We start from the raw sequence: 45,580 nt of genomic DNA, 5'->3' as shown, positions 1-45,580 counted from the left end.
AAAGTTTCAAGAAGAGCTGATGCGCCATGGCATTTCGCAGAGCATGAGTCATCGCGGGCAGTGCTGGGACAATGCTCCAACGGAACGCTTTTTCGGCACCCTGAAGTCAGAATGGATCCCTCGCAACGGCTACAGCACGAGCGAGGAAGCAAAAACCGATATGGTGCGTTTCTTCATGTACTACAACCGCACCAGGCTCCACAGCTACAACAACTACCTGTCGCCAATAGCTATGGAGCTAAAAGCGGCATAAACACCGTAACTGGTGTCCGGGATTACTTGACCAGATCAGCTTGTTGGCGATGAGGCCATTAAAACCTGTACAAAACCGATGCCCGTTTACCCCTGCAACGCCTTTCCTTGTATCTCCCCCCTCTAACACCAGTGCAAAATAGTATCGATTCAAGTGCGATGGATGATTTGTCTCATCCTCAATTGAAGGCTGTAATCAGTGCACATTCTTCCCCCCCAGGAAGACACAAAAACAATAACTGTCCTTCTGCCCCCAACCGGGCGCAGAAAAGGAGTGCACGATGCAACCTTCGGTAAAAGCTCTGCTGGCCCTCACCTGCATGACCCTCAGTAGCGTCAGCCTCGGCGCGCAAACCCTGACCATCGCCACGGTCAACAACAGCGACATGATCCGCATGCAAAAGCTCTCGAAAACGTTCGAAGCCGAGCACCCGGACATCAAGCTCAATTGGGTGGTGCTGGAAGAAAACGTCCTGCGCCAACGCCTGACCACCGACATCGCCACCCAGGGCGGACAGTTCGATGTGTTGACCATCGGCATGTACGAAGCTGCACTGTGGGGCGCCAAGGGCTGGCTGGAACCGATGAAGGATTTGCCCGCCACTTACGACCTCGACGACGTTTTCCCATCCGTGCGTGAAGGTTTGTCGGTCAAGGGTTCGCTGTACGCCCTGCCGTTCTACGCCGAAAGCTCCATCACCTACTACAGAACCGACCTGTTCAAGGAGGCCGGGCTGACCATGCCCGAGCGCCCGACCTGGGAACAGATTGGCGAATTCGCCGGCAAACTCACCAACAAAGACAAAGAACAGTACGGCATCTGCCTGCGCGGCAAGGCCGGCTGGGGCGAGAACATGGCGCTGATCACCACTGTCGCCAACGCCTATGGCGCACGCTGGTTCGATGAGAAATGGCAGCCCGAATTCACCGGTCCCGAGTGGAAAAACGCGCTGAACTTCTACGTCGACACCATGAAGAAGTCCGGCCCGCCGGGCGCGTCGAGCAACGGTTTCAACGAAAACCTGGCGCTGTTCAACAGCGGCAAGTGCGCGATCTGGGTCGACGCCAGCGTTGCCGGTTCGTTCGTCACCGACAAGAGCCAAAGCAAAGTCAGCGAGCACGTCGGTTTCACCTACGCGCCGCACCAGACCACCGATAAAGGATCAGCCTGGCTCTATTCCTGGGCGCTGGCGATCCCGACCAGTTCCAAAGCCAAGGACGCGGCAAAAACCTTCAGTGCCTGGGCGACTTCAAAGGAGTACGGCGCACTGGTCGCCGAAAAGGACGGCATCGCCAACGTACCGCCAGGCACTCGGGCCTCGACCTACAGCGACGCCTACATGAGCGCCGCGCCGTTCGCCAAAGTGACCCTGGAATCGCTGAAAGCGGCGGACCCGAGCAAACCGACACTCAAACCAGTGCCCTACATCGGCATTCAACTGGTGACCATTCCCGAGTTCCAGGGGATTGGCACTCAGGTGGGCAAGTCGTTCTCGGCAGCGCTGATCGGTCAGACCACGGTCGATCAGGCCTTGGCTGCCGCCCAGCAAACCACCGAACGCGAGATGAAGCGCGCGGGTTATCCAAAGTAACCCTGGCGTCCCCGCTCTCGCCTTATGTGGGAGCGGGCTGGCTCGCGAAGGGGACGACAGCCTCGACATCAACGTTGACTGACACACCGCTTTCGCGAGCAAGCCCGCTCCCACATGGAATCTTCTCAGGTCTGTATGACTCGGTTCTTTGCCATGAATATTTCAACTGCCAAAGCTCACATGGACATTCCCCAGCCGGTGCGTAAAAGCCGGTTGGCCAATCCCGGCTGGTTTCTGGTCAGCCCCTCGGTGGCGTTGTTGCTGCTGTGGATGATCGTGCCGCTGGGCATGACGCTGTACTTCTCGATGATCCGCTACAACCTGCTCAATCCCGGTGAAAACGAGTTCGTGGGACTTGAGAACTTCACCTACTTCCTGACGGACTCCGGGTTCATGCCCGGCGCCACCAACACCCTGTTGCTGGTGGGCAGCGTATTGCTGATCAGCGTGGTGTTCGGGGTGTTGATCAGCGCGTTGCTGGAGGCCAGTGAGTTTCTCGGTCGCGGCATCGTGCGGGTGATGCTGATCTCGCCGTTCTTCATCATGCCCACCGTCGGTGCGCTGATCTGGAAGAACCTGATTTTCCACCCGGTGTCGGGGATTCTCGCCTACGTCTGGAAGCTGTTCGGCGCGCAGCCGGTAGACTGGCTGGCGCACTACCCGCTGCTGTCGATCATCATCATTGTGTCCTGGCAATGGCTGCCGTTCGCGATCCTGATCCTGATGACCGCCATGCAGTCCCTCGACCAGGAACAGAAGGAAGCCGCACGCCTCGACGGTGCCGGGCCGATCGCGATTTTCTGGCACCTGACCTTGCCGCACCTGGCACGACCGATTGCCGTCGTGGTGATGATCGAAACCATCTTCCTGCTCTCGGTGTTCGCCGAAATCTTCACCACCACCAACGGCGGCCCCGGCTACGCCTCGACCAACCTCGCCTACCTGATCTACAACCAGGCGCTGGTGCAGTTCGACGTCGGAATGGCGTCCGCCGGTGGCTTGATCGCGGTGGTGATCGCCAACATCGCGGCGATCGTGCTGGTGCGGATGATCGGCAAAAACCTGACAGACAAAGCCTGAGGCCTGCGCCATGACCCTTCAACAATCCCGCCGTCTGCAAAGCCTGCTGCTCGGCACCCTGGCCTGGGCCATCGCGATCCTGATCTTCTTCCCGATCTTCTGGATGGTGCTGACCAGTTTCAAAACCGAAATCGACGCGTTCGCCACGCCGCCGCAGTTCATCTTCACCCCGACGCTGGAGAACTACCTGCACATCAACGAGCGCAGCGATTACTTCAGTTTCGCCTGGAACTCGGTGGTGATTTCGTTCAGCGCCACGGCCCTGTGCCTGCTGATCGCGGTGCCGGCGGCCTATTCGATGGCGTTCTACGAAACCCAGCGCACCAAAGGCACGCTGCTGTGGATGCTCTCGACCAAGATGTTGCCGCCAGTGGGCGTGCTGATGCCGATCTACCTGCTGGCCAAGAGCTTTGGCCTGCTCGATACGCGGATCGCGCTGATCGTGATCTACACGCTGATCAACCTGCCGATTGTGGTCTGGATGATTTACACCTACTTCAAGGACATACCCAAAGACATCCTCGAAGCCGCACGCCTCGATGGCGCCACGCTGTGGCAGGAAATGGTCCGGGTGCTGCTGCCCATTGCCAAAGGTGGCCTGGCTTCCACGGTGCTGCTGTCGCTGATCCTGTGCTGGAACGAGGCGTTCTGGTCGTTGAACCTGACCTCCTCGAAAGCCGCGCCACTGACCGCATTGATCGCTTCGTACTCGAGCCCGGAAGGCCTGTTCTGGGCCAAGTTGTCGGCGGTGTCCACGCTGGCTTGCGCGCCGATCCTGATCTTCGGCTGGATCAGCCAGAAACAACTGGTCCGCGGCCTGTCGTTCGGCGCGGTGAAATGAAGATTACTGACACGCCACGATCTCTTGTAGGAGCCGGCTTGCTGGCGATGAGGCCCTTGGATATTGCATTGCTCTCGAGGCCGTCATCGCCAGCAAGCCGGCGCCTGCACAAAGCGTGCGCGGCTCAATCTGAATAACTAAAAGCGGAGGCCCATCACCATGGCCAACCTGAAAATCAAGAATCTGCAAAAAGGCTTCGAAGGCTTTTCCATCATCAAAGGCATCGACCTGGAAGTGAACGACAAGGAATTCGTGGTCTTCGTCGGCCCGTCGGGCTGCGGCAAATCCACGCTGCTGCGGCTGATCGCCGGCCTGGAAGAAGTCAGCGGCGGCACCATTGAACTCGATGGCCGCGACATCACCGAAGTCAGCCCAGCCAAGCGCGACCTGGCGATGGTGTTCCAGACCTACGCCCTGTACCCGCACATGAGCGTGCGTAAAAACATGTCGTTTGCCCTCGATCTGGCCGGCGTACCAAAAGCCGAAGTCGAGAAAAAGGTCGGCGAAGCAGCACGCATCCTCGAGCTCGGGCCGATGCTGGAGCGCAAACCGAAACAGCTGTCGGGCGGCCAGCGTCAACGCGTGGCCATCGGCCGCGCCATCGTGCGTAACCCGAAAATTTTCCTGTTCGACGAACCGCTGTCCAACCTCGACGCCGCCCTGCGCGTGCAGATGCGCCTTGAACTGTTGCGCCTGCACAAGGAGTTGCAAGCGACGATGATCTACGTGACTCACGATCAGGTCGAAGCCATGACCATGGCCGACAAAGTGGTGGTGTTGAATGGCGGCAGGATCGAGCAGGTCGGTTCGCCGCTGGACCTGTATCACCAACCGGCCAACCTGTTCGTCGCCGGCTTTCTCGGCACACCGAAAATGGGTTTCCTCAAGGGCCAAGTCACCCGTGTCGACGCCCAAAGCTGCGAAGTGGCGCTCGATGCCGGCACCCGCATCACGTTGCCATTGAGCGGCGCCAAACTGAGCGTCGGCGGCGCGGTGACCCTGGGCATTCGTCCGGAACATCTGGAACTGGCGCAAACCGGCGACTGCACGCTGCAAGTCACCGCCGACGTCAGCGAGCGCTTGGGCAGCGACACCTTCTGCCACGTGCTGACCAAGTCCGGTGAAGCGCTGACCATGCGCGTTCGCGGCGACCTGGCCAGCCGTTATGGCGAAACCCTGAGCCTGCATCTGGACGCCGAACACTGCCATTTATTCGATGCCGACGGCGTGGCGCTGACCCGCCCGTTGCGCGCTGCGGCCTGATTTCAGAGAGCCTGTGATGAAACTGAATAAACAGAACCTGCACCACCTCGCACCCGAAGTGGTCCTGCCCGCCTACGCCCTGAGCGATACCCGCCAAGGTATCGCGCACATCGGCGTCGGCGGTTTCCACCGCGCCCATCAGGCGTATTACACCGACGCCTTGATGAACACCGGCGAGGGCCTGGACTGGGCGATTTGCGGCGTCGGCCTGCGCGCCGAAGATCGTCGCGCCCGAGACGATCTGAAGGAGCAGGATTACCTCTTCACCCTGTTCGAATTGGGCGACACCGACGACACCGAAGTCCGGGTCATCGGCGCGATCCGCGACATGCTGCTGGCCGAGGACGGCGCGCACGCGTTGATCGATAAACTGGCCAGTCCCGAGATCCGCATTGTCTCGCTGACCATCACCGAAGGCGGTTATTGCATCGACGACAGCAACGGCGAATTCATGGCGCATCTGCCGCAGATCCAGCACGACCTGGCGCACCCGGATTCGCCGAAAACCGTGTTCGGTTTCCTCTGCGCCGCACTGGCCAAACGTCGTGCCGTCGGTACGCCGGCGTTCACTCTGATGTCCTGCGATAACCTCCCGCACAATGGCGCGGTGACCCGCAAGGCGCTGCTGGCCTTCGCTGCTTTACGCGATGTAGAACTGCACGACTGGATCGCCACAAACGTGAGCTTTCCGAATGCCATGGTTGACCGCATCACACCGATGACCAGCACCGAGCACAAACTGCAATTGCACGACAAACATGCAGTCGACGATGCCTGGCCAGTGGTCTGCGAACCGTTTGTACAGTGGGTGCTGGAAGACAAATTCGTCAACGGGCGTCCGGCCTGGGAAAAGGTCGGCGTGCAGTTCACCGACGACGTGACACCGTATGAAGAGATGAAGATCAAACTGCTCAACGGCAGTCATCTGGCACTGACGTATCTCGGGTTTCTGAAGGGCTACCGTTTCGTTCACGAGACCATGAACGACCCGCTGTTTGTACGCTACATGCGCGCCTACATGGACCTGGACGTGACACCGCAGCTGTCGCCCGTTCCGGGGATCGATCTGACCGAGTACAAGAACACGCTGGTCGAGCGTTTCTCCAATCAGGCGATTGCCGATCAGCTGGAGCGCGTGTGTTCGGACGGCTCATCGAAGTTTCCCAAGTTCACCATTCCGACGATCAACCGTTTGATTGCCGATGGCCGGGAGACCAAACGTGCGGCGTTGGTCGTGGCGGCGTGGGCGTTGTATTTGAAGGGGGTGGATGAGCACGGCGATACCTATTCGATCCCTGATCCACGCGCCGCGTTTTGCCAGGCGCTGGTGGCGGATGATGCGTTGATTACCCAGCGGTTGCTGGGGGTTGAAGAGATTTTCGGGACCGCGATTGCGCGTTCGCCTGAATTTGTGGCGGCGTTTGAGTGGTGCTGTAACAGTTTGCGCGAGGTGGGTGTGACGCGGACGTTGGAGCGGGTGTTGGCGTAAGAGCGACGGTGAAATGACCGCCGTCATCGCGAGCAAGCTTGCGAGCCACACTCCAACGAACGACACAAAACCTGTAGGAGCAAGCTTGCTCGCGATAGCTTCACCCAGATCGACCTGACACACCAAGGACTTCCCATGGCAAACCAACAATTATTCCTCGGCATCGACTGCGGTACCCAAGGCACAAAGGCCCTCGTTCTCGATGCGGTCAGCGGTCAGGTCCTCGGCCAGGGCGCCGCCGCGCACACGTTGATCAGCGGCGCCAACGGCCGTCGTGAGCAGGACACCTCGCAATGGCTTGAAGCATTCACGTCGGCGACTCGCCGTGCCTTGATCGCGGCAAACGTCGACGGTCAACAGATCCTCGGTATCGGCGTCTCCGGCCAACAACACGGCCTGGTCCTGCTCGACGATCAAGGCCAGGTGCTGCGCCCCGCCAAGCTCTGGTGCGACACCGAATCCACCGCGGAAAACGAACGCCTGCTCGCCCATCTCGGCGGTGAAAAAGGCTCGCTCGAACGCCTCGGCGTGGTCATCGCACCGGGCTACACGGTGTCAAAACTGCTCTGGACCCAAGAACGGCACCCGGAGGTTTTTTCCCGGATCGCGCGCATCCTGCTGCCCCACGACTACCTCAACCACTGGCTCACCGGCCGCAGCTGCAGCGAGTACGGCGACGCCTCGGGCACCGGTTATTTCAACGTACGCACCCGCCAGTGGGACTTGCAGCTGTTGCGCGACATCGACCCCAGCGGACGCTTGCAAGCGGCGCTGCCGGAGTTGATCGACGCCCATCAGCCGGTCGGCACAATTCTGCCGGCCATCGCCGAACACTTGGGCATCAACCCCGACGCGCTGGTGTCCAGCGGCGGCGGCGACAACATGATGGGCGCCATCGGCACCGGCAACATCCAGCCTGGCACGATCACCATGAGCCTCGGCTCTTCGGGCACGGTTTACGCCTATGCCGATCAACCGAAAATCAGCCCGGACGCTTCGGTCGCAACGTTCTGTGCCTCCAGCGGTGGCTGGCTGCCGCTGATCTGCACGATGAACCTGACCAACGCCACCGGAGTGGTTCGCGATTTGTTCGACCTGGATATCGAGCAATTCAACCACCTCGTGGCGCAAGCCCCCATCGGTGCCGAAGGCGTGTGCATGCTGCCGTTTCTCAACGGCGAACGCGTCCCCGCCCTGCCCCATGCCACCGGCAGTTTGCTCGGCTTGACCATGACGAACCTGACACAAGCTAACCTGTGCCGCGCCGTGGTCGAAGGCACGACCTTCGGTTTGCGTTACGGACTGGACCTGCTGCGCCAGAATGGCTTACAAAGCCTGCGCATCTGCCTGATCGGCGGCGGCTCGAAAAGTCCGGTGTGGCGGCAGATCGTCGCCGACATCATGAACACCCCGGTGATCTGCACCGAACAAAGCGAAGCCGCCGCCCTCGGCGCGGCGATTCAGGCCGCGTGGTGCAAATCCTCGGCAAACGGCCACGAAGACAGCCTGGCGGACCTGTGCGAACGCTGCGTGAAGCTCGACCTCGCCAGCGAAACCCTGCCGATTGCAGCAAACGTGGCGGCCTGTCAGCAGGCCTATGAACGCTACCAACAGCATGTCGCAACCCTTTAAAGAGTGAACAACTATGTACCTGGTGTGTGGCGAAGCGCTGTTCGATTTCTTCAGTGAAGACGACGCCAGCGGCCTGGCTTCAAAAGTGAATTTCAAGGCGATTGCCGGCGGTTCGCCGTTCAACGTCGCGGTCGGTTTGCGCCGGCTCGGCGTGGATGCAGCGCTGTTTGCCGGGTTGTCGACTGACTACCTTGGCCGGCGTTTGCAGCAAGTGTTGCAGGATGAAGGCGTGCGTGCCGATTACCTGGTGGACTTCGCGGCACCGACCACGCTGGCGATGGTCGCCGTGGGTGCCAACGGTTCGCCGCATTACAGCTTTCGTGGTGAAGGCTGCGCGGATCGGCAGTTGAAACCGGAGCATCTGCCGGAGTTGGGGCCGCAGGTGCGCGGCTTGCACATCGGTTCGTTCTCCCTGGTGGTGCAGCCGATCGCCGATACACTGCTGGCCTTGGTGCAGCGAGAAAGCGGCAAACGGCTGATCAGCCTCGATCCGAACGTGCGGCTCAATCCTGAACCGAACATCGACCTGTGGCGTTCGCGGGTGGCCACGTTGGTCGAGCTGGCCGACCTGATCAAAGTGAGCGATGAGGATTTGAGCCTGTTGTATCCCGAGCAGGATCCGCAGCGCGTGATCGAAGGCTGGTTGCAACATCGCTGTCAGCTGGTGTTCCTGACCCGTGGTGGCGAGGGCGCGACGGTATTCAGCCGTGCTCATGGCTCGTGGTCGGTGCCGGCTTGTCCGGTGAAGATTGCCGACACCGTGGGGGCTGGCGATACGTTTCAAGCGGCGTTGATTACCTGGCTGACCGAGCAGCAGCTGGATTCGGTGGAGGGTGTGCAATCGCTTGCGCGCGAGCAGATCGACGGGATGTTGAGGTTTGCGGTACAGGCGGCGGCGCTGACGTGCAGCAAGACCGGGCCGGATTTGCCGTATCGGCAGCAGTTGGATCTTCGCTGAAGCTGCCGGCCTCTTCGCGAGCAAGCCCGCTCCCACATTGGATCTCCTGCGAGCACAAAACGCATGAACACCAGCGTCTAAATGTGGGAGCGGGCTTGCTCGCGAAAGCGGTCTGACTCACACCGCCAGCCTTAATGAAACCGTGCCATTAGGGGTTTCCCCGATGCGGCCCTGCCTCACCGTCTACGGCATTTGCGCCTTGAATGAGGCGGTTTAATCCTGCACCATCCGCATCTGCTTATCCAAAGGACGGAATTCAAGGCATGCTGGACGCGAACGCAACCCATATTTCCCTCACGCTGGAAGGCGTTTCCGTTGACCTTCAAGTACTCAGTTTCGTCGGTCGCGAAGCCCTCAATCAGCCCTTCTGTTTTGACATCGAACTGGTTAGCACCCGCCCCGACCTGAAACTCGAAGACTCGCTGCACAAGCGCGGCTGCCTGACCTTCGGCGCCACCGGCGAAGGCATCATTCACGGGCTGGTTTACCGCATCGAGCAAGGCGACTCCGGCAAAAGCCTGACCCGCTACAGCATCAGCCTGGTGCCGCAACTGGCGTACCTGCGACATAACCATGACCAGCAGATCTTCCAGCACTTGACGGTGCCGAAGATCATCGCCGAGGTTCTCGAAGCGCGAGGGATCCTCGCCGACGCCTACAGCTTCCAGCTCGGCGCCAACTACCCGGAACGCGTCTACTGCGTGCAGTACGACGAATCCGACCTGCATTTCATCCAGCGCCTGTGCGAAGAAGAAGGCATCCACTTCCATTTCCAGCACAGCAGCAGCGGCCACAAACTGGTGTTTGGCGACGACCAGACGGTATTTCGCAAACTCGCGCCCGTGGCCTATCAGCAAGACTCGGGCATGGCCGCCGAGAAACCGGTGATCAAGCGCTTCAACCTGCGCCTGGAAACCCGCACCACCCGCGTCAGCCGCCGCGATTACGATTTCGAAAAACCCCGCATCCTCCCCGAAGGCACCGCTTCCAGCGCGTTCGCGCCTGATCTGGAAGACTACGATTATCCCGGCCGCTTCACCGACCGCGCCCGTGGCAAACAACTGGCAACCCGCGCCCTCGAACGCCACCGCAGCGACTACAAACTCGCGGAAGGCAAAGGCGATCAGCCGACGCTGGCCAGCGGCCACTTCATGGCCCTGAGCGAACACCCGCGCGCCGAATGGAACGACCTCTGGCTGCTGCTGGAAGTGGTCCACGAAGGCAAACAGCCGCAGGTGCTCGGCGAAAACGTCACCAGCGACGTCACCCAGAACAAAGACGACTTCCATCAGGGCTACCGCAACCGCTTCCTCGCCACGCCGTGGGACGCGCACTACCGCCCTGCCCTCGAACACCCGAAACCGCAAGTCCTCGGCAGCCAGACCGCCATCGTCACCGGTCCACCGGGTGAAGAAATCCACTGCGACGAGTACGGCCGCGTCAAAGTCCAATTCCACTGGGACCGCGACGGCCAGGCCAACGACAACACCAGCTGCTGGCTGCGCGTCGCCACCGGCTGGGCCGGCAGCGCCTACGGTGGCATCGCGATTCCGCGCGTCGGCATGGAAGTGCTGGTTACCTTCCTCGAAGGCGATCCCGACCAACCGCTGATCACCGGCTGCCTGTACCACAAGGAAAACGTCGTCCCCTACGACCTGCCGGCGAACAAGACCCGCAGCACCTTCAAGACTCTCAGCTCCCCGGGCGGCAAGGGCTACAACGAATTTCGCATCGAAGACAAAAAAGGTGCGGAACAGATCTACCTGCATGCCCAGCGCGACTGGGATGAAAACATCGAGCACGACCAGAAAATCCGTATCGGCAACGAGCGGCATGACACGGTTGAAGCCAAGGTTTTCAGCGAGTTCAAGGTTGAAGAGCATCGGATCACGCACCTGGATCGCAAGACCGAAGCGCGGGCGGATGATCACCTCACGGTGGGCGTGACTCAGCACGTCAAAGTCGGCACAGCGCAGTTTGTTGAAGCTGGTGAGGAGATTCACTACCACGCGGGCAACAAGGTCGTCGTTGAAGGCGGGATGGAACTGACGGCGAAGGCTGGGGGGAGTTTCGTCAAGGTTGATGCGGGTGGCGTGACCATTAGTGGTGCTGAGGTGAAGGCGAACTCTGGCGGTGCGCCGGGGGCAGGAACCGGGATTCAGATTCTCGGACCGTTACTTCCTGGCGCCGCGGATAAAGATAAATCAGGCAAATTGCTCGAAGGTGCCCCTCGCAGTCATAAGGCACGCTACCTGCTCCAGGATGAAAAAACAGGCGAGCCAATGGTGGGTAGCCCCTACACACTTAAGCTAGCAGACGGAACAAAGATCGCAGGCTATACCGACGACCAAGGTCGAACTTTTTTGGCTCACAGCCAAGAGCCAGCAGACGTAGAACTGTTCACGCCACAACGCAATCCTGAGCCTAAAAAACCTTTAATTAGGGCCGGCGAAACGGCGCCTGTCGAGATGAGCCTGGATTATCGAAACGCCACGGAGGCAAGCTAGATGGCAATCATTCAAGAACCCAAGTCGCCACAAGCACCCAAGGGATGCACGACAACAAGCGTTAAAGGTGAAGTCACGATAGGCACGGTCGCGCCAAACGATCAAGGCTACTTAATGGAAAAAGCACGCTACGCTGCTCGTTTCCCGCGCTTGACGGTCAAACCCACGCGTGATGGCGGCATTGCTGATGTCGAATTGAAACAACTCGTCATGAGCGGGTTGATTAAGGCTGATGAATTTCGACATGACTTCCGATGGGATTACAAGGCAGAAGTAAGTTTCGACATGGCACCCAAAATGCCCAAGCCGCCAATACCGTTTTTGAGTACTTCGTTATCAAGAGGCCAGCGACCTGACCCAGACCGGCGTCATACCATGACATTTTTCCCTAGCGGAAGAACCTCAGGTCTTCTGCGGCGGCCCGATGTCATCATCGTGCAAAACCCTAATGTACGCTGGCCCGGAACGATGGGCCCCGATCACGATGGAGCGATGCACCCAGATAATCTCGAGCGGGTTGTCGAAGTTAAGTTCCCAAAGGATTTTCTATCTCGAGAGCAGCGCCAGGACTATGAGCGCATTGCGGGGAAGAAAAAGCGCTTCGCTGTACTCGAAGTTAGCGATTGTCGAGACGATGAAGAGCGTGAACGCGACAGAGAATTTAACAAGGAACACAAACCAACTCGCGCCTCAGACCCTGCCAAATGGCTACCTTTACTACCGCCCAATACCCCGGATCAACCGCCACGACCCGCCCCCGTACCAGTGCCGGTATATGGTCCAGCACCAACTACTCGTCCAGCCCATGTCGAGAGTTGGACGCAACAAGTACAAGCCTCTGTCGATAGCCTATTGGAACAGGGGGCACAAGGTATCAGGCAACTGTCGAAAGAGGTTCAGCAACATTTGCAAGACGCTGTTGCCTGGCTCGACAAAAAGGGCGAGTGGGTGCGCCGAGAAGCACAAAAAACCTGGGTTTGGGTCAGTGAAACCGGCGGCCAGATTTTGAGCTGGACGGACGATCAGCTGAGAGCGGTATGGAAGGAAATTCAGCGGTATACCGATCTGACGTTAGAAATGCTCAAAGAAATAAACTGGGCCCAGGTACTCATTGATCTGGGTATCGCCGTCGCGACAGTTGTCGTAGTGGTGGGTATTGGTGCGGCGTTGGTCAGCATGGGAATACCCGCTGCACTTGTTTCGGGGCTCTTATTGCTGATCCGCCTAGCTGCAGTTGCATGGACGGCATTGGCAGGCGTTTTGAGCACCATGTCCGCAGCCGTTAGCGGTGCAGTGGCAAGCACATCCGCGGCGGTAAGCGGTGCGGTGGCCGGTACGACGGCGGCTGTGGGCAGCATGTTGGTCATCCCAGCCGCAGCAACTGCAAACTGAGAGTATGAGCATGATTGAATTTGAAAAACTTGCGGCCATGGCACCAGATCTTTGCTTTGAGTTGGCGGATGGTATGCCCGTAGTAAAACTGGGGTTGATTGCCACCGTCTATTTTAAGGAGGGATATACCACCACAAAAAAAATCAAGGTAATTGAGTGTTTTCGTGCCTTCTATGAACAGTTTGGAAAACACTTGCGAGGCCAACTTCAGGACAAATACAGAAAACTGACACCCGATACATTTGAAAAAGCTGCGGCAGCCATCGTTACATCGGGCGGCAATGATCGGTACGAATTGCAACTTACCAGCGCCTCTAGTACCAAGGACGCCGAGGCCTATGGCATATCTACCTTAAACTCATATGAGCTGCATGAAGACAGCGCCCGCTCTTTCATAAAGATCGTGTTGCCCTGGGAAATGCTCCAAACGGAGGCTGGACGTGCGACCTATAACTCATGGCTCAGTTACCTGTGCAACCAGGTCAATGCAGATCATGGCTACGGAGGACTGTCCACGATTCTGCCGTTTGACTATGACAGCTACCTGCCTATTGAATTTGAACTCGCCCAGAAGTACCTAGGCCTGGAAGTCGATTCAATGCCGCATAGCCTAGCGTTGGAGCTGATTGATTGTATAAAAGGCGTGAATTGGCAAACAATCATCGGCGAATCCTTCGTGCAAAGTCTGGGTGGTGAAAACGGTCTACGTCATGCATTTAGCGGCCGAGGAGATATTTCCCTAAACAATTATGAGGGTGGTTTGATTATACAAGCGGGCGACCATCCACAACTTGGCGAGGTGCAGGAAGGCGCTCCCAAGTCTTATGTCGCTGTTAATCAGGTTGTCAGATCACTGCGGATTCAAGAACCTGATCAGCTTCATCAGTACTCGCCATACGGCAATTGCTTCGAAGAGGAAAATACCGCTGAATGGTTTGCACGATTTGACCGCGAAGACTCCGACCATAATTCGCCTTCCCGTGTTGAATCGGGTCAACCATGCTCCAAGGCGGGCTTTTGGTTCACACCAGCCAAGGAGAATTCCCGGCGTCATTTTGATAACGGCGAAATCATGCCTAGCTTCAGCGGCTCTAGTTGGGGAGATACGATTTGGTATTGGTCGGGTGAAGAGTAGACACACCTGCGACTTACGTTCAGCGGCCACTTCATGATACTGAGTGAACACCCGCGCGCCGAATGGAACGACCTCTGGCTGCTGCTGGAAGTGGTCCACGAAGGCAAACAGCCGCAGGTGCTCGGCGAAAACGTCACCAGTGACGTCACTCAGAACAAAGACGATTTCCATCAGGGCTACCGCAACCGCTTCCTCGCCACGCCGTGGGACGCGCACTACCGCCCTGCCCTCGAACACCCGAAACCGCAAGTCCTCGGCAGCCAGACCGCCATCGTCACCGGTCCACCGGGTGAAGAAATCCACTGCGACGAATACGGCCGCGTCAAAGTGCAATTCCACTGGGACCGCGACGGCCAGGCCAACGACAACACCAGCTGCTGGCTACGCGTCGCCACCGGCTGGGCCGGCAGCGCCTACGGTGGCATCGCCATTCCGCGCGTCGGCATGGAAGTGCTGGTTACCTTCCTCGAAGGCGATCCCGACCAACCGCTGATCACCGGCTGCCTGTACCACAAGGAAAACGTCGTCCCCTACGACCTGCCGGCGAACAAGACCCGCAGCACCTTCAAGACTCTCAGCTCCCCGGGCGGCAAGGGCTACAACGAATTTCGCATCGAAGACAAAAAAGGTGCGGAACAGATCTACCTGCACGCCCAGCGCGACTGGGATGAAAACATCGAGCACGACCAGAAAATCCGTATCGGCAACGAGCGGCATGACACGGTTGAAGCCAAGGTTTTCAGCGAGTTCAAGGTTGAAGAGCATCGGATCACGCACCTGGATCGCAAAACCGAAGCGCGGGCGGATGATCACCTGACTGTTGGTGTCACCCAGCATGTGAAGGTGGGAACGGCGCAGTTTGTTGAAGCCGGTGAAGAGATTCACTACCACGCGGGGAACAAAGTGGTGGTTGAAGGTGAGATGGAGCTGACAGCGAAGGCTGGCGGGAGCTTCGTCAAGGTCGATGCGGGTGGCGTTACCATCAGCGGGGCTGAAGTGAAGGCGAACTCGGGTGGTTCGCCGGGTGCGGGGACCGGGATCGCAATCCTCACTCCCATTATCCCAGGTGCAGCTGCAGCCGCCATTGCGGGGCAACTATTGAGCAGCCCACCGGTTGGAAAATTTAACGCCGCCCCTGATTCGGCGCCACCTGCGGTGGAAGAGGAGCTTGAGGAAGAGGAAGAAGAGGTCGAGCTGGAAGACATCACCTTACGGGTTGGGATGTTCTTCGATGGGACGGGCAACAACCGCAACAACAGCGAGCGTGTGTTTGGCTGCTTTGCGCCGGACGTGAACCTGGAGGAAGCAGCTGAAGATATTCGTCAGTTCTGTGCGGCTCACGGTTATGACGGCAAGGGGAGTTCACCAGACAACAGCTATGGCAATGATGTCAGTAACGTGGCCAGACTCTATGACCTTTACATAGACCAAGCGGATGAAAGCCTGCCCATCGATGCCAAGACGGTTAACTTGTCCGTTTATGTGGACGGGATCGGAACCAGTAGCACAGGAGAAGATTCCACTTTTTCCCAAGGTACCGGTATAGGTGTGCAGGGCGTCAGGGCGCGAGTTGAAGAAACACCGCCACTTATTCTCAAGGCTATGCAAACATTTCAAGACAACAACCCCGATAAGCGCGTCGCGAAAATCGAATTCGATATTTTCGGCTTCAGCCGTGGCTCCGCAGCGGCAAGGGATTTTGCCAATGAGGTATTAAAGGGGAACCAAAGTATCCTCGCAAAAGTGTTACCGATGGGTGCTCCGATATTGTCGGAAAGCTTTTCCTGGACGCCGCATTCTGATGTGTCCATAAATTTCATTGGCGTTTACGACACGGTTGCGGCTATTGCCAATCCGCTGGTAGGGGACTGGACTGGTAATAACGCTTATAACCCAGGGATCAATATCCATCTGGCGCCAGATGCGGCAAAGAAAGTCGTTCAATTGGTCGCTCGAAATGAACGGCGTTATAACTTTGCCCTCAACAGTCTTGGGTCGGCCGATATTGTCCTGCCTGGCGTGCATTCAGACTTGGGCGGCGGCTATTTACCCAAAGCGATGGAGCGCATCCTGCTCAGTAAACCGCGTCAAAGCGCGGTCGAAGAAAGGACGTCTTTCGCTGAAGCCAACAGTTACAAACGTGCCCAGCAAGACTTGAGTCGGCTTCAAGATCAACTGGCCCAATATAATCTTTCGTTGGAGATCCGGACGTGGGAGGTGCCGTTTCGTGGCACTGACAAAGACAACCGCAAAAACATGAAATACGTGTATGCAGCAGTCAGCAGCCAACGCGAAGTCCGCAGTGATTTGTCCTTGATCTACTTTCGGATCATGCGCGAACTGGCCGTGGAAAATGGAGTGCCTTTTCGACAGATCCCCGAAAAAAGTCCGCGACTTGCGTTACCCGCGGACCTCGTTCCCATCTCCGAAAAACTGATGGCCTACGCTCAGGGGAAAAGCATAACAGCTGGGCTAACCTCGCAAGAGGAGGAAGTGCTGTTCCAGCGTTATGTTCATATCTCCGATAACTGGAACGCCGCTAAAAATCGCAACAATAGCGACCTGAACATCGTCTTCATCAATCGACCAGACGAAAACTCTGTACGTACGGTGCATCCGAATGAGTAATTTTATACGTGTCGCTCTTGCCGCATTTCTGCTCAGTGGCTGCACATTCGCCAATAGCCAGTCAATGCCCTATAAAGCCTGGCGCTTGGGATTTTCGGCTCCCGCTTACATGGAAGTTTGGATCGAGTCGGCGGATGTGGTCGATATACAGGAACAGGTATATCCACGTGCGATGAGTGGCACCGCGTCAATACTAACGCCTCCCAACAACGCCGGTGATCCCCGAGGCTGGCCGAAAAGAGCAGGTTGGGGTAAGGGTAAGTACGTGACAGGGGCTGACTTGCCCAAACAGATCTATGTCCGCTGGCAATCGCTGGTCGAGCCGCAAACCTACCAGATGGTGATTAACATACCCGAGGCGACCAGAGAGATTATGCGTAAGGGGGAAAAGGTGTACTGCGCTGCCGACGGGCAATGGATCACCGGCTATCGTGAGGCAATCGGTATAAGGCTGGTTCCCGGAGGTATTGCCAAAGTCTGGGTAACCGGTCCTTGCATGACACCGATCGAGGTGACTACGGTACAAGCCGTGATTGATCCGCGTGGCCCGTATGAAGGTAAGTCTGGCGGTGAGTACGACTCACTCTCTGATGTGTCCAAAGCCTATATCGAGAAGTTTGGGGTGCCGTACGACTCTTGGAAGTAGGTCAGAACTGGCCCTTTAAGTACCCTGGATGCGAAGGGGAACCTCGTCCGATTCCGCCTTAAAATCAGGATCCGGTGTCAGATCATTAGAGGCTTGGGTACACGCGATTGCGCCTTGAACGTGGCAGTCTAATCCTGCACCATCCGGCCTTGCTTATCCAAAGGACGGAATTCAAGGCATGCTGGACGCAAACGCAACCCATATTTCCCTCACGCTGGAAGGCATTTCCGTTGACCTTCAGGTACTCAGTTTCGTCGGTCGCGAAGCCCTCAATCAGCCCTTCTGTTTTGACATCGAACTGGTCAGCGCACGCCCCGACCTGAAGCTCGAAGAGTTGCTGCACAAGCGCGACTGCCTGACCTTCGGCGCCACCGCAGCGACTACAAACTCGCGGAAGGCAAAGGCGATCATTGCCGACTACATCTGCGCGGTGGAGTTTGGCTGGGGCAAGGATTGGGATGGGCATGATAAGGGGGCGGATGGGAAGTGGCTGGAGGGTGTGCCGAGTGCGAGTAAGACGGGAAAACTCTCAAAGGGTGGTAGTCCTAAGGCCCGTCATGTTCTTTACAAATTGACAGATGGTGCTAATGGAACTGGTATTCTCAAGACCGCTGAAGGAGCTTATCGCCTTCAACTCGATGATCAGGGTTTCACCATGATCAGGCCCAAGGGCATCAAGAGCGGGTTAGCGTGGGGACAAATTGTGCGAGTGAGGGAAAAGCCCGATTTCTACTGGGTTGCCTGTGCCGAACTGGATCGAAAGGGGAAGGCGTATGTCATCCCCAAACACAGCAATGCCATGGACGCTGAGCTGTATCAACAAGGCCTGAAACTGTTTCTGAGCCGCGTGCCGAACTCGGCCGCATTTTGAATCCGGCGAAGACCGCGAATGGGACTTCACTCGATCGCTTGGCCTCGTCGTCCGTCGGGCAAGACCAAATGAAGAATTTTGTGTTTGGCGTTGGACTTGCTACTTTCTGCGTTCAGGTGTTTGCTGATCAACCGTCTCTACAAACGATGGTTGATTGTGAACTGGCAGGATCACAACACACGATTTCGCTGCTGCGTGGTTCGCCAATCATCGATTCCTATATTTACAAAACCCGCTACGGCCAAATCACCCGGTTTATATACGACGATGCAGAGGCCTCTCGAGGAAGCGAAGTGCAATGGCAATGCGCTTCAGATCAAAAAAATGCCCATGCATTCGTGGTGTCGGGCGAATTCACTTCTAACTATCTGCAAGGTGCTTTGTTCTATTTCGATTCAATGGACGGAAAAATCCAACGTATAGATTTCGCCGAAAGGAACCGTCCTCGCTGGGTAAAAATTTCTGCACAGGGAGCGCAGGTGATCTTTGAGAATAGGGGCAATGAAAGCTCGCACAAATATTTGAGCTACGGAAAGAATGCGCTTTTTCTAGAGTTAGACGAGTTTCCAGTGACGTCGAAGGGTGAGTCGTTGATACAACTGCACGCCTCTAAGCCTTGACGCGACGCCCCTTCCATAAAAAATCCAGCGCCTACGGGCGCTGGATTTGTCAGTATCAAACGTCAGGCTTGTGCCTTCCAGCTCAGCATCCGTTGTTGCGCAACCTTGAGTAAATCGCAACCGTCCTGCGTCAGCAGATAAAGCGCGTGGGTGATGTGCGGAATGTCTTGCACGTCGCCGTCTTTGAAACATTGAATATGGAGCGTTTCCAGTAAATCACTGGAGGCGCGGATGCGCTGGAGGGCGGCTTCGAGGATGTCCTGGGGGTTGGCTTCGGTGTCGATGACCAAGGGGGATGAGGCGGTGACGCTGCTTTTGATTGGACGGTAGCGATCGGGGAAAGGATTTATCGTTGGCATAGCTAGTTACTCATCTGTTTTGAAGTAACCGCCAGCATCGTGACCAAACGATGGGAGGCGGACCGTGTACAGGTTTGGTCAACTGAGAACAGTAACTCAGCTCGCCCGAAGGCGTCCTGCACACAGCCGCCACAACATTGCGCTATGCGAACAGAGATGCTCGCAAAGCGAATGATGTCACAGTTATGTGCACTGTTTAATCAGGTGACCAAACCTGTTCGCTGATTTTGCAGCGAGCCCAAACAGTAATCGCTACGCCCCATCAGCCGAAAGTCGACAAAGCATCCATCCTTGTAGGACGAAGCCGAAGCTACCGAAGATTCTTACCCCGACGAAACGCCTGACAAGACAGCCCTACAAGACAGGTAATTTTGTTCACTTAAGCGCGGGCACCCACATTTGCGGCGAGGGGATTCATCCCCGTTCGGCTGCGAAGCAGTCGCCAATCCGAACAATCCAGTCTTTTGGCCGGAATGCTGGGACCGCTTCGCGACCCAACGGGGCGGTGCGACGTTTCGCTAAATCCCCTCGCCACAGGTTTCTTGCCTGCCTGAAGATTTTCTTAAGTGAACAGCATTACACACGACAGACGGCATTCCGCCCGGTTAACCATCGCTTAACGCTGCGGTCCAAGACTTTACTGGACCGCACGCCCTCAGGTTCTTTCTGACGCCCAGTGCGGCAGGCTCGACGCCCGTTATGTCGAGCTGACTTCCGTCTGCACTGGAGAACGCTCATGAACATGCGCACTTTGCTGGTTACCGCCGCCCTCGCCTGCACCGGGTTTACCGGGCTGGCCCAAGCCAACGACACCCCTTCCTCGCAAGCCGTACCTTATAAATACGGGATGCCGCTTCACGTAGCCAAGGTGATTTCGCTGACCGAACCCTCGACCCTGGAATGCAAAGTCATCACGGCGGAGATGAAGTACATCGATGAGTCAGGCAAACCTGCAGAGATCACGTATCGCAAACTGTCCGATGCGTGCAGTTATCAGAGTTGATCGAAAACGACGACCGCGGGTCTGGCTTCCTGGCCAGACCCGGATCTGACGACGGCGTGTTAATGCGTTTGCCGGTCAGGGTGCAGCGGCTGGGTGTTGGCCTGATGCTCCATGTCGGAGCGCAAAACACTGATCAGGTCTTGTATTTCCCGACATCCATTGAGCGAATTGGCATCAATGCCTGTTTTCAATAGTTCTACTTGATCGGTTTCACCGTCCGAATACACCTTGACGGTCATTTTCAGGTCCGGCGACAGCGTGCATTGACAACGTTTCGGCAGAAAACTGCTTTCTACGATGTTGCGGAGTTCCAAGGCAGAAAGAAACATGGCGACCCTCTCCTTATTGTGAGATTGCCAATCAGCGATCAATGCCGACTCAATAAATTCGCGGTCAGCTTCAGGACCAGCTACAGCATAAAACATGCCTTGAATTTCGCCGTGCAGCTCATCGGCAAATCAAGGGTTTAATGTGTCTTCAAGTAAACAGGCCCATGCAATCTGCAAGAAACCCGCTTCTCGTTCCTGCAAATTGCAACTTGATGAGTCCGGGTTTGCATTGGCCGTCATTGGCAGTAAAAATTGCGCCCCGCTCACTCAGTATCTGCTGACCCTACTCACACGCAAGGAGGCATCATGGGTTCATTGACCTGCATCACTACCGTCGGGCTGATAGTTGCCGGGCTTTCGACCGCCGTTCAAGCCGCGAAACTCGAAGACGTCGCGCCCTTCCCCAAAGCCGAAAGCGGGTTCACCCGCCAGGTCATTCACCTGGCGCCACAGAAGCAGGAAGACAGCTACCAGGTCGAGATTCTCGCCGGCAAAACCCTGGCCGTGGACTGCAATCGACAGCGCCTGAGCGGCATGCTCGAGGAGAAGAATCTCGAGGGCTGGGGTTACCCGTTTTACCGTCTGGAAAAAGTGATCGGCCCGATGAGCACGCTGATGGCCTGCCCCGATGGCAAAAGCAGTCAGGCGTTCGTCCCGGTGGTCGGTGATGGTTTCAGGCTGCGCTACAACAGCAAGCTGCCGATCGTGCTTTATGTGCCCAAGGATGTTGAGGTCCGTTATCGGGTCTGGTCGGCGTCCAGCAAGGTCGAAAAGGCTGTTCAGGAATAACCATCAAATGCAAAACCTATGGGAGCAGGCTGGCTCGCGAAGGCGGTGTGTCAGCCGGCATCTCTGTTGACTGATACACCGCCTTCGCGAGCAAGCCCGCTCCCACACAGGGGATTGGGTGATTGCTTGGCCTCCTGCGTCCGCTCACGCCGGGGCGCCGCTCAATGCGGCGCGTTCGGCGACATGGCGCAAGCTGTCGAAGTTGATGTTGGCGCCGGAATCGATGGCCACCAACGTTTGACCACGCACGCCCGTCTGCGCCACGTACTTTTTGATGCCCGCCACGGCCAACGCGCCGGAAGGTTCGGTGATCGAGCGGGTATCGTCGTAGATGTTCTTGATCGCGGCGCAGAGTTCGTCATTGCTGACAGTCAGCACCTCGTCGACGCAAAACCGGCAGACTTCGAAACCATGAGCGCCGATCTGCGCCACGGCGACGCCATCGGCGAATGTGCCTACGTTCGGCAGGACGATACGCGCGTCGGCCTGTAGGGCGGCCAACAGACACGCGGAATGTTCCGACTCGACGCCGATGATACGGATTTCAGGCCACAGGTATTTGACGTACGCGGCGATGCCCGCGATCAGGCCGCCACCGCCCACCGGCACGAAGATCGCGTCGAGCGTGCCTTGGTGCTGACGAAGGATTTCCATGGCGACGGTGCCCTGCCCCGCGATCACGTCCGGGTCGTCGAACGGCGAGACGAAGGTGCGACCGCTTTGTTCGGCCAGTTTCAAGGCGTACGCCAGGGCAAACGGAAAACTCTCCCCGTGCAGCACGGCATCGGCGCCCCGGCTGCGGACCCCGAGCACCTTCAATTCCGGCGTTGTGGCGGGCATGACGATGGTCGCGGCAATCCCCAACTCACGTGCTGCCAGCGCCACGCCTTGAGCATGATTGCCGGCGGACGCGGTGATCACGCCGCGGGCCTTTTGCTCATCGCTCAGTTGCACCAGTTTGTTGTAGGCGCCGCGGATCTTGAAGGAAAAGGTCGGCTGCAAATCCTCGCGCTTCAACAGGATCTGGTTGCCCAGGGCTTCGGACAGTGCCGGCGCTGCCTGCAACGGCGTGCGCACCGCCAGTTCGTACACGGGCGCAGCAAGGATCTTTTTGACGTAGTGCTCCAGCAGGGTTTGCTGGGCGGGTGTGCTATCCATGGTCGTCTCCTGTTGTACACGGTCGACGTAGGAGCTGCCGAAGGCTGCGATCTTTGCTTTTAAAGATCAAAAGATCGCAGCCTTCGGCAGCTCCTACGCCGTGTGTTGGTTTAAAACCCTGGAGACAGAAAGTAAAAACCCGCCTCTAGGGCGGGTTGGGTGCTGCAGTCGTGAGCTAGCCCGCCAAATGAGGAATGGCGGTAATAATGCTTGGCTGGCAGCGCAATACGGTGGAAGTCATGGCTGGAAATTAGCCGGGCATGGAGGGCAAGTCAATGGTCAATTTCCGGCGGCTTCTGTAGGCTCGGGATTCTGCTGATTGTCCAAGGAAGGAAACCATGAAGTCTGTCGCCCTGCCCCTGATTGCCCTGCTCGCCTTTGCTGGCTACACCGTTTCGGTGATGCTCCAGGCCGAACGGTCGTTGATTGAATTTGGCATCAGCCTGATGTCGCGGCCTGATACGGCGCAGGTGGTGATAGATCTTTATCTGTTGGCGACGCTGGCCGGGGTGTGGATGTACAGCGATGCGCGCAAGCGTGGGCGGTCGGCATTGTCCGTCATTCCCTATCTTTTGCTTACTGCGTTTTTTGTGTCGGTTGGGCCGTTGTTGTATCTCGTGGTTCGTGGGTGGCAGGATCGGAAAAAAACCGTCAGCGTCTCGCAAGGGGTCTGATCAAAGATGTGTGATGCTGTTGAGATCGCCATCGCCAGCAAGCCGGCTCCTACAAGGTTGCGTGTGCCTGATCATTGATCGTGATGGACGATTTGTAGGAGCCGGCTTGCTGGCGAAGGCGGCCTGTCAGCCAATGCATCTATTTCGCCAACCGCCTGAGCCCCAGCACCATCACCCCCGCCCCCAGCATCATCGCCGTCAGAAACAACGGATACGAAACCCACCACGGCGTACCCGCCGTCATCATGCTGAACTCGGACATACCACCAATGCTCGCAATGAGGTTCAACGGCAGGAACACCACGTTGATCAGTGTCAGTTTGCGCAGCAGGTTGTTCATGCTGTTGTTCATCAGGTTGCCCCGGGCATCGATCAGCCCGGAGAACACCGTGGAGTAGATTTCCGCCTGTTTGTAGCACTGGTTGTTTTCGATGATCAGGTCGTCGATCAGGCCGATGGCCTCGGCGCTGAAGCGCTGTTTTTCCGCGTGGTTGCGCAGCCGGGTCAGGACCGCGCCGTTGCTGTGAATCGCGTTGATGTAATAGATCAGGCTTTCGCTGAGGTTGAACATCTGGATCAGATGCTGGTTCTGCATCGAAGCGTTGAATTTCTGCTGCAACTCCCGCGCGACCAGCTTGATCACCTTCAGATGGCCGAGGTAGTGATGGATGTTGTTGAACAGCAGGTCGAGCAATACATCCAGTGGCGTGTTCAACTTCTGACGGGTGCCGAGCCCATGCAACGGCGAATCGTCGGTGGCGATCACCAGCAAACGTTGCGCACAAAAGAGCAAACCGCAGGACGACACTTCGAACGCCAGGCTGTCGGCGCCGGAATAGTTTTCCGGACGCTTCCAGATCAGGAACAAATTATCGGGGTGAAACTCGATACGCGACACCTCGTCCGGGTCCAGCGCCGAGGCCAGCGCGTGTTCATCGAGCTTGAAATGGCTGTGCAGCAAGTCGCGCTCGGCGGCATCGGGGTTGCTGAACAGCATCACCTCGGCGTCCAGCCGTTCGACCGCGTGCAGCACGCCGTGGGTCAGTTGAAAGCTCTTGATCATCGGCCGGTCACCAGGCCTGGCCGCGACGTTTCAGTTCCAGGCGCCGGACAAACTCTTCCAGTACCAGCGAGTACAAATCGTCCTGCAAGTAAGCGTCTTCGATACCAGCGTCCATGTTCGGGTTGTCGTTGACCTCGATCACCACCACCTTGTCGCCGGACTGTTTGAGGTCGACGCCGTAGAGGCCGTCGCCGATGAGGTTGGCGGTTTTCACCGCCAGTTCCACGACTGCGCGGGGCGCTTCATGGACCGCCAGCGTGCGGCATTCGCCGTTGATGTCCTGACCCTTGGCCTTGTGGTTGTAGATCTGCCAGTGGCCCTTGGACATGAAGTATTGGCAGGCAAAGATCGGTTTGCGGTTAAGCACGCCAATGCGCCAGTCGTACTCGGTGTAGAAAAACTCCTGAGCCAACAGCAACACTGAATGTTCGAACAGTTCGGCCGTCGCCTCGAGCAAGGCTTGCTGGCTTTCGACCTTGATCACACCGCGAGAGAAACAACCGTCGGGGATCTTCAATACCAGCGGAAAGCCCAGACGTTCACCGACCCGCTCGAAGTCTTCCGGTCGCTCCTTGTAGAGGATTTCGGTGGCGGGCATGCCCAGCTGATGGCTTTTGAGCAGGTCGGTCAGGTAGACCTTGTTGGTGCAGCGCAGGATCGACGCCGGATCGTCCATCACCACCAGCCCTTCGCTCTCGGCTTTCTTGGCGAAACGGTAGGTATGGTTGTCGACACTGGTGGTTTCGCGGATCAGCAGGCCGTCGTATTCGGCGATGCGCGCGTAGTCCTTGCGCTCGATCAGCTCCACGTCGATGCCCAATGTCTTGCCGACGCGGACGAAATTGTCCAGGGCCTTGGGGTTGGACGGCGGCAGCGCTTCCTGCGGATCGTGCAGGATTGCCAGGTCATAGCGGGCCAATCGTCGCGAACGTGGCATGCGCCAGATCTTGCGACTGAAACTGTCCAGCGAGTTTGCAAAATGATCTTCCTGATCTTCGCGCAACTTGTGCAGCGCACCCGATTTGACACCTTCAATGTGCCAGCCGTTAGTTCGACGGAATTCAACCAATAATATCGGACACGGAAAGACTTCAAATAACTGACGCGCCAGATCCTGCAACGGTTCGATATTGGTCCTGCCAAAGTAAAGTGTCAGCGTGAAGCCTTCGGTATCGCTGTAAAGATGATTGCTCAGGGCTTTTTCCAGCGGTTTGTCCAGGTCATCGAGGGCCAGGCCGTACAGGGATTTCTTGGTCAGTTCACTGATGGTCCGCACCGACGGAATGACCTTGTGCCCCCGCGCCTCGGCCAACAACGAGCAGTAATAACCGTGCCCCAGGTACTTGTAGCTGCGGCACAGGTTGATCACCTGGACCCGTTTGCCCTGCTCGCTGTCGCGGGTCTGCTCGAGGTATTCCTGAGCCGTGACAATGTCTTCACTGGGGAAGTAGGAAGCCCAGTCTTCCTTGCGTTCGACGATGATAATCAACTGGCTGGAAGTTCTAACCGTTTCATTTAAAAAAGTTGCCGCCGGCAAAGTTTGCTCGGATACTTCGCGCCAATGACCCTGTACCGCTGACATAGTGATTGATCCGTTGGAGAACAAGACCTTTCCTATTAAGCACGAACTTTTTCGAAAGTCCCGTTTCGTTACGCAACTTTTACGGCGGTCATATGAATCCTGTCTTTCGCTTGGCGGTAGTTGAAGACTTACCCGCGTTGCTGGCACTCGAACAGCAATGCTTCACCACGGACCGGCTCACCAGCCGCAGTTTTCAATGGATGATCACCCGGGCGCACGGGCAGCTGCTGGTGGCTGAACGCGACGGGCAATTGCTGGGTTACGCGGTGGTGCTGTTTCACCGAGGCACGTCGCTGGCGCGGCTCTACTCGATTGCCATCGCTGAACAGGCGCGCGGTAACGGGCTCGGCAAACAATTGCTCGAACACATCGAGGCATGTGCCCTTGAGCATGACTGCGCTTACTTGCGGCTGGAAGTGCGCATCGACAACCCCACGGCAATTGCCCTGTATGAGCGCAACGGTTATCGGCGTTTCGCACTGATTCACGATTATTACCAGGACCATGCCGATGCGCTGCGCCTGGAGAAACGCATCCTTCAGCATCGCGATGCGCGCAGCATCAAGGTGCCGTGGTATGCGCAGACCACCGATTTCACCTGCGGCCCGGCGTGCCTGTTGATGGCCATGGGCGCCTTGCACGCCGACCGCGTGCTGGAGCGCCGCGAAGAACTGCAGATCTGGCGCGAGGCGACCACCGTGTTCATGACCTCGGGCCACGGCGGCTGCAGCCCTCAAGGCCTCGCATTGGCGGCAGCACGGCGCGGATTCCGCGTGCGCTTGCAAGTGAGCATGGCGGGGCCGTTGTTTCTCGATGGCGTGCGTGATGAGCATAAAAAAGACGTCATGCGCCTGGTGCACGATGAATTCGCGGCCCAGTTGCACGCCACTGACGTCGAACAGGTGCTCGGCGGGCCATTGGACTTGCCGCGATTATTGGCCGATGGCGGGCAGCCGCTGGTGCTGATCAGCAGTTATCGGCTGACCCGTTCCAAATCGCCACACTGGGTGGTCGTCACCGATTGCGATGAAGAGTTTGTCTACCTGCACGATCCGGATGTCGACCATAGCCAGCATCGTCAGCCCATGGACTGCCAGCATTTGCCGGTGAGCCACGGGGAATTCGAGAAGATGTGCAGTTTCGGGCGGGGCAAGTTGCGGGCGGCGGTGATTCTGTATGCCCGGGTTAATCACTGAATTTTGTGGTGAATCTACCTATGCTTTCGCGAGCAAGCCCGCTCCCACATTTGATTTGTGTCGTTCACAGAGCCAATGTGGGAGCGGGCTTGCTCGCGAAAGCGGTATATGATTTTTTACTTCAGGCCAACCTTGTACAGAGTCCCATCGTCCTCATCGGTGAGCACATACAAATACCCGTCCGGCCCCTGCCGCACGTCGCGAATGCGTTTGTTGAGTTCGCCCATCAAGCGCTCTTCATGAACCACTCTGTCGCCGTCGAACTGCAGGCGAATCAGCTCCTGAGTGACCAGTGCACCGATAAACACGTTGTGCTGCCAAGGCTTGAAGCGGTCCGCATCGTAGAACGCCATGCCGCTCAGGCCAGGGGATTTTTCCCAGACGTGTCGCGGCGGGACGGCGCCTTCGGCGGTCTTGCCCCTGGCTTCCGGAATCGGCTGGCCGGAGTAGTTGATGCCATGGGTTGCCAGCGGCCAACCGTAATTCTTGCCGCGCTCGATGATGTTCACCTCGTCCCCCCCTAGTGGGCCATGCTCGTTTTCCCACAGCACGCCGGTCCAGGGATTGAGCGCCGCACCTTGCGGGTTACGCTGGCCGTAGGACCAGATTTCCGGGCGTACGCCGGACTGACCGACAAAGGGGTTGTCGTCGGGCACCTTGCCGTCCGGGTAGATGCGTACAACCTTGCCCTGCAGCTTGTCCAGATCCTGGGCCGTAGGCCGGTCGTTGTTCTCGCCAAGGGTGATGAACAGATAGCCATCGCGGTCGAACACCAGGCGCGATCCGAAGTGATTGCCGACCGAAAGCTTCGGTTCCTGACGGAAGATCACTTTGAAATTCCTGAGGGCGGTCAGGTCTTCCGACAACTGCCCGCGACCGACCGCCGTACTGGCCTTGCCGCCCTCACCCCCACCTTCGGCATAGGACAGATAAACGGTGCGGTCCTGCTTGAAGTCGGGCGACAGCACTACATCCAGCAGACCGCCCTGACCCTTGGCCCAGACTTGCGGTACGCCACTGAGTGGTGCAGAACGTTTGCCATCGGCGCTGATCACCCGCAGGTTGCCGGGCCGTTCGGTCACCAGCATCCCTTGTCTGTCAGGCAGAAAAGCCAAGGCCCACGGATGGTCCAGCCCCTTGACGATCGTCGTCACCTCAAGGGTGCCCTGCTCGCTTTTCAGTTCTTGTACGGACGCGGCAAGAACAGGCGTCGCGACGGTGATCAATGCGCTGGCACAGACTGTGGCCAGGAGGGATGTTCGCAACATTCACGATTCCTTTTGTCGTCAGAATGGCTGGCAGGATTGACGTCCTGCCACTCAACGGTTGCTGGTGTCTGCGTCTCGGTGGGGCGGATTGGGGATGAATTTCGGCGGGCTGGCGGGCACCGACCGATCCTGGGGATAGCGGTTGCCGATGCCGCCGTTGTCCAGCGTTGGCGGCCGCGGAACCGGCACGGTGTTGGGCCCGCGAATGACCGGAGCGCTGGGCTGCGTGCCTTGCATGCTGTTGGGGTTGGCCCTGCGAATCGGGCTGTTGTAGGGATTGCTGGCGGCGCCCGTCGGACTTTGGGCCAACAGCAGAGACGACGGGACGTCAGCCAGGGCCGAATTGCTCAGCACGCCACTCAATGCCATCGCGATGATGCCAAGCGCTAATCGGTTCATGGGCGACCTCTCTACGTGATTACAACCTTCGATAGCACGCTACGCCCAGGGTTCGGATTTGTTAACCAAAACCTCCCCGGCAAGATGTAACACGAAGTTGATCCCCCGGCGGGCCAGGGCCACACGCGGCTGAAACTTTTGCGCCGGGCCACGGGTCACCTGATCATCACTCGCGAGTAGACGACCATGGCACGGGCAATCTGGAAAGGCGCAATCAGTTTTGGGCTGGTGCATATCCCTGTGGCGCTGGTCTCGGCGACGTCTTCGCAAGGGGTGGATTTCGACTGGCTCGACAGCCGCAGCATGGAGCCGGTGGGCTACAAGCGCGTAAACAAGGTCACCGGCAAGGAAGTGACCAAGGAGAACATCGTCAAGGGTGTGCAGTATGAAAAGGGTCGCTACGTGGTGCTCAGTGAGGAAGAGATCAAGTCGGCGCACCCGTTATCCACGCAAACCATTGATATCTTTTCCTTTGTCGACGCCGAACAGATTCCTCTGCAAAACATCGACACGCCCTACTACCTCGCGCCGGACAAGCGCGGTGGAAAAGTCTATGCGTTGCTGCGCGAAACCCTGAGCAAAACCAACAAGGTCGCCCTCGCCCATGTCGTTTTGCACACCCGCCAGCATTTGGCCGCGCTGATGCCACTGGACTCGGCGATGGTGCTGGTGATGCTGCGCTGGCCAGCGGAAGTCCGCAGCCTCGACACGCTGGAACTGGGCAGCGAGGTGACCAAACCGGAGTTGGCCAAGGGTGAACTGGACATGGCCAAGCGTCTGGTGGAGGACATGAGCGGCGACTGGAGCCCGGACGATTATCGCGACAGTTTCGAAGACAAGATCATGGCGCTGGTCGAGAAGAAAGCGAATGAAGGGAAGATTGAGGATGTCGAGACGGCGACGGGCGAGGAAGAGCGCAAGACGGCAGATGTTATTGATTTGACCGAGTTGCTTAAACGCAGTTTGGGGGGCAAGGCTGGCGGGAAGACGGCTGCGAAACCGAAGGCAGCGGAGAAACCGGCGGCGGCGAAAAAAGCCACCAAGCGCTCCAGTGGTTGACGGATAGTGATGCATTCATCTGTTGTGCGGTGATTGTGCCGGCCCCATCGCGAGCAAGCCCGCCCCCACATTGGTCCTGCGAACGACACAGATCAAATGTGGGAGCGGGCTTGCTCGCGATGGCGCAATACGCGGCGACGCAGAAATCAGACCCAGACAAAAAACGCCAGCAACCCGGCAAAAATCGCCCACTTCTCCAGGTAATACAGCTTGCGGTTGCGCTTCTTCAGCGCTTTGCCGCGCAGGCGAATTTTGTAGATTTTGGCGAACAGACGATTGATACCGCCCGTCTTGTCGCCGGCATCGTTCGGCGCGCCCGCCGCCGACATCACGTTACGGCTGAACCAGCCGTTGAACGCCGCCGCCCAGCGGTACTTCATCGGCCGCTCGACGTCGCAGAACAGAATGATGCGGTTCTGCTGCGTGGTGTTTTCAGCGTAATGAATGAAGGTTTCATCGAACATCACCGCTTCACCGTCGCGCCAGTGATAATTCTCGCCATCGACGTTGATGTAGCAGCCAGCGTCGTTCGGCGTTTCCAGGCCCAGGTGATAACGGTAAGAACCGGCATACGGATCGCGGTGGCGCACCAGTTTCGAACCGGGTGGCAGTTCGGCGAACATCGCGGCCTTGATCGAACCGATGCTCTGCACCAGCTCGGTGGTGCGCGGGCAGAGCTTCATCGCCGAGGGATGACTGTCGCCATACCACTTGAGGTAGAAGCGCTTCCAGCCGGTCTTGAAGAACGAGTTGAAGCCGACGTCGTCGTATTGGTTGGAACGCTTGATCTCACCAGCCTTCAGCAAGTTCTGACCTTCGGCGCGGATTTCTTCCCAATGGGTCTGCAACGGGCTCAGGTCCGGGAATTCGGCCGGATCGAGGTAGGGCTTGTTGGGGATTTTCGAGAACAGGTACAAGAAGCAATTGATCGGCGCGAGAAACGTCGAATGATCGCTGAGTTGTCGGCCCAGCTTATGGCGCACGCGACCGCGCAGGTGAACGTACGCAATCGATACAACATAAACAGCAGCAATGATGAGTTTCACGGGAATCGTCACACGTCAGAAGTGAACAAACTGCGTCCTTGCCAGCCCTGTGGCCCTGGGATCTTTGTGCAGCGTCTGAATACGAAATATTGTCCCTGAGCCGCGTCCTTGAGCATTGCGGTGACCGGCGGCAGGTTCAAAGATGGCATTTTAGCCACTGTTTGTAACAAATAGTTAGCGTTCAAGTGTGAAAATCTGTCCGTCGATGCTGCCAAAGCAACCGTACGGCCTCAATGCCCTATCGTTTAAAGAGCCAGACCAGTACAATCGCCGCCAAACATTACGCGCCCCCCTTGGTTGATGACGGGAATGAACCCCGTCTCAGCGCACTTCGACTCGGGCCAAGCGCTCCACATGCTGCTGTCCACTTATTGCCAGATGGACCTTCCGCTTCTGACCGGGATGTATTTCCCGTGGTTCGAAAACCGGAAACGGGTACTGAATCGGTACTGCCGCACCCCTAGCTACTCTGAATGCTTCGCAGGAAAAACCTTTGATCTCTACAGCTAACATCACGATGCAGTTCGGCGCCAAGCCGCTATTCGAAAACGTTTCGGTCAAATTCGGCGCGGGCAACCGCTATGGCCTGATCGGCGCCAACGGCTGCGGCAAATCGACCTTCATGAAAATCCTCGGTGGCGACCTCGAGCCGTCCGGCGGCCAGGTCATGCTCGAGCCGAACGTGCGCCTGGGTAAATTGCGCCAGGACCAGTTCGCCTACGAAGAATTCACCGTGATCGACACCGTGATCATGGGTCACGAAGAGCTGTGGAAGGTCAAGGCCGAGCGCGACCGTATCTACTCGCTGCCGGAAATGACTGAAGAAGACGGCATGGCCGTGGCCGAACTGGAAACCGAGTTCGCCGAAATGGACGGCTACACCGCCGAATCCCGCGCCGGCGAGCTGTTGCTGGGCCTGGGTATCGGCATCGAGCAACACTTCGGCCCGATGAGCGAGGTTTCCCCTGGCTGGAAACTGCGCGTCTTGCTGGCTCAGGCGCTGTTCTCCGATCCAGAAGTGCTGTTGCTCGACGAACCGACCAACCACCTGGACATCAACACCATCCGCTGGCTGGAAAACGTGCTGACCCAGCGCTCCAGCCTGATGATCATCATCTCTCACGACCGTCACTTCCTGAACAGCGTGTGCACCCACATGGCTGACCTGGATTACGGCGAGCTGCGTCTGTTCCCGGGCAACTACGATGAGTACATGACCGTGGCGACCCAGTCCCGCGAGCAGTTGCTGTCGGACAACGCCAAGAAGAAGGCACAGATTTCGGAACTGCAATCGTTCGTCAGCCGCTTCTCGGCCAACGCCTCGAAAGCCAAGCAGGCCACTTCCCGCGCCAAGGCGATCGACAAGATCCAGCTGGCCGAGGTCAAGCCTTCGAGTCGCGTGAGCCCGTTCATCCGTTTCGAACAAACCAAGAAGCTACACCGTCAAGCGGTCATCGTCGAGCGCATGGCCAAAGGCTTCGACGGCAAGACACTGTTCAAGGACTTCAGCTTCCAGGTTGAAGCGGGCGAGCGTGTTGCGATCATCGGCCCGAACGGTATCGGTAAAACCACCCTGCTGCGCACCCTGGTCAACGAACTGACCCCGGATGCCGGCACCGTGAAGTGGACCGACGCCGCGGAACTGGGCTACTACGCCCAGGACCACGCGCACGACTTCGAAGACGACTGCAACCTGTTCGACTGGATGGGCCAGTGGACCCAGGGCGGCGAGCAGCTGGTTCGCGGCACCCTCGGCCGGATGCTGTTCTCCAACGACGAGATTCTGAAATCGGTCAAGGTCATCTCCGGTGGTGAGCAAGGTCGCATGCTGTTCGGCAAGCTGATCCTGCAAAAGCCGAACGTGCTGATCATGGACGAACCGACCAACCACTTGGACATGGAATCCATCGAAGCGCTGAACCTGGCGCTGGAGAACTATCCGGGCACGCTGATCTTCGTCAGCCACGACCGTGAGTTCGTCTCGTCGCTGGCGACCCGCATCATCGAGTTGAGCCCTAGTGGCGTGATCGACTTCAGCGGCACTTATGATGATTACCTGCGTAGTCAGGGTGTTGTGTTCTAAATAGCTGCTGAAAATGAAAAGCCCTGTCCTGGTGACGGGGCTTTTTGCATTTCAACAGCAAAAAACTTGAGCCTGCGTACCGCAATTCTGTAGGAGCCGGCTTTCTGCGGGCGGCGTTCCGACGATGGCGATCTCGAGGACGCCATCGCCAGCAAGCCGGCTCCTACAGGGGGGGGGTGTATTTCAAGGCAAGACCTGCTTGCTTTAATCGTTAGCCTGCTTTCTTTTATTTCACACCCGCGCCATGATGCAGTTCTCCCACCGCCGCCCGCGAACGAGCCCTCATGTCTGCGCAGCAACTGCCACCGCAAAGCTCTATGGCGATCACCCTGCAGATCGTCTCCATCGTTTTCTATACCTTTATTGCCTTCCTCTGCATCGGTCTGCCGATTGCGGTATTGCCGGGTTATGTCCACGAGCAGCTCGGTTTCAGTGCGGTCGTGGCCGGGCTGACCATCGGCTCTCAATACCTCGCCACCCTGCTCAGCCGCCCGATGGCCGGGCGCATGTCGGACAGCGTCGGCACCAAGCGAGCGATTGTTTACGGGTTGTCAGGGATTGTGTTGAGTGGCGTGCTGACGTTGGTGTCGACGCTGTTGCAAAGCTTTCCGCTGACGAGCCTGTTGATCCTGATCGCCGGCCGCTTGTTGCTGGGGATCGCCCAGGGCCTGATCGGCGTCGGCACCATCAGTTGGTGCATGGGTCAGGTGGGCGCTGAACACACCGCACGCTCGATCTCCTGGAACGGTATCGCGTCCTACGGCGCCATCGCCATTGGTGCGCCGCTGGGTGTGGTGATGGTGGCGGAATATGGTTTTGCCAGCCTAGGGATCGCGCTGTCATTTCTGTCGGCGTTGGCGCTGGTGCTGATCCGCAACAAACCCTCGGTGCCGGTGGTTCGCGGTGAACGCATGCCGTTCTGGGCAGTGTTCGGGCGCATTGCACCGTTTGGCGCAAGCCTGAGCCTGGCCTCTATCGGCTACGGCACGTTGACCACCTTTATTACTCTGTATTACCTCAGCCGTGGCTGGACCGGCGCCGCGTATTGCCTGACGGTGTTCGGGGTCTGCTTCATCCTGGCGCGCTTGCTGTTTATTTCGGCCATCAGCCGTTTCGGCGGTTTCACCTCCGCGATTGCCTGCATGAGCATTGAAACGGTGGGCCTGGTGCTGCTGTGGCTTGCGCCTTCGACCGGTTTTGCCCTGGTCGGTGCTGGCCTGGCCGGGTTCGGTTTGTCGCTGGTGTATCCGGCGCTAGGGGTAGAGGCGATCAAACAGGTGCCCAATTCCAGTCGCGGTGCGGGGTTGAGTGCCTATGCGGTGTTTTTCGATTTGGCATTGGCGATTGCCGGGCCGGTGATGGGCGCCGTGGCGTTGAATCTGGGGTATTCGTGGATATTCTTCAGCGCGGCGTTGTTGTCGATCACTGGCCTGGGTTTGACCCTGCTACTCAAACGCCGCGCAATGGCCTGACACCTGCAGTCCGATGTGCAAGAGAACCCCTGTGGCGAGGGGGTAAGCCCCCTCGCCACAGGGGTTCGTTCCCACCGGGTATGCGCAGGCTATTGATCAGCCGTTTGCATCCCCGCACGGGTCGGCACGCCCAGCGCATGGGAAAAGAACCGCCCGGCTTCGGAGATCATGTTGCGGTGAATGTCTTCGCGGTCGACACCGTCGGCATCGGTGCACAGCGCCGGCATGGCGGCGATTTGTTCTTCGTTGCACGGCGCCAGGAACACGAAGTGCCCTGCCCCGGCCAATAACTTGAAGTCCGGCGCGATCGGCAATTTGCGCGCCAGCGCCGCGGCGTTTTTGTCGAATGCCACCAGTTTGTCGCCGTCGCCGCTGTAAAGCAGCACCGGCACATGCACGTCGGCCAGGGTGTGACGGCCGAACTTCAGGCTCAGCGGCGCCATCAGCAACAGCGCGTGAACCCTTGGATCCGCGACCGGTTGCAGGTCATCACGGTCGACGATCAACTCGCCCTGGGTGTTGCAGGCATCGCGATCGTCCGGACGTTCCTGGCAGTAGCGACGCAACCGGTCCAGATCGGGCGTCGCGCCGGACAGAATCAGCGCCGTCTCCCCACCCGCCGAGTACCCGATCACGCCGACCTGATCGGCATTGACGAACGGCGCGAGCATGCGGTCGCCCAAGGTAGCGGTAATGGCTTCGGAAATCTGGATCGGCCGGCCGTACAGGTTGCTCAAGGTGCCGAGGCGGCTGTGGTCTTTGGAGTTGTCGCCGGGATGAATCACCGCCACCACCACAAAACCCTTGCGCGCCAGCGACGTGGCGAGGTCGTGCAGGGCCAGCGGTGTTCCGGTGTTGCCGTGGGACAACATCAACATTGGAAAACGGCCGATGGCGACGCGGGTGTCTTCGCCCGCTTCGACCGTGTAGCCCTCGAGTTTGCTGGTGTGCTCCCGGTCGCTGGAGGGGTAGAACGCGATGGCGCGCATCGGTTGCAGGTCCAGCGGATCGAGAAAGCTCATCTCATGGAAGCCGACGCTCCAGTGAGGATGTGGCGCAGGCGCGGCGTGCACTGAATTCAGGCTGCTGAGCAGGCAAATCAGTAACGTTGCACAAAGACGCACCATGGGATGCCCCACCTTTGTTACATGACCGGAAAGCCTGTTCTCCATCGACTACCGAGGAAGCGGCCTTGTACCAGCATGGCGGCCAACAAGGTCGTTACAGAACAGGGACGTAAACCCTCGACTGCATAACCTGGGCCACAACATGAACGAATTAAGAAACTGCTAGAAATAGTCAGAAACAAAAAACTCCGCATCTGACACTTGCGTGATCAGAATACAGAGTTTTTTGGGGTGTTGCCCGAGCTGATTTACATCTTTTACGCAAGCCTTACGCGGCAGCGAACAGTTGCTCGCTGATCTGCGTCTGGGCATCGCCCATGGCTTTGGTACGCACTTCGTCACCGTAAGCCAGGCCGTGAGCACGGACGAATTCGATGTCGGTGATGCCAATGAACCCGAACAGCACTTTCAAGTAATCTTCGTGAGCGACACCAGTGGCCTGACCGACATGCAAGCCGCCGGAAGTCGACACGATCACGACTTTCTTGCCACCGCACAGGCCTTCAGGGCCGGCTTCGGTGTAACGGAAAGTCTGACCGGCAACGGCGATGCGGTCGATCCATGCCTTGAGTTGGGTCGGGATGGTGAAGTTGTACATCGGCGCGGCAATGACCACGGCATCGGCGGCGAGGAATTCGGCCAGCGTCGAGGCGCTCAGTTCGGCTTCGTGCTGTTGGGCGGCGTTGCGCAGTTCGCTGGCGGTGCCGGCGGCGACCAGGGTCGTCGCGGAGAAATGGCTGATGGCATCGCTGGCCAGGTCGCGGTAAGTCACCACGGCGCTTGGCTCGGCGGCTTGCCAGGCTTTAACGACTTCACTGCTCAGCTGACGGGAAGCCGAGTTGTCACCAAGAATGCTCGAATCGATATGCAGCAATTTCATGTGGGATCTCCAGGTGAGGATCGCCACGGGGCGATCTGATGGGGACAATCCTACAGAGGAAACCAATGGCTGATTAGACTGCAACAATGCGATAGTTCGTCTCACTGATAGAACAATCGAGTTAAAACCATGCAAGACCTCAATGACCTCTACTACTTCGCCAAGGTGGTCGAAGCCGGCGGTTTCGCCGCAGCCGGGCGTTTGCTGGGCATTCCCAAGTCGAGGTTGTCGCGGCGAATCGCCGAACTGGAAGAACGCCTTGGCGCGCGCCTGCTGCAACGCACCACGCGACAGCTGAAGTTGACTGCCGTGGGTGAACGTTACTTGCGGCACTGCCAGGCCATGCTGCTGGAAGCCGAGATGGCCGATGAAGCCGTGGCCAGCATGTCCAGCGAGCCTCGCGGCCGCTTGCGGGTGTCCTGCCCGGTCGGGCTGGCGCACGAAATGCTGCCGACAATAATCAGCCGCTTTCTCGAAAAATACCCGCAGGTTCAACTCGAAGTGCTGCTGCTGAACCGCCGGGTCGATCTGGTGACCGAGGGCGTGGACGTCGCCCTACGTGTGCGGGAATTGGGTGATGAAGACCCGTTGCTGGTCACCCGACGCCTGCGTCAGGCGCAGATGCTGTTGGTGGCCAGTCCGGACTTTCTCCATGGGCGAGCGATCAATCATCCCGAGGACCTCAAGAGTCTGCCGGTGCTTGGCGCCCTTGAAGCCGACCGCATGGTGCATATCCGCATGCTCGATCAACAAGGTAAAAGTCATGAACTCGCGCTCGAAGCCCGATTGGGCATCGACGACTTCATCGTGCGCAGGGCCTGCACCCTCGCGGGCCAGGGCTTTACCATGCTGCCGATGATGTATTGCGAACAGGAACTGGAAAGCGGCGCGCTGGTGCAGTTACTGCCCGACTGGTCTTTGCCTGGTGGCTGGCTGCAAGCGGTCTACCCTCACCGGCGCGGGGTCATGCCGGCAGTCCGCGCCTGGCTCGACCATTTGATCGAATCATTCAATAGCTGTGGAGACCGACTGATATGAAAGCTGGACGCATGAGCGAAGAGGATGCCGCACAGTTCTGTCTCGCGCTGCCGGGTGCGCGGGAAGACTACAAGTGGGGTGGCGTGCGGGTGTTTTCGATTGCCGGGAACAAGATGTTCGCCCTGCAGAACCTGCGGGGCGAATCCCTCGCCTTCAAGGTCGACAAGGACCTGTTTCTGGGGCATTGCGATCGCCCGGGCGTTCATCCTGCGCCGTATCTGGCGCGGGCCCAGTGGATCATCATGCAAACGCCCTACCCGATGGGCACCGAGGAACTGCAAAGCCTGTTGCAACGTTCCCACCAACTGGTGGTGAGCAAGCTGCCCAAGCGCACGCAGGTCGGGCTGCTGCTTTAGAACAGCGCCAACAGGTTTGCCTCCAGAAACAGCTGATCAATCCAGAACACTTGATGCAGCAATACGATCATCCAGAACAACAGCTGAAATGACACTTTGCGCGTCTTGTGCCGGAATACTTGCTGGGCCAGCAAAGCGCCCGGCCAGCCGCCGGCGAGCTCCACCGCATGCAAGACATTTTCAGGCGTACGCCAGCTATCGGTGCGGGCCTTGCGCTTGTCGCGCCAATAAAGGAAGAACGCCAACACGCTGACGATGCCGTAGGCCGCCAGGGGAATCAGTGAAATCCCTCGCAGCCAAAACGACAACGAGCCTGTCAACGGCAGTGCGCACACGACCGCGAACACCAGCAGCTTCAGTCGCAGGTTGTGAATCTCGCCCCCGGACCGGCGTCCGGGACTGTTGCGCCCGCCGGCATCATTCATGGCTTGACCGCAGTCCAGTCGACCCAGCCGAACTGCCAGGTGGCCAGAATCACCAGACCGAACGCAATGCGATACCAGGCAAACGCCGCATAGCTGTGGCTGGCGATGAATATGAGCAAGCCTCTGACGGCGATCATCGCGAAGATGAACGCGGTGACAAAACCGATGGCGAACACCGGAAAATCAGCCGGCACAAACAAGTCGCGATACTTGTAGCCCGAGTACACCGCCGCTCCGACCATGGTCGGCATCGCCAGGAAAAACGAAAACTCGGTGGCGGTCTTGCGCGACAGCCCGAACAGCAAACCACCAATGATCGTCGAGCCGGAACGCGATGTGCCGGGAATCATCGCCAGGCACTGAGCGAAGCCGACTTTCAAGGCGTCTTTCCAGGTCATCTCGTCAACGGTTGATGCATGCACCTCATGTTGACGCTGTTCCGCCCACAACATCACGATGCCGCCCACGACCAATGCCGTGGCCACGGTAATCGGATTGAACAGGTATTGGTGGATCAGGTCAGCAAAGATCACCCCCAATACCACGGCCGGCAAGAAGGCAATCAGCAGGTTGGCGGTAAAGCGCCTGGCGCTGGGCTGCGTCGGCAAGCCAACCACCACATCGAAAATCTTGCGCCGGAATTCCCATACCACGGCGAGGATCGCGCCGAGCTGGATAATGATGTTGAACGCCATGGCCCGCTCACCACCGAAATTGAGCAAGTCGGCCACGATGATCTGGTGTCCGGTACTGGAAATGGGCAAAAACTCCGTCAGCCCTTCTACAACGCCAAGTATCAATGCCGAAAAGGCAGTCCAAAGGTCCATCAATCCCCCAAGAAGCGATGCGCGACGGCATGCCCCGTTAATATTTTTTCAGAAACAGTCAGCGTAGCTAAAAGGCCCGCGCGCAGAATCCGGACGGAACCGTAAAAATTCCGTGAAACATCGACTTGGACTCAGGTTTTTCCGCGCGGGGCCGAAATCCTATCAGACAAGCCTGATTAACGCTGCCACGTTATAGGACTTGGGTCTGATATGGCCGATCGACAAAGTGTGGTTGGATGCTGGCGATCATTTATTACAAGAAAAAGAAACTGGAGTGACAGCGTTATGAGCAGCTTGCGAAATATGTCGATCAGCCGCCGTTTGTGGCTCATTTTGATCGTGGCCGTCATGATGCTTTTGACGTTGGGCGTGTTGATGCTCAAGCAGATCCACGAAGACCTTTATCACGCCAAGGCCCAGAAAACCCAGCACGTGGTGCAGACCGCCAGCGGCATTCTGACCTATTACCACGGCCTCGAAACGGCCGGCACGCTCACACGCGAGGCCGCGCAGAAACAGGCGCTGACCGCCGTTCGCGGCCTGCGCTATGACCAGAACGACTACTTCTGGATCAACGACCTGACGCCGGTGATGATCATGCACCCGGCCAACCCGAAACTCGATGGGCAGAACCTCTCGGCGATCCGCGACCCGGACGGGTTTGCGCTGTTCAATGAAATGGTCGCCCTCGCCAAAGCCAAGGGCGCCGGCGCGATCGACTATCGCTGGCCGAAACCGGGCGCCAGCGAGCCGGTAGCAAAAACGTCCTACGTCAAACTGTTCGAACCCTGGGGCTGGGTGATCGGCTCGGGCGTATACATCGATGACATGCAAGCAGAATTCACGGCTCAGGTCTGGAAAGCGACCGTCGTCGGGCTGGTGATTGCCGCCATCATGGCGTTGCTGGTGATCCTGATTGCCCGCAGCATCGTGCGCCCGCTCCAGGACACCGTGAACGCCATGGCCAATATTGCCAGCGGCGAAAGCGATCTGACACGCACCCTCGATACCCATGGCCAGGATGAAGTGACGCAACTGGCCCGCCACTTCAATGCCTTTACCGCCAAACTGCGGTTGGTGATCAGTCAATTGCAGGCGTCCGCCAGCGCGCTGGGCCAGTCGTCCAGCGAGCTGGGCAACGACGCCGCACAGGCCCAGCAGCGCAGTCAGCAGCAATCCCAGCAGATGGAACTGGTGGCCACGGCCATCAATGAAGTGACGTACGGCGTGCAGGATGTGGCCAAGAACGCCGAACAGGCGGCCAGCGAAATGCGCGATGCTGAATCCCAGGCGCAACAGGGCCAGGTCAACATCGACAGCAGCCTGCAACAGATCGACAAGTTGTCGGGCACCATTGATCAGGCCGTGGAAGTCATCCGCACACTGGCCACCGAAAGCACCCAGATCGGCAGCGTGCTGGAAGTGATCCGCTCCATCGCCGAGCAAACCAACCTGCTCGCCCTCAACGCCGCCATCGAGGCCGCCCGGGCCGGCGAGCAAGGTCGCGGGTTTGCCGTCGTCGCGGATGAGGTGCGCCTGCTGGCCCAGCGCACCCAGAAGTCCACCGCCGAGATCCAGTCGATGATCGAACGCTTGCAAGGCCACTCCGAAGCGGCGGTCAAGGTCATTGGCGACAGCAGTCGCGCGTCCCAGCTGACCATCGAACAGGCCGGCCTCGCCGGTGCGAGCCTGAACGCCATTGGCCAGGCACTGCGCAATCTCAACGGCCTGAACGCCTCCATCGCCAGCGCAACCTTGCAACAGTCCCACGTGGTCGAGGACATCAACCAGAACGTCACCCAGGCCGCCGGTTTGTCCCACAGCACTGCGCTGGCGGCGGAACAGTCGAGTGTGGCGAGCGTGCGGCTGAAGGATCTGAGCGAACAATTGAACGGGCTGCTCAAACAGTTCCGCGTCTAAAACCAAACACTGACCCTGTGGCGAGGGGACTTGTCCCCGTTCGGCTGCGAAGCAGTCGTAGATTTTTTGGGACTGCTTCGCGGTCCAACGGGGACAAATCCCCTCACCACAATAATCCTCTCGTAACAAAAGCACTCTCGCCACAGAAGCCTCATCAATACAATCCCGGTACAATCCGCTCCCTCTACGATTTTCCCAAGGAACCTCCATGTCCGGGCTTGAACTGTTTGCCGCCACCCTCGGTGTCATTGCCGTCTGGTTGACGGTCAAACAGAACCCCTGGTGCTGGCCGATCGGCCTGGTCATGGTGTCGCTTTACAGCTGGGTCTTTTTTGAAGTGAAGCTGTATTCGGACATGCTGTTGCAGGTGATCTACGCCGCGCTGCAACTCTATGGCTGGTGGCAGTGGACGCGCGCGGGGGCCGCGCGGCAGGGCCGGCAGGTTAGCCAACTGAAGGGGGAATCGATCGTGTCAGGCCTGGCCATCGGTGCCGTCGGCAGTCTGTTGCTCGGCGCGGCCATGGCGCACTGGACCGATGCCGCCCAACCCTGGCTCGATGCGGCGTTGACCGGTTTCAGTCTGGTGGCGCAGGTCTGGATGGCACAAAAGCGCGTTCAATGCTGGCCGCTATGGATCACCCTGGATGTGATTTTCGTAGGGCTCTTCATCTATAAGGGCATGTACCTGACCGCCGGGCTCTATGGGTTGTTCATCGTGATTGCCGTAGAAGGCTGGCGGGAATGGCGCGCCGATCCGGCGTTGCGCACATGAAAGTCCTGGTACTGACAGGTCCCGAATCCAGCGGCAAGAGCTGGCTAGCAGCCGAGTTGCAAGCGCGTTTCGGTGGGGTGCTGGTCGACGAATATGTGCGCTGGTTCATCGAGCAAAATCCGCGGGATACCTGCCTGGCCGACATCCCGGACATCGCCCGCGGGCAACTGCAGTGGGAGGACGAGGCCCGCGCCCGGCAGCCATCGCTGCTGATTCTCGATACTCACTTGCTGAGCAACATCCTGTGGAGCCAGACCCTGTTTGGCGATTGCCCCGCGTGGATCGAGCAGGCGCTGCTGGCTCGCCAGTACGACTTGCACCTGCTGCTGTCTCCCGAACAGGTCGACTGGATGGACGATGGCCAACGCTGCCAACCCGATTTGAGTGAACGCCGGGCATTTTTCGACGCAACCCTGACATGGCTGGAAACCCATCGACAACCGTTTCAAGTGTTGCAGGGAGACTGGGCCGAGCGTCGTCTGCAGGCGCTTCGAGCCGTCACGTTACTGCTGGAGCCCTGACCCGGTTTTTGGGTTTTTCACCCAGAAAATCCCCTGTTCCGGGGGGGAAAGTGTCCATACCTGTTACACCCTGCCCGCCCCAAACAGGCCGTTTCAACGGCCTGCCCCCTCTTCGCCCGCACCTGTTAATCACGTAATACACCTCGACGCAAACCCTTGTTCCAGAGCATTGCAACCGCTTTTGCTGGTCAAAAGCGCATGTGCGTGTCTCAGACGTGAAACAGCCCCGACAGCGCCTTCCCGGACAAAACTTTTAACCCATTGAATTAAAACAAAATTCAAAAAACGGCACAGCATTCGCTCTCTCCTCCCACATCGCTGACTAGGGCCAGCCCACAAAAAGAAGGAATTGCCGCTGTGGGGACTTTCAATAAAGGCTGCACCTGCCTCCTCCTGATCGGATGCGCACTGGGCTCAAGCGTCAGCCTGGCAGACGACGGCATCATCATTATCAAACGTGATGTCCAGACGCGAAACGCAGTACAAGCCCCAGTGGTTCCCGACCCTAACCCCACGACCGTCAATGCCAACCCCTCCAAGCTGATCCTCAGTCAGACGAACGAGCTGAACGACGGCGATTTTGCCAACGTCGCCAGTGGTGCAGGCATTACACGCCTGGTCAATTTAAACAACACCAATCTGGGCGGCAATATCACCACTCAAAACCAGATTTCCAATCTCCCCGCCGGCCGTTCGGGAGGGGGCAACGGTATTTCCAACCTGGTCAATTCAAGCGTCCAGCGAGGCCTGAGCGGCCTGAACGTCATTACGGGAGGCCGTTGAGATGAACCACAAGCTGCTGATTATCGCCATGTTTTGCAGCGCATCGAGCTTTGCTCAACCCCCCGTCGTCAATAACGCCGACATCAGCGGTTCAGGCATGCAGTACCAAGGCAACTTCGCGGTCAACCAGGCTGCGGGAGATCAGCAGCAACAGGCTAACGCCCGGGCCATCGCCATAGGCGATGCAGCCAGCGCGACCACTCAGATTCGCCAACGGCTGAACACACAGGTCGACCCCAGGATGGATGCTCGAGCCAGCATTCAGGGCGACTCCTTCAGCCACGGTAACGGCGTACTCGGCGTCAACCAGAGCGCGGGCGCCAGCAACCAGCAAGCCAATGCGCTGCGGATCAGCATCAGTAAGCAGCCGCAAAGTATCGACGACAGCGTCCTCATGCAACAGAACGTGGCGCTGCTCAAAAACTCCGATCCAACCGACTCCGCACCAGGCTATCGCCAGGTCACTACCAGTGATCAGGCTTTCACCGGTAGCCGTGGGGTGATTCAGTTGAATCAGAGCGCCGGGGTAGGAAACCGAATGGCTAATACCCTGAGCGTACGGGTCGCGGACTGACCCAAAAAAGGTAGGAAACAACACTTAACCTAAAATAAGTACGGAGAATCACCATGAAACCTTCGATGGCACTCAAGCCTCTGGTTTTCGCAATTGCTGCGCTCATGGCTGTTGCTGTGCAAGCTGGAAACGATCGTCGTCACGATGACCACCACAATGGTCATAACAACAACGGTCACCACACGCCGCCTCCTACAAAGATCCCTGTCTATGCGACTGCCAATGCCTACGACAAACAGAGCAGTACCAACAATCGCATCCTTAACCAAGGGACTATCAACAACGCCGAAATGAGTGGCTCCGCAACCGGCGCCGACGGCAACGTGGGCATCAACGTGGCGGCAGGCGACGGCAACCAACAAGACAACGCTGCAGCCATCGCGAACGCTGGCGCCACCTCCGCACTCGATAACTCCTTCGTGTTCGGCGTTGCCACTGCCACTGCCAGCGTCAAGCAGTACAGCAACCACAACAAGGTCGACAACTACAACACCACGGCCTCTGCGGTGATGAGCCAGTCGGGTAATGGCGGCAACGGCAATATGGGGATCAACATTGCTGGCGGCGACCTGAACCAACAGAAAAATACCATGGCAATTGCCAACTCCAATGCTCCGCTCGGCAACGCTACAGCTACCGCCTCTGCTGATCAAAACGGCCCTGGTCTGGTAGTGAACAACAAGGCGGATCAGAACGTCGCCCTGACTACAGTGACATTAACCACAACCAAAAGCGGCAGTGCCTCTTTCAGCCATAACTCCGAGTTGAACGTTGATAAGAGCGCTTCCAGCAATTGGGCCAAGAGCGGTGCTAGCAGTTATGACGTCAGCGGCACCAAGCACTTTGATGCAAGCGGTTCAAAAAGCACCGATAAGAGCGCTACCGGCCATGCTTCTATAGTCGCTTCCCTGGAAGCAGCGGCGGATGGTTCCAAATCCGTTACTGTTAATTATGGCCATGGCGATCGCACCCGCAGTTCGTCGTTCGATGCATCGCTTAACGCGTCGCTTAATGCATCTGTCGATACAGAGCACTCGAAGTCCACCGACTCTTCGTTCGCAAAAGAGTTCGATTCCTCGTTTGCAAAATCGTTTGACTCTTCGTTCGAGAAATCAGGCGAGAAATCGTCCGCTTCTACCAAACACGAAGTGAAGGGCTACAGCGAAAGCAATTCATGGGATTTGAGCAACACAGTGTCCTATCAAATCCTGACCCCAAATGGCTGGGCAAACCCTGTGACCAACACCGCAACCCTGAGTGGTTCGGTTAATGGCGGCAGTGGCAACCTCGGCGTCAACGTGGCTGCCGGTGTAGGTAACCAACAAAGCAACTCGCTGGCCATTTCCAACCAATCGTTCTGATGGCTGACTCTGGAGGCCCCCTCACGGGGGCCTTTTTCAACACAACCAGAGGGCGTCCCACCATGCGCATTATCGCCTTGGTAATTTTGCTTTGCGTGGCCAGCGTGATCGAGGCTGCACAACTGCCGCTTTCCGTCCTCCCGGGCGGCGCGGTGGTGTACAAGCCGATCCAGAGCGTACGCGAGCGTAAATTTGCCGACCTGGTGCAACAAAAAACCGACTTCAGTTGCGGTGCAGCTGCGCTGGCAACCATCTTGCGCCAGGCCTACTGGCTGGACGTGAATGAAGAACAGATCATCGAAGGCATGCTGGCACACGCCGATCAAGACCTTGTCCGCGTACAGGGCTTCTCCATGCTCGACATGAAGCGTTACGTAGAAAGCATCGGCATGCGGGCCCGTGGCTACCGGGTAGCGGCGGAAACGTTGAGCGATATCAGAATTCCCGTCGTGGTCCTCATGGATATCCGTGGCTACAAACATTTTGTAGTTCTGCAAAAAGTCCACAACGGCTGGGTCTATATCGGAGATCCGGTATTGGGTCATAAACGTTTCACTGTCGACGACTTTGTCAAAGGCTGGAACGGCATCATCTTTGCCGTCATTGGCCA

General features: G+C 58.0%; 41 protein-coding genes and 3 pseudogenes (1 of these 44 only partly in view). 32 read left to right on the top strand and 12 right to left on the bottom strand.

The annotated features are described in order from the left end of the window. The 16 genes and pseudogenes from PMI01S_RS19055 to PMI01S_RS18980 form a co-directional block, all read left to right on the top strand. The coding region (locus tag PMI01S_RS19055; RefSeq protein WP_139811119.1) for an integrase core domain-containing protein at window positions 1-253 on the top strand (253 nt) is incomplete at its 5' end. Between the two features lie 280 nt (window positions 254-533). Continuing rightward, window positions 534-1,844, top strand: coding sequence for an ABC transporter substrate-binding protein (locus tag PMI01S_RS19050; RefSeq protein WP_084321635.1), 1,311 nt, complete (start codon window positions 534-536; stop codon window positions 1,842-1,844). A gap of 153 nt (window positions 1,845-1,997) precedes the next feature. Then, window positions 1,998-2,924: a carbohydrate ABC transporter permease gene (locus tag PMI01S_RS19045; protein ID WP_084321634.1), complete on the top strand. Its 927-nt coding sequence runs from the start codon at window positions 1,998-2,000 to the stop codon at window positions 2,922-2,924. Window positions 2,925-2,934: 10 nt separating this feature from the next. After that, window positions 2,935-3,765: a carbohydrate ABC transporter permease gene (locus PMI01S_RS19040; RefSeq protein WP_007936731.1), complete on the top strand. Its 831-nt coding sequence runs from the start codon at window positions 2,935-2,937 to the stop codon at window positions 3,763-3,765. 159 nt (window positions 3,766-3,924) lie between these two features. After that, a complete protein-coding gene (locus tag PMI01S_RS19035) occupies window positions 3,925-5,028 on the top strand; it encodes an ABC transporter ATP-binding protein (protein ID WP_084321633.1) in 1,104 nt (367 codons plus the stop codon). 16 nt (window positions 5,029-5,044) lie between these two features. Beyond that, a complete protein-coding gene (locus PMI01S_RS19030; protein ID WP_084321632.1) occupies window positions 5,045-6,517 on the top strand; it encodes a mannitol dehydrogenase family protein in 1,473 nt (490 codons plus the stop codon). 135 nt (window positions 6,518-6,652) lie between these two features. Beyond that, on the top strand, window positions 6,653-8,149 hold the full coding sequence (gene xylB / locus PMI01S_RS19025; protein WP_084321631.1) for a xylulokinase: 1,497 nt from the start codon (window positions 6,653-6,655) through the stop codon (window positions 8,147-8,149). Window positions 8,150-8,162: 13 nt separating this feature from the next. After that, the gene (locus tag PMI01S_RS19020) at window positions 8,163-9,107 is read left to right on the top strand and encodes a carbohydrate kinase family protein (protein WP_084321630.1); all 945 of its coding nucleotides are present in this window, start codon (window positions 8,163-8,165) and stop codon (window positions 9,105-9,107) included. Between the two features lie 263 nt (window positions 9,108-9,370). Further along, window positions 9,371-11,614, top strand: coding sequence for a type VI secretion system Vgr family protein (locus tag PMI01S_RS19015; protein WP_235864426.1), 2,244 nt, complete (start codon window positions 9,371-9,373; stop codon window positions 11,612-11,614). Next, a complete protein-coding gene (locus PMI01S_RS19010) occupies window positions 11,615-13,006 on the top strand; it encodes a VRR-NUC domain-containing protein (protein ID WP_084321629.1) in 1,392 nt (463 codons plus the stop codon). A 10-nt stretch (window positions 13,007-13,016) separates the two neighbouring features. Beyond that, window positions 13,017-14,141, top strand: a complete 1,125-nt coding sequence (locus PMI01S_RS19005; protein ID WP_084321628.1) for a type VI immunity family protein — start codon at window positions 13,017-13,019, stop codon at window positions 14,139-14,141. A 33-nt stretch (window positions 14,142-14,174) separates the two neighbouring features. Further along, window positions 14,175-16,769, top strand: a complete 2,595-nt coding sequence (tssI, locus tag PMI01S_RS19000; RefSeq protein WP_084321627.1) for a type VI secretion system tip protein TssI/VgrG — start codon at window positions 14,175-14,177, stop codon at window positions 16,767-16,769. Beyond that, window positions 16,762-17,415, top strand: coding sequence for a DUF2931 family protein (locus PMI01S_RS18995; RefSeq protein WP_084321626.1), 654 nt, complete (start codon window positions 16,762-16,764; stop codon window positions 17,413-17,415). The genes tssI and PMI01S_RS18995 overlap by 8 nt, the downstream gene beginning before the upstream one ends. Window positions 17,416-17,593: 178 nt before the next feature. Beyond that, window positions 17,594-17,788, top strand: a pseudogene (locus tag PMI01S_RS32470) (hypothetical protein); the annotation flags it as partial. Between the two features lie 36 nt (window positions 17,789-17,824). Beyond that, window positions 17,825-18,016: pseudogene (locus PMI01S_RS32465) on the top strand (hypothetical protein); the annotation flags it as partial. A 338-nt stretch (window positions 18,017-18,354) separates the two neighbouring features. Further along, window positions 18,355-18,906, top strand: a complete 552-nt coding sequence (locus PMI01S_RS18980) for a hypothetical protein (protein ID WP_084321625.1) — start codon at window positions 18,355-18,357, stop codon at window positions 18,904-18,906. Between the two features lie 62 nt (window positions 18,907-18,968). Here PMI01S_RS18980 and PMI01S_RS18975 read toward each other — a convergent pair whose 3' ends face one another. Beyond that, on the bottom strand, window positions 18,969-19,265 hold the full coding sequence (locus PMI01S_RS18975) for a hypothetical protein (RefSeq protein WP_084321624.1): 297 nt from the start codon (window positions 19,263-19,265) through the stop codon (window positions 18,969-18,971). Window positions 19,266-20,001: 736 nt separating this feature from the next. On the opposite strand from PMI01S_RS18975, the gene PMI01S_RS18970 reads away from it, so the two are divergent. Beyond that, window positions 20,002-20,268 carry a DUF2790 domain-containing protein gene (locus tag PMI01S_RS18970; protein ID WP_084321623.1) on the top strand — a complete coding sequence of 89 codons (267 nt, stop codon included), beginning with the start codon at window positions 20,002-20,004 and terminating at the stop codon, window positions 20,266-20,268. 59 nt (window positions 20,269-20,327) lie between these two features. Here PMI01S_RS18970 and PMI01S_RS18965 read toward each other — a convergent pair whose 3' ends face one another. Beyond that, entirely contained in the window at window positions 20,328-20,597 is a 270-nt protein-coding gene (locus tag PMI01S_RS18965) for a DUF1652 domain-containing protein (protein ID WP_084321622.1), read from the bottom strand. Between the two features lie 306 nt (window positions 20,598-20,903). On the opposite strand from PMI01S_RS18965, the gene eco reads away from it, so the two are divergent. Continuing rightward, window positions 20,904-21,386: a serine protease inhibitor ecotin gene (gene eco / locus PMI01S_RS18960; protein WP_084321621.1), complete on the top strand. Its 483-nt coding sequence runs from the start codon at window positions 20,904-20,906 to the stop codon at window positions 21,384-21,386. A gap of 162 nt (window positions 21,387-21,548) precedes the next feature. Here eco and ilvA read toward each other — a convergent pair. Next, window positions 21,549-22,544 (bottom strand): annotated as a pseudogene (gene ilvA / locus PMI01S_RS18955) (threonine ammonia-lyase, biosynthetic); the annotation flags it as partial. Window positions 22,545-22,882: 338 nt separating this feature from the next. Here ilvA and PMI01S_RS18950 point away from each other — a divergent pair. Continuing rightward, a complete protein-coding gene (locus tag PMI01S_RS18950) occupies window positions 22,883-23,218 on the top strand; it encodes a DUF2834 domain-containing protein (RefSeq protein ID WP_084321619.1) in 336 nt (111 codons plus the stop codon). Window positions 23,219-23,357: 139 nt separating this feature from the next. Here the strand turns inward: PMI01S_RS18950 and PMI01S_RS18945 are convergent, their stop codons facing one another. Next, window positions 23,358-24,281 (bottom strand): magnesium transporter CorA family protein, encoded by a 924-nt coding sequence (locus PMI01S_RS18945; protein ID WP_084321618.1) that lies wholly within the window; start codon window positions 24,279-24,281, stop codon window positions 23,358-23,360. 7 nt (window positions 24,282-24,288) lie between these two features. Then, the gene (locus PMI01S_RS18940) at window positions 24,289-25,863 is read right to left on the bottom strand and encodes a RimK family ATP-grasp domain-containing protein (protein ID WP_084321617.1); all 1,575 of its coding nucleotides are present in this window, start codon (window positions 25,861-25,863) and stop codon (window positions 24,289-24,291) included. A gap of 92 nt (window positions 25,864-25,955) precedes the next feature. Here PMI01S_RS18940 and rimI point away from each other — a divergent pair, with 92 nt between their 5' ends. Further along, window positions 25,956-27,059, top strand: coding sequence for a ribosomal protein S18-alanine N-acetyltransferase (gene rimI, locus PMI01S_RS18935; protein WP_084321616.1), 1,104 nt, complete (start codon window positions 25,956-25,958; stop codon window positions 27,057-27,059). A 116-nt stretch (window positions 27,060-27,175) separates the two neighbouring features. On the opposite strand, the gene PMI01S_RS18930 is transcribed toward rimI, so the two are convergent. After that, window positions 27,176-28,327: a PQQ-dependent sugar dehydrogenase gene (locus PMI01S_RS18930; protein WP_084321615.1), complete on the bottom strand. Its 1,152-nt coding sequence runs from the start codon at window positions 28,325-28,327 to the stop codon at window positions 27,176-27,178. Window positions 28,328-28,378: 51 nt separating this feature from the next. Further along, on the bottom strand, window positions 28,379-28,726 hold the full coding sequence (locus tag PMI01S_RS18925; protein ID WP_084321614.1) for a hypothetical protein: 348 nt from the start codon (window positions 28,724-28,726) through the stop codon (window positions 28,379-28,381). A 186-nt stretch (window positions 28,727-28,912) separates the two neighbouring features. On the opposite strand from PMI01S_RS18925, the gene ku reads away from it, so the two are divergent. After that, window positions 28,913-29,785 (top strand): non-homologous end joining protein Ku, encoded by an 873-nt coding sequence (gene ku, locus PMI01S_RS18920; RefSeq protein ID WP_084321613.1) that lies wholly within the window; start codon window positions 28,913-28,915, stop codon window positions 29,783-29,785. 146 nt (window positions 29,786-29,931) lie between these two features. On the opposite strand, the gene lpxO is transcribed toward ku, so the two are convergent. Further along, entirely contained in the window at window positions 29,932-30,831 is a 900-nt protein-coding gene (gene lpxO / locus PMI01S_RS18915; RefSeq protein ID WP_084321612.1) for a lipid A hydroxylase LpxO, read from the bottom strand. Window positions 30,832-31,324: 493 nt separating this feature from the next. Here lpxO and PMI01S_RS18910 point away from each other — a divergent pair, with 493 nt between their 5' ends. Further along, a complete protein-coding gene (locus PMI01S_RS18910; RefSeq protein ID WP_084321611.1) occupies window positions 31,325-32,914 on the top strand; it encodes an ABC-F family ATPase in 1,590 nt (529 codons plus the stop codon). A gap of 284 nt (window positions 32,915-33,198) precedes the next feature. Continuing rightward, complete coding sequence (locus PMI01S_RS18905) at window positions 33,199-34,386, top strand: MFS transporter (protein WP_084321610.1); 1,188 nt, start codon at window positions 33,199-33,201, stop codon at window positions 34,384-34,386. Between the two features lie 89 nt (window positions 34,387-34,475). On the opposite strand, the gene PMI01S_RS18900 is transcribed toward PMI01S_RS18905, so the two are convergent. Continuing rightward, on the bottom strand, window positions 34,476-35,513 hold the full coding sequence (locus PMI01S_RS18900; protein ID WP_084321609.1) for an alpha/beta hydrolase family protein: 1,038 nt from the start codon (window positions 35,511-35,513) through the stop codon (window positions 34,476-34,478). A gap of 268 nt (window positions 35,514-35,781) precedes the next feature. Continuing rightward, window positions 35,782-36,393, bottom strand: a complete 612-nt coding sequence (locus PMI01S_RS18895; protein ID WP_084321608.1) for an FMN-dependent NADH-azoreductase — start codon at window positions 36,391-36,393, stop codon at window positions 35,782-35,784. Window positions 36,394-36,522: 129 nt separating this feature from the next. Here PMI01S_RS18895 and PMI01S_RS18890 point away from each other — a divergent pair, with 129 nt between their 5' ends. Then, window positions 36,523-37,431: a LysR substrate-binding domain-containing protein gene (locus tag PMI01S_RS18890; RefSeq protein ID WP_084321607.1), complete on the top strand. Its 909-nt coding sequence runs from the start codon at window positions 36,523-36,525 to the stop codon at window positions 37,429-37,431. Then, window positions 37,428-37,787: an MmcQ/YjbR family DNA-binding protein gene (locus PMI01S_RS18885; protein WP_084321606.1), complete on the top strand. Its 360-nt coding sequence runs from the start codon at window positions 37,428-37,430 to the stop codon at window positions 37,785-37,787. The genes PMI01S_RS18890 and PMI01S_RS18885 overlap by 4 nt, the downstream gene beginning before the upstream one ends. Here PMI01S_RS18885 and PMI01S_RS18880 read toward each other — a convergent pair. Both PMI01S_RS18880 and PMI01S_RS18875 read right to left on the bottom strand, forming a co-directional pair. Beyond that, window positions 37,784-38,212, bottom strand: a complete 429-nt coding sequence (locus tag PMI01S_RS18880) for a DUF1294 domain-containing protein (protein WP_084321605.1) — start codon at window positions 38,210-38,212, stop codon at window positions 37,784-37,786. The genes PMI01S_RS18885 and PMI01S_RS18880 overlap by 4 nt on opposite strands. After that, the gene (locus PMI01S_RS18875; protein ID WP_084321604.1) at window positions 38,209-39,039 is read right to left on the bottom strand and encodes an undecaprenyl-diphosphate phosphatase; all 831 of its coding nucleotides are present in this window, start codon (window positions 39,037-39,039) and stop codon (window positions 38,209-38,211) included. Before PMI01S_RS18875 ends, PMI01S_RS18880 begins: the two co-directional genes overlap by 4 nt. A 285-nt stretch (window positions 39,040-39,324) precedes the next feature. Here PMI01S_RS18875 and PMI01S_RS18870 point away from each other — a divergent pair, with 285 nt between their 5' ends. From PMI01S_RS18870 to fapD, 7 genes are all read left to right on the top strand, one after another. Continuing rightward, window positions 39,325-40,959, top strand: coding sequence for a methyl-accepting chemotaxis protein (locus tag PMI01S_RS18870; RefSeq protein WP_084321603.1), 1,635 nt, complete (start codon window positions 39,325-39,327; stop codon window positions 40,957-40,959). Between the two features lie 208 nt (window positions 40,960-41,167). Continuing rightward, complete coding sequence (pnuC, locus tag PMI01S_RS18865; RefSeq protein WP_084321602.1) at window positions 41,168-41,731, top strand: nicotinamide riboside transporter PnuC; 564 nt, start codon at window positions 41,168-41,170, stop codon at window positions 41,729-41,731. Next, the gene (locus PMI01S_RS18860) at window positions 41,728-42,252 is read left to right on the top strand and encodes an AAA family ATPase (RefSeq protein ID WP_084321601.1); all 525 of its coding nucleotides are present in this window, start codon (window positions 41,728-41,730) and stop codon (window positions 42,250-42,252) included. The genes pnuC and PMI01S_RS18860 overlap by 4 nt, the downstream gene beginning before the upstream one ends. Before the next feature lie 357 nt (window positions 42,253-42,609). Next, window positions 42,610-43,035: a functional amyloid chaperone FapA gene (gene fapA, locus PMI01S_RS18855; RefSeq protein WP_084321600.1), complete on the top strand. Its 426-nt coding sequence runs from the start codon at window positions 42,610-42,612 to the stop codon at window positions 43,033-43,035. 1 nt (window position 43,036) lies between these two features. Further along, window positions 43,037-43,609, top strand: a complete 573-nt coding sequence (gene fapB, locus PMI01S_RS18850) for a fibril amyloid subunit FapB (RefSeq protein WP_084321599.1) — start codon at window positions 43,037-43,039, stop codon at window positions 43,607-43,609. Window positions 43,610-43,662: 53 nt separating this feature from the next. Continuing rightward, window positions 43,663-44,970 carry an amyloid-like fimbrin subunit FapC gene (gene fapC, locus PMI01S_RS18845; RefSeq protein ID WP_084321598.1) on the top strand — a complete coding sequence of 436 codons (1,308 nt, stop codon included), beginning with the start codon at window positions 43,663-43,665 and terminating at the stop codon, window positions 44,968-44,970. A 62-nt stretch (window positions 44,971-45,032) separates the two neighbouring features. After that, window positions 45,033-45,580: the 5' portion of a fibril amyloid maturation endopeptidase FapD gene (gene fapD / locus PMI01S_RS18840; RefSeq protein WP_084321597.1), read on the top strand. Its footprint extends 133 nt past the window's final position; only the first 548 of its 681 coding nucleotides appear in the window; it begins with the start codon at window positions 45,033-45,035; its stop codon lies beyond the right edge, outside the window.

It is taken from the genome of Pseudomonas migulae NBRC 103157 (assembly GCF_002091715.1).
Classification (GTDB): Bacteria; Pseudomonadota; Gammaproteobacteria; order Pseudomonadales; family Pseudomonadaceae; genus Aquipseudomonas; species Aquipseudomonas migulae_A.
The sequence above is the reverse complement of the archived record's forward strand: the minus strand, read 5'-3'. Positions and strand labels throughout refer to the sequence as shown.

What these genes read in the sequence shown, in the direction of transcription:
- PMI01S_RS19050 (WP_084321635.1), top strand. Translation starts at nt 534, where the DNA reads ATGCAACCTTCGGTAAAAGCTCTGCTGGCCCTCACCTGCATGACCCTC.
- PMI01S_RS19045 (WP_084321634.1), top strand. Translation starts at nt 1,998, where the DNA reads ATGAATATTTCAACTGCCAAAGCTCACATGGACATTCCCCAGCCGGTG.
- PMI01S_RS19040 (WP_007936731.1), top strand. Translation starts at nt 2,935, where the DNA reads ATGACCCTTCAACAATCCCGCCGTCTGCAAAGCCTGCTGCTCGGCACC.
- PMI01S_RS19035 (WP_084321633.1), top strand. Translation starts at nt 3,925, where the DNA reads ATGGCCAACCTGAAAATCAAGAATCTGCAAAAAGGCTTCGAAGGCTTT.
- PMI01S_RS19030 (WP_084321632.1), top strand. Translation starts at nt 5,045, where the DNA reads ATGAAACTGAATAAACAGAACCTGCACCACCTCGCACCCGAAGTGGTC.
- xylB (WP_084321631.1), top strand. Translation starts at nt 6,653, where the DNA reads ATGGCAAACCAACAATTATTCCTCGGCATCGACTGCGGTACCCAAGGC.
- PMI01S_RS19020 (WP_084321630.1), top strand. Translation starts at nt 8,163, where the DNA reads ATGTACCTGGTGTGTGGCGAAGCGCTGTTCGATTTCTTCAGTGAAGAC.
- PMI01S_RS19015 (WP_235864426.1), top strand. Translation starts at nt 9,371, where the DNA reads ATGCTGGACGCGAACGCAACCCATATTTCCCTCACGCTGGAAGGCGTT.
- PMI01S_RS19010 (WP_084321629.1), top strand. Translation starts at nt 11,615, where the DNA reads ATGGCAATCATTCAAGAACCCAAGTCGCCACAAGCACCCAAGGGATGC.
- PMI01S_RS19005 (WP_084321628.1), top strand. Translation starts at nt 13,017, where the DNA reads ATGATTGAATTTGAAAAACTTGCGGCCATGGCACCAGATCTTTGCTTT.
- tssI (WP_084321627.1), top strand. Translation starts at nt 14,175, where the DNA reads ATGATACTGAGTGAACACCCGCGCGCCGAATGGAACGACCTCTGGCTG.
- PMI01S_RS18995 (WP_084321626.1), top strand. Translation starts at nt 16,762, where the DNA reads ATGAGTAATTTTATACGTGTCGCTCTTGCCGCATTTCTGCTCAGTGGC.
- PMI01S_RS18980 (WP_084321625.1), top strand. Translation starts at nt 18,355, where the DNA reads ATGAAGAATTTTGTGTTTGGCGTTGGACTTGCTACTTTCTGCGTTCAG.
- PMI01S_RS18975 (WP_084321624.1), bottom strand. Translation starts at nt 19,265, where the DNA reads ATGCCAACGATAAATCCTTTCCCCGATCGCTACCGTCCAATCAAAAGC.
- PMI01S_RS18970 (WP_084321623.1), top strand. Translation starts at nt 20,002, where the DNA reads ATGAACATGCGCACTTTGCTGGTTACCGCCGCCCTCGCCTGCACCGGG.
- PMI01S_RS18965 (WP_084321622.1), bottom strand. Translation starts at nt 20,597, where the DNA reads ATGTTTCTTTCTGCCTTGGAACTCCGCAACATCGTAGAAAGCAGTTTT.
- eco (WP_084321621.1), top strand. Translation starts at nt 20,904, where the DNA reads ATGGGTTCATTGACCTGCATCACTACCGTCGGGCTGATAGTTGCCGGG.
- PMI01S_RS18950 (WP_084321619.1), top strand. Translation starts at nt 22,883, where the DNA reads ATGAAGTCTGTCGCCCTGCCCCTGATTGCCCTGCTCGCCTTTGCTGGC.
- PMI01S_RS18945 (WP_084321618.1), bottom strand. Translation starts at nt 24,281, where the DNA reads ATGATCAAGAGCTTTCAACTGACCCACGGCGTGCTGCACGCGGTCGAA.
- PMI01S_RS18940 (WP_084321617.1), bottom strand. Translation starts at nt 25,863, where the DNA reads ATGTCAGCGGTACAGGGTCATTGGCGCGAAGTATCCGAGCAAACTTTG.
- rimI (WP_084321616.1), top strand. Translation starts at nt 25,956, where the DNA reads ATGAATCCTGTCTTTCGCTTGGCGGTAGTTGAAGACTTACCCGCGTTG.
- PMI01S_RS18930 (WP_084321615.1), bottom strand. Translation starts at nt 28,327, where the DNA reads ATGTTGCGAACATCCCTCCTGGCCACAGTCTGTGCCAGCGCATTGATC.
- PMI01S_RS18925 (WP_084321614.1), bottom strand. Translation starts at nt 28,726, where the DNA reads ATGAACCGATTAGCGCTTGGCATCATCGCGATGGCATTGAGTGGCGTG.
- ku (WP_084321613.1), top strand. Translation starts at nt 28,913, where the DNA reads ATGGCACGGGCAATCTGGAAAGGCGCAATCAGTTTTGGGCTGGTGCAT.
- PMI01S_RS18905 (WP_084321610.1), top strand. Translation starts at nt 33,199, where the DNA reads ATGTCTGCGCAGCAACTGCCACCGCAAAGCTCTATGGCGATCACCCTG.
- PMI01S_RS18900 (WP_084321609.1), bottom strand. Translation starts at nt 35,513, where the DNA reads ATGGTGCGTCTTTGTGCAACGTTACTGATTTGCCTGCTCAGCAGCCTG.
- PMI01S_RS18895 (WP_084321608.1), bottom strand. Translation starts at nt 36,393, where the DNA reads ATGAAATTGCTGCATATCGATTCGAGCATTCTTGGTGACAACTCGGCT.
- PMI01S_RS18890 (WP_084321607.1), top strand. Translation starts at nt 36,523, where the DNA reads ATGCAAGACCTCAATGACCTCTACTACTTCGCCAAGGTGGTCGAAGCC.
- PMI01S_RS18885 (WP_084321606.1), top strand. Translation starts at nt 37,428, where the DNA reads ATGAAAGCTGGACGCATGAGCGAAGAGGATGCCGCACAGTTCTGTCTC.
- PMI01S_RS18880 (WP_084321605.1), bottom strand. Translation starts at nt 38,212, where the DNA reads ATGAATGATGCCGGCGGGCGCAACAGTCCCGGACGCCGGTCCGGGGGC.
- PMI01S_RS18875 (WP_084321604.1), bottom strand. Translation starts at nt 39,039, where the DNA reads ATGGACCTTTGGACTGCCTTTTCGGCATTGATACTTGGCGTTGTAGAA.
- PMI01S_RS18870 (WP_084321603.1), top strand. Translation starts at nt 39,325, where the DNA reads ATGAGCAGCTTGCGAAATATGTCGATCAGCCGCCGTTTGTGGCTCATT.
- pnuC (WP_084321602.1), top strand. Translation starts at nt 41,168, where the DNA reads ATGTCCGGGCTTGAACTGTTTGCCGCCACCCTCGGTGTCATTGCCGTC.
- PMI01S_RS18860 (WP_084321601.1), top strand. Translation starts at nt 41,728, where the DNA reads ATGAAAGTCCTGGTACTGACAGGTCCCGAATCCAGCGGCAAGAGCTGG.
- fapB (WP_084321599.1), top strand. Translation starts at nt 43,037, where the DNA reads ATGAACCACAAGCTGCTGATTATCGCCATGTTTTGCAGCGCATCGAGC.
- fapC (WP_084321598.1), top strand. Translation starts at nt 43,663, where the DNA reads ATGAAACCTTCGATGGCACTCAAGCCTCTGGTTTTCGCAATTGCTGCG.